Here is a 47,008-nt window from a genome sequence, read left to right on the forward strand (position 1 = left end):
GCCGGCCTTGACTTGATCTGCGCGCGCCATCCTGCACAATCCGCGGTCGGGACGAAGAGGTGGCTGCAGTCGAACTAAAAGGTGGCCCCTCGTCCTTGACACAAACCTCCCCCATGTGAGCAATCCACCTATCCCGCGAGGACAGGTGGATTGCTTCGCTTCGCTCGCAATGACGGGATGGAGTTACGCCCTCACGAATTCATGTGCACGAAATCCCGCAGCAGCGGATAGATCTCGTTGTTCCACTTCCGCCCCGAGAACACGCCGTAATGGCCGACGCCGGCCTGCATGTGGTGCACCCGGCGATAGGCGCGCACGCCGGTGCAGAGGTCCTGCGCCGCGAGCGTCTGGCCGATCGAGCAGATGTCGTCCTTCTCGCCCTCGACAGTCATCAGCCCCGTGCGCCGGATCGCCGCCGGATCGATCGGCCGGCCGCGATGCATCAGTCTGCCCTGTGGCAGCAGATGCTCCTGGAACACGTCGCGCACGGTCTCGATGTAGAACTCCGCCGGCAGGTCCATGACCGCGAAGTATTCGTCGTAGAAAGTCTTGATGATATCGGCCTTCTCCTTCTCGCCTTTGGCGATGTGGTGGGCGAGGTCCATGTGCTGCTTGATGTGCCGTTCGAGGTTCATCGACACGAAGGCCGTCAGCTGCACGAAGCCGGGATAGACCTTGCGCAGCGCGCCCTTGCACTGCACGGGCACGTAGTTGATCAAATTTCTCTCGAACCACTCGATCGGCTTGCTCTTGGCGAATCCGTTGACCCTGGTCGGCTGGATCCGCGTGTCGATCGGGCCCGCCATCAGGGTCAGCGTCGCCGGACGCGCCGGATGGTTGTCCTCGCACATGATGGCAGTCGCCGCCAGCGCCGACACCGAGGGCTGGCAGATCGCCACCATGTGCGCGCGCGGGCCGATCTGGTCCATGAAGGTGATGAGATGGTCGGTATAGTCCTCGAGGCCGAAGCGGCCGCGACTGAGCGGAATGTCGCGCGGGTTATGCCAGTCGGTGATGTAGACGTCGTGGTCGGCGAGCAGCGTCTTCACGGTGCCGCGCAAGAGCGTCGCGAAATGCCCGGACATCGGCGCCACCAGCAAGAGCCGCGGCTGCTCGGGGCCGTCTTCTTTCTTGAAATGCAGCAGCGAGCCGAACGGCGTTGCGTAGGTGACTTCCTCCGTGACCGCGAGTTCGCGGTTGCCGACCATCACGGTGCCGATGCCGTAATCCGGGCGGGCATAGGTCAGGGCCGAGCGGGAGATCAGTTCGAGCGCAGCCGCCAGCCGCCCGAATACCCGGTCGGAGCCGCCCTGCGGCACCAGGTTGAGGAATTTCAACGCGCCGGCCGCCCCCGATCGCCACGGCTCCGTCAGGTCCATGTGGTTCTGAAAGGCCTGGTACAGCATTGACATCATTCACTTCCGCCCCTGCCTTTGCGGTCATGCAATATCGGAGCCAGCCCGAGGCGGGGTGGAGGCAGGGGGCCGGCCAAACTGGCACGTCGCTTGCTGCAAATTTGCCCGAATAGGGACTAGTCCGGCCGCGGGCGTGCGCGCGCCATTGCCGTGTCGTAGCGTCCGGCGGGCCGGGCATGTAGCGTTGAGGGGAAGAGGCGAGATGGCGAAGACCACACTGACCATCAGCAGCAAGAACTATTCGTCATGGTCGCTGCGCGGCTGGCTGCTGGCGAAGTTCGCCGGCCTCGATTTCGAGGAGATCGTGGTTGCGCCGGACGATCCGTCGGCGCGCGCCGAAATCCTCTTGCTGTCGTCCTCGATCCTGGTGCCCTGCCTGCGCCACGAGGGCGCCACCGTCTGGGACACGCTGGCGATCGCCGAATATCTCAACGAGATCCGCCCGGACGCCGGCCTCTTGCCCGCCGACCGCGTGCAGCGCGCGCATTGCCGCTCGATCTGCGGCGAAATCCATTCCGGCTTCGCCACGCTGCGCGCCTCGCTGCCGGTCAATCTGAAGGGCCATTTTCCCGGTTTCAAGATCTGGACGCGCGCGCAGGCCGACATCGACCGCATCTGCACCATCTGGCGCGAGTGCCTCGGCAAATCCGGCGGGCCGTTCCTGTTCGGCGCGGGGCGCACCATGGCGGATGCGATGTATGCGCCGGTCGTGACGCGCTTTGCGACCTACGACGTGAAACTCGAGCCGAAGCTTGCGGCCTATGCCAAAACCATCATGACCATGCCGGAAATGGTGGAATGGATCGATGCCGCGCGCGCCGAGCCGGCCGACATCGAGGAGCTCGAGGTCGAATATTAGGCAGCGCTGCCCGCGCCGCGCCCGTTCGGTGGGCCCGCGCCGCGGGCATGGTTTGCTCAAGCGCATGCCATCGCACACAGATGTCACGCGCATGCCGCGCACCGGCGGGGTGCGCCGATCCGCGATTCGCTTTTCCAATCATTGGCTTTGCAGCGGCAAGCGCCGGCATGACGCGGTGCAGCGTGTCTGGCGCGATTTTCGCATAGCAGCATTTCAGCCGTGACCGCAACGACGCGCCGCTGCCGAAAAATTGGACGCTTCGCCCCTTGCGTGCTCACGAACGAGAACCATGGAGGCTTCGATGAACAAGCTCGCGGCTGTCGGAAAATTCTCCCACGTCAAGCCTGACGATACCGACTACAAGGGCGGGGGCCTGCGCGACTTCTTCCTGTATCGCGATCTCGGCATCGCAGACGCCACTGGCGGACAGGTGATCTGCCATCTGGTCAAGGCCAATCCGGATTGCCCGCCGGAGGACGGCACCGGCTGGCACCGCCACGACTGCGAGTTCCAGATCGTCATCATGATGAAGGGCTGGGCGCGCTTCATGTACGAGGACAAGCCGACTCTGGTGCAGGCCGGCGACGTCGTGCACCAGCGGCCGGGCATCGTGCACTACCTGTTCGATTACTCGCCGGACATGGAGTATCTGGAGATCGTCAGCCCCGCCGACTTCAAGACCGTCGACATGCCGCCGGCTACCGACAAGGTGCCGCCGGTGACGCCGTGGAAGTGACGATCATGTCGTCCCCGGAGGAATTAACCCTCGTCGTCGGCCGTTGGCTCCGGCCGATCGTCGCCGTGCTGGATATTGTGCGCCGACTAAGCCCGGCGCCGACATCTAGCCGTGAACAAGCGAGCACATCGCCCGATCGCTGATTCGGGCGCGGTTTGTTCGAAGCGCGTTCCGAACATTAACGAAGGCCGGCGCCTGCGTCGCGTTTTGATACAGGCGCGAGCCATCAGGCTGCGCCGACCTGCCTCTCGCGCGGCAATCGCCAGCCGATCACCGTTGCTTCGACGGCAACCCCTGATTCGTCATTGTGCCAGCGGCCGTCGACGAAGCGGCAGGGGAAGGGCAATTGATACGTCCCGCTGTGATCCTCGCAGAGCACCTCGACCGGAATTTCCGGCGGAGGAGCGCCAAAACCATCGAATTGAGCCAACCGCTTTTCCCGCGTTGCCATTTGTCACCCTGTCCACTCCTGAGCAATTGCGGTCGTTCCCCCCCAGTCGGGTTCCCGATCCCCCGAACGGCCGCTGCGCACCACAAGCGATGAATGCGGTACGAGTGTGATATCAGTGACAATGCCGGTGCACCACGTGCACATTGGCGTGATCGCTTTCGCAAAGAGGGATTTCATGATCGGCCGGGTCGTCGCCGTCGCTTGCGCCACGTTCATATTGCTGCCGCTTGCCAGCCTTGCCCAGGACGTTCCGGGCATCGAGATCTGCACCGTGGAAAAGACCATGGAGCGGCGCACCTCCTGCCTGCAGAGCAATGTCGACTTCCTGCAGAAGACCATCACGAAACTCTCGGTCGACAATCAGCGCCGGATCGACGCTGCAAGCCGCCAGATCGACGCGCTGAAGGCGCAGGTCGCCTCGCTGGAAAAAATCGTCGAGGAGCAGAAGAAGGCGGTCGAGGAGATCAGGAAGTCTGCCGCGTCCCCGGCGAAGAACGCGGCACCGGCGGCGAAAGAAGGCGCGAAGTAGCGGCGCGGCCGCGCAACTTCACGATACCCGATAGCGTTCCATGACCTCGCGGTCCGGCTCGTAGCCGAGGCCCGGGCCGGCGGGTACCGCGACATGGCCGCTCGCATCGACATCGACGCGGCCGCGCCACAGGCAGGCGTCGCGCTTCATGTAAAAAAATTCCACGAAGGCGCCGTCGTCGCGTAGCGACATCAGTTGCAGCGTCGCCAGTAGGCCCGGACCGAAATAGGGCGAATGCGGCGCCAGCCGCACGCCGCGCTGGTCCGCGAGCGCCGCCACCTTGAGATATTCGGTGATGCCGCCGACTTTCGTCACGGAGGGCTGCGCATGGCTGACGGCGCCGGCGTCCAGCATCTGTCGGAATTGATGCACCGTGCAGGCGTTCTCGCCGGCGGCGACGTCGAGCCCGCCCTTCCTGCGCACCTCCGCCAGCGTTACGAAGTCCTCCGGCGGCCATACCGGCTCTTCCAGGAACAGCGGCTTTGCCTCGCGGCAGGCTTGCGCGAACGCGATCGCGGCCGGACCATCCAGCGGGCAGTTCAGGTCGACCATCAGCGGAATGCTCTCGCCGATCGCCTGCCGTGCTGCGTGCACCGGCGCCGTGGTCGTTTCGTGAAGCTTGATCGCGGAAAAGCCCCGGCTCAATGCCGTCCTGCATTCGCCGGCGACCAGTTCGGGCGCGCCGATGCGGAGCAGGCTGGCATAGGCTGGAATGCTTGTCCGCTCCTGCGTACCCAGCAGCCGGTGCAGCGGCACGCCTTGCGCGCGGGCGGCGAGATCCCACAGCGCGATGTCGAGCCCCGAGATCGCGAACATGGTGATGCCATAGCGGCCGAACAGGTGCAGGTTGCGCTGGATCTGCTCCATGAAGGCGGGGATACCGGCGGCGTCAGGCACCTGCTGGCCACGCGCCTGCGGCGCGATCATCTCGCCGATCGCGGCATGCGTCGTGCGCGGGCAGACATAGCTGAAGGCATCGCCCCAGCCGGTCAGGCCGCTGTCGGTCGTGACCTCGACCAGGACGATGTCGAGCGCCGCGATCGAGGCGGCGCCTTGGCTGAAGCTTGCGACGCCGGCGTCATAGGGGATGCGGATGTGGTGCGCGCGCACGTCGCTGATCTTCATGGTTCGGCTCCTCCCCGGATGCTATTGCTCTTTCGATGATGCATGGTTCCGCCGCGCGAGAGCAAGGACTGTCAAACGCGTCCGGCTCGCAGGGGGCATGATGCGGACGCTTCGAAGGAGAGCAGCAGGTCCATGGATTCCGCCCAGAAGGCGCTGTGGTATGTCGAGAGCCATCTCGCAGAGAGCCTGACGCTCGATGAGATTGCAGGCGTTGCCGGCATCTCGCGCTTTCACATGGTGCGGGCGTTCGGCGAGGCGACCGGCATGAGCGTCATGCGCTATGTGCGCGCCCGCCGCCTGACCAAGGCGGCGCGAGCGCTCGCTAGGGGCGCGCCCGACATTCTCACGCTGGCGCTGGAGGCGGATTACGGCTCCCACGAGGCATTCACCCGCGCGTTCCGCGACCATTTCGGCGTCACGCCGGAGCAGGTGCGCGCCGCAACGTGCCTCGACACGCTCAAGCTACAGGAGCCGATCATGATGGATTCGACCCCCGCGACCGACCTGCTGCCGCCGCGCTTTGCCACCGGCAAGGCGCTGCTCGTTGCCGGCATCGGCGAGCGCTACAATCATTGCGACTCCGGCGGAGCCGCCATTCCCGACCAGTGGCAGCAATTGCATTACAAGCTTGGCGAAATTCCCGGCCGGGTCGGCAACGTCGCCTACGGCGTCTGCTGCAATGGCGATGATTCCGGCAATTTCGACTACATCGCCGGCGTCGAGGTTTCCGACTTCTCCGGCCTGCCGCGCCAATTTTCGCGCGTGCGAATCCCCGAGCAACGCTACGTGGTGTTCGGTCATGCCGAGCACATCTCGACCATCCGGCGCACCGTGACGGCGATCTGGAATCACTGGCTGCCGCAGTCGGGCCTCAAGGTCGCCGACGCGCCGAACTTCGAGCGCTATGACGAGAGGTTCGATCCTTCCACCGGCAATGGCGGGCTGGAGATCTGGGTGCCCGTGCAATAGGTCGGTAGGATGGGTAGAGCGCAAAGCGAAACCCATCATTTCACCGCGCTGAAGAGTGATGGGTTTCGCAAGGGCTCTACCTATCCTACAAGTGCGCCCATTCGCGATTGCACCGAGCCCGCCGGATTGCACCGCTTCCGCAATGCTGCCCTGCGCGGCGGAGCGGGAGGCTTGCTTGGCAAGCCGGAACGACTTTGCCATAACAGCCGCAACCAAGATGTTGCGCGTGGGGGCTCGCCAAATATCCGCCCGCAGCCGAAAGCGCCGGGAGGATTTTCATGGCCGATATCCGCGTTCTCGCCACCGATCTGGAATTTCCGGAAGGGCCGGTCGCGATGCCGGATGGATCGGTCGTGCTGGTGGAAATCCGCGGACAGCGGCTGACCCGGGTGTTCCCCGACGGCCGCAAGGAAGTGGTCGCGAAGATTCCGGGCGGACCGAATGGCGCCGCGCTCGGTCCCGACGGCAAGATGTATGTCTGCAACAATGGCGGCTTTTCCTGGATCCCGACCCGCAACATGATCATGCCGGGGCCGCAGCCCGACGACTATCGGGGCGGCTCGATCCAGCGCGTGGATTTGCAGAGCGGCAAGGTCGAGACCGTGATCTCCAAATGCGGCGAGCATGGTCTGCGCGGGCCGAACGATCTCGTGTTCGACCGGCATGGCGGCCTGTGGTTCTCCGACCTCGGCAAGCGGAGAGCCCGCGAGATGGATGTCGGCGGCATGTATTATCTGAAGCCCGGCATGCAGGAGATCGTCGAGGTCGTACACGGCGTGCTGCCGGCCAACGGCATCGGGCTGTCGCCGGACGAGAACACCGTCTACATCGCGGAGACGCCGACCGCGCGGCTGTGGGCTTACGAGATTCACGAGCCCGGCGCGCTTAAGCCGCGCGACGTGATCTATCGCGGCGAGCGCGGCAAGCCGATCGCGGGGCTCGGCGGCTATCAGATGTTCGATTCGATGGCGGTCGAGGCTGGTGGCAATGTATGCGTCGCCACGTTGATCTCCGGCTGCATCTCCGTGATCGCGCCCGACGGCACGCTGGTAGAGCAGGTGCCGACCGGCGACCGCGTCACCACCAACATCGCCTTCGGCGGGCCTGAGCTGAGGACGGCGTACATCACGCTGTCCGGCAAGGGCGAGCTGATCGCGATGGACTGGCCGCGCCCGGGACTGGCGCTGAATTTCTTGAACAAGTGAGACAAAGGCGTCATTGCGAGCGAAGCGAAGCAATCCAGCTTTGCAACAGCAAAGAAAGCTGGATTGCTTCGTCGCTTCGCTCCTCGCAATGACGGGAGGGAATAGAGAATGCCCTGGCTTGAACCGGTCACGCTTCGCGGCGCGCATGCGCGCCTGGAGCCGCTGTCACCCAACCATCACGACGGCCTGCTCGAGGCCGTGAAGGACGGCGAGCTCTGGAAGCTCTGGTACACCTTCATCCCGACCGCCGAGAACATGACGAAGGAGATCGACCGTCGGCTGGGCCTGCAGGCGGCGGGCTCGATGCTGCCGTTCACCGTCTTCGACGCCGACGGCGGGATCGCGGGCATGACGACGTACATGAATGTCGACACGCCGAACCGCCGGGTCGAGATCGGCTCGACCTGGTACGCCAGACGTGTGCAGCGCACCGCGCTCAACACCCAGTGCAAATTGCTGCTACTTGCGCATGCCTTCGAGAAGCTCGATTGCATTGCGGTAGAGTTCCGCACGCATTTCTTCAACCACCAGAGCCGGCGCGGCATCGAGCGGCTCGGGGCGAAGCTCGACGGCATTTTGCGTAGCCACCAGATTGCGCCCAACGGCACGTTGCGCGACACTGTCGTCTACAGCATCATCGCCTCGGAATGGCCGACGGTGAAGGCGCATTTGACCTATCAGTTGAACGAGAAGGCGCGGTAGCGCCCACGAGCATGATCCGACGAGATCATGCGCGTGAAAAAGAAACGGTGCGATGGAAACCTTCGATTATGTGATCATTGGCGCCGGTTCTGCGGGCAGCGTGCTCGCCAACCGGCTGGGCGAGGACTTGGGCACCAGGATCTGCGTGCTGGAGGCGGGACCGAGCGATTGGCATCCCTACATCCATCTGCCGGCCGGCTTCATCAAGACCTTCCACATGAAGAGCATCAACTGGGCCTACCAGCAGGAGGTGGGCCCGTGGACCGGCGGGCGCAGCATCTACGCGCCGCGCGGCAAGACGCTTGGCGGCTCATCGTCGATCAACGGCCACATCTACAACCGCGGCCAGCGCCAGGATTTCGACACCTGGGCGCAGATGGGTAATCGCGGCTGGGGCTATCCGGACGTGCTGCCGTACTTCAAGCGGATGGAGCGCAGGGTCGGCGAGGGCGAGGACACCTATCGCGGCCGCGAAGGGCCGCTCACCGTCACCACCATGGAGTGGCAGGATCCGCTCTGCGAGGCCTTCATGGAGGGAGCGGTCAGCCTCGGCATTCCCAAGAACCCCGATTACAACGGCGGAATCCAGGAAGGCGTGTCCTACTGCCAGCGCACCATCGAGGGCGGCTTGCGCATGAGCGCGGCGAAAGCGTTCCTGCATCCGGCGAGGAAGCGCGGCAACGTCGACGTGCGCACGCATGCCCATGTCACCAACATCATCTTCGAGGGCAAGCGCGCGGTCGGCGTGCGCTATCTGAAGGGCGGGCGCGGCGGCACCCCGGTCGAGGTGCGCGCGTCCAGGGAAGTCATCCTCTCCGGCGGCGCCTATAATTCGCCGCAGGTGCTCCAGCTTTCCGGCGTCGGCTCCCCCGAGCTTCTGAGCTCGCTCGGCATTCAGGTGCGGCACGCGCTGCCCGGCGTCGGCGAGGGTCTTCAGGATCACTACGCGCCGCGCTCGGTGGCGCGGGTGAAGAACATCAGGACCATCAACGAGCTTCGCCGCGGCTTGAGCCTCTGGGTCGAGGCGCTGAAATGGGCGACCACGCGGCGGGGTCTTTTGTCGCTGTCGCCGACCATGGTCTATTGCTTCTGGCATTCCGGCGAGACCGCCGAAAGCTCCGATCTGCAGCTCACCTTCACGCCCGCAAGCTACAAGGAGGGCGTGCAGGGCCAGCTCGAGGACGAGCCCGGCATGACGGTGGCGTCCTGGCAGCAGCGCCCGGAGAGCCGCGGTTACGTCCGCGCCCGCTCGGCCGATCCGTTCGAGGCGCCGATCATCCAGACCAATTATCTCGTCGAGGAAGTCGACCGTCGCGTCGTCGTCGCCGGCATGAAGCTGGCGCGCCGCCTGCTCGCCTCCGAGCCGCTGAAACCCTATTACGCCTACGAAGACTTCCCGGGCCCGAAGGTGCAGAGCGACGACGAATTCCTCGCCGCCGCCACCGAGCGCGGGACGACCACGTTCCATCCCGGCTGCACCTGCCGGATGGGATCGGCGAGCGCGCCATGGGCGGTGGTCGACGACCAGCTCCGCGTCCACGGCCTGCAAGGCCTGCGCGTGATCGACGCCTCGATCATGCCGCGGATGATCTCGGCCAACCTCAATGCCTCCACGCTGATGATCGCCGACAAGGCCTCGGATTTGATCCGCGGCAAGACGGCGCCGGAAGCGGTGAAGCTCGCCGGCTACGCGTAGACCCGGCTACCGCTCGCGGCTCCACGGGAAGAGCGAGGCCGGGAAGTCTGCCGCGTAGCGGTGTCCTATCGGCGAGCGGGGTTCCTCCCGAGGAGGATTTGGATCAGGCTCCACCACCTTCCGATAGAGATGCCAGCTGGCATGACCAAGCACGGGCAGAGCGACGCAGAGGCCGACGAAGAACGGCAGTGACCCGACCGCGAGCAGCCCTGCAACAATCAGTCCCCACGCGGCCATGGGAACCGGATTCATCCTCACCGCCTGCAGCGACGTGCGGATTGCGTCGATCGCGGTCGCGTGCCGGTCGAGCATCAGCGGGAACGACACCACGCTGATGCACAGGGCAACCACGGCGAACAGGAAGCCTACGCCGCAGCCGACCACGATGAGCGTCCAGCCTTCCGGGGTCGTCAGCACGCGCGTTGCGAAATCGGGGATGCTTGCGGCCGCCTCGTAGCCGAAGGTCGCGATGTAGATGACGTCAGCGGTGGCGATCCAGACGCCGAACAGGACAAACAGCAGCAAGCCCAGACCGAGGATGGCGCCGAACGACGGAGCGCGCAGCACGTGCATGGCGTCCCACGCGCCGGGGTCCTCGCCGCGCTCGCGGCGGCGGCTGAGCTCATAAAGACCGAGCCCGGCGAAAGGGCCGATCAGCGTAAAGCCGGCGGCCAGCGGAAACAGCAGCGGCAGCAGCGAATGGCCAAGCACCGCCCTGAAGATGAAAAGACCGAGGACGGGATAGACCAGGCAGAGGACCACGGCGTGCGTTGGGATGGCCTTGAAGTCCTCCCAGCCGAGGCGCAACGCGTCGGTCAGGTCGGAAAGGCCGATCTTGCGAACGACGTATCCGGTGGCGACGCCGAACAGCTGTAGTTTCGGTCTTGCGAAAACGGTTGTGGACATGTCCGGTCTCCTTGTTCCAGATCGCAGGGCAGCGCACGCCCAGGTCGCGCATAGCCGCATCAAGCGCGAAAATCGCGATCGAGCCCGGCAAACCAGCTGCGATGAAGAGGAGTCTTGCCGGACAGAACCTGTCGCGACCGGTGCAGTTAACTTAGCGCGCCGCGCGCAGGAAAGCACTCACGGTTGGGTGAATTGCGCAGCCGTGCAGATCTGCACGCTACATTGCATAGTCGGAGCGACTGGCTGTGCCTATGCACGGTGCCGACCACACCAACAACTATTGACGTCCGGCCATATGCGGATCATGTTGATTACGACGCGCCCAATTCAGACGAGGTTGCGGTCATAGCGACCGGTCGAATGGGCGAAGCAAGGCCACGACGGTGGCGAATGCGACTCCACCGCCATAGGAAGGCGTGTGCTCCGCCCTTCGATGCGTATCCGCAGCCTTCATTGGCAAGGATGCAAGAGGGATGGTTGTAGCCATCATACTGCTTCTGGTAGCCGTCGCCTCGGTGCTGTTTCACCTCTACAGCCCGTGGTGGTGGACGCCGATTGCCTCCAACTGGGGCTACATTGACGACACGATCAGCCTGACGTTCTGGATCACCGGGGTCGTCTTCTTCGCCGTCATCGCGTTCATGGCGTATTGCGTCTTCCGGTTCCAGCACAAGGAAGGAAGGCGGGCGGCCTACAACCCCGAAAACAAGAAGCTGGAATGGTGGCTCAGCATCGGCACGGGCGTCGGGGTCGCCGCCATGCTGGCGCCCGGACTGATCGTCTGGCACCAGTTCGTCACGGTTCCAGCCGACGCGACCGAGATCGAGGTGATGGGACAGCAATGGCAGTGGAGCTATCGGCTTCCCGGCAAGGACCGCCGGCTTGGGACCTCTGACGCCCGCCATGTCAGCGGCGAAAACCCGATGGGCCTCAACCCCGACGATCCCTACGGAAAGGACGACGTCATCATTCATGGTGACGAGTTGCACCTGCCGGTCGGCAAGCCGGTCAAGGTGTTGCTCCGCTCGCTCGATGTCCTGCATGATTTCTACGTGCCCGAGTTCCGGGCGAAGATGGACATGATACCCGGCGCGGTCACGTACTTCTGGTTCACGCCGACCCGTACCGGAACCTTCGAGGTTCTCTGCGCAGAGCTCTGCGGCGTCGCGCATGCGCAGATGCGCAGCAAGGTCAACGTCGACGAAGAGAAGGACTATCACGCGTGGCTGGAGAAACAGCAGACGTTCGCCGGGCTGTCGGGCCAGCGCGACGTCGCGAAGGCGCTCTACAAGGCAGGCGCCAAGTGAAATCAGCGGCGAGGAGCACCGCATAGCGAGAGGCTGCTCGCGGCAGGGGGAGACCAGGGAGAAGGTTCGATGGTCGATATCCCGATCGAAGAAGTCAGAGGCATCCCGCCGGCCGAAGTAGCCGACGTCGAGCTTTATCATCCGCGAAGCTGGTGGACGCGCTACGTATTCTCGCAGGACGCCAAGGTCATTGCCGTCCAGTACTCGCTCACGGCGATGGCCATCGGAATGGTCGCGCTGGTGCTGTCATGGCTGATGCGGCTGCAACTCGGATTCCCCGGCACGTTCTCGTTCATCGATCCGAGCCAGTATCTTCAGTTCATCACCATGCACGGCATGATCATGGTGATCTACCTGCTTACCGCGCTGTTCCTCGGAGGCTTCGGAAACTATCTCATTCCGTTGATGGTCGGCGCGCGGGACATGGTGTTCCCCTACGTCAACATGCTGAGCTATTGGGTGTACCTGCTCGCAGTCATCGTGCTGGCCGCGACCTTTTTCGTGCCGGGCGGGCCGACCGGCGCCGGCTGGACGCTGTATCCGCCCCAGGCGATTCTCTCGGGCACCCCCGGGCAGGATTGGGGCATCGTTCTGATGCTGGCCTCGCTGATCCTGTTCATCATCGGCTTCACCATGGGCGGCCTGAACTATGTGGTGACGGTGCTGCAGGCGCGGACCCGCGGCATGACGTTGATGCGCCTGCCGCTGACGGTGTGGGGCATTTTCACGGCCACCATCATGGCGCTGCTGGCGTTCCCGGCGCTGTTCGTCGCCTCGGTGATGCTGCTGTTCGACCGCCTGCTGGGAACCAGCTTCTTCATGCCCACGCTGGTCGAGATGGGCCAGCAGATGAAGTACGGCGGCGGCAGCCCGATCCTGTTCCAGCACCTGTTCTGGTTCTTCGGCCATCCCGAGGTCTACATCGTCGCCTTGCCGGCATTCGGCATCATTTCCGACCTGATCAGCGTCCACGCGCGCAAGAACATCTTCGGCTATCGCATGATGGTTTGGGCCATCGTGGCGATCGGTGCGCTGAGCTTCATCGTGTGGGCGCATCATATGTATGTGAGCGGCATGCACCCGTATTTCGGGTTCTTCTTCGCCACCACGACGCTCATCATCGCGATCCCCACCGCCATCAAGGTCTACAACTGGGTGCTGACCCTTTGGCGCGGCGACATTCATCTCACCGTCCCGATGCTGTATGCGCTTGCGTTCATCATCACCTTCGTCAACGGCGGCCTGACGGGCCTGTTTCTCGGCAACGTGGTCGTCGACGTTCCCCTGTCCGACACGATGTTCGTCGTCGCCCACTTCCACATGGTGATGGGCATCGCGCCGGTCATGGCCGTGTATGGCGGGATCTATCACTGGTATCCGAAGGTCACCGGGCGAATGCTCAACGAGGCGCTCGGACAGTTCCATTTCTGGGTCACCTTCATCGGCGCCTATGCGATCTTCTTTCCCATGCACTATCTGGGCCTGCTGGGCGTGCCCCGCCGCTATCACGACATCGGGGAAACAGCCTTCATCCCGGCATCCGCCCATGACCTCAATGCGTTCATGAGCGTGGCGGCCTTGATCGTCGGCTTTGCCCAGCTGGTGTTCGTGTTCAATCTGATCTGGAGCCTCATCAGGGGAAGGGAAGCCGGCGGCAACCCCTGGGGAGCCACGTCGCTGGAATGGCAGACACCCGAGACCCCGCCGGGACACGGCAATTGGGGCAAGGAACTCCCGATCGTCTATCGCTGGGCCTACGATTACAGCGTCCCCGGCGCCAGGCGGGATTTCATCCCGCAGAACGAACCGCCGGCCGCGTTGGCGGCGCAGGGAGCCCATCCGTGAGCGCCATCATACTCTACATGGCTGGACTTGCGGCAATTGCGGGATGGTGGCTCTCGCAGCAACGACTGGCAACCAAGCCCTGGCTGGAGGAGGGACTGGCCGCCGATTTTCGCGAGGAGAGCCTTTCGTCCCCGCCTGCCGCTAAGGTCGGCTTGGGCGTATTTCTCGCGGTGGCCGGCTCGTTGTTCGCACTCTTGATCAGCGCTTACTCGATGCGCACCAATATGGCCGACTGGCGCTCGCTGCCGGTGCCTAGGCTGCTGTGGTTCAACACCGGCGTCCTGGTCATAAGCAGCATCGCGCTGCATTGGGCGTACATGGCGGTGCGCCGGAACGACCTCGAGAACGTGGTCGTCGGCCTGTTGGTGGGCGCAGCATCCGCCGTCACCTTCCTGGTCGGTCAACTGCTGGTGTGGCAACAGCTGGACGTGTCGGGGTATTTCCTGGCGAAGAATCCGGCCAATGCCTTCTTCTACCTGATCACCGCGACGCACGGGCTGCATTTGATCGGCGGCCTCGTGGCGCTCGGCAGAACCAGCGCCAAGGTCTGGCGCGGCGTCGAGCCGAGCCGGCTGCGCCTGAGCGTGGAGCTCTGCGCGATCTATTGGCATTTCCTGCTGCTGGTCTGGCTGGTCCTGCTCGGTCTGTTGACCGGCTGGACGGACGACTTCATCAACATCTGTCGCCAGTTGCTCACGTAGGAGAGGGTCCGATGGCAGAGACCACGCTGGCAACTCCCGGGCAATCGCCGCAGCTGACCGCGGGGCTGCGCGGCATCGCCGCCGACTGGTCGTCGGACCAGCGCGCCTTCAAGAACGTTTCCTGGGGGAAGGCCATGATGTGGATCTTCCTCCTCAGCGACACCTTCATCTTCAGCTGCTTCCTGCTGTCGTACATGACGGCGCGGATGTCGACGACCGTGCCCTGGCCCAACCCCAGCAAGGTCTTTGCCCTGCACATCGGCGGCCAGGATATTCCGCTGATCCTGATCGCCATCATGACCTTCATCCTGATCAGCAGCAGCGGAACGATGGCGATGGCCGTCAATTTCGGCTATCGCCGCGATCGCGTCAAAACCGCGGCCTTGATGCTGGCGACGGCCGCATTCGGCGCGACGTTCGTCGGAATGCAGGCCTTCGAATGGACCAAGCTGATCATGGAGGGCGTCCGGCCCTGGGAGAACCCGTGGGGCGCTGCGCAGTTCGGCTCGAGCTTCTTCATGATCACCGGCTTCCACGGCACGCACGTGACGTTCGGCGTGATCTTCCTGATCGCGATTGCACGAAAGGTCTGGCGCGGAGACTTCGACGTCGAAAGACGCGGCTTCTTCACGAGCCGCAAGGGGCACTACGAGATCGTCGAGATCATGGGCCTGTACTGGCACTTCGTCGACCTCGTCTGGGTGTTCATTTTTGCCTTCTTCTATCTCTGGTGAGGTGGCGCATGACAAACGTAGCGGTACAGATCGAAGAGCGGCAACCTGCGCGGCACGTGCATGCGCCTGCAGTCGCTTCCGGAGTCGCGCGCGCCGAAGGGCAGCAGCACCCGATCAAGCTCTACCTCGTGGTCTGGGGGTGGCTGTTCGTGCTCAGCGCCTGCTCCTATTTCGTCGACTACTTCGGTCTCCATGGCTATCTCAGATGGTCGCTGATCCTGCTGTTCATGGTGTTGAAGGCCGGCCTGATCGTCGCCGTCTTCATGCACATGGCCTGGGAGCGTCTGGCGCTGGCCTATGCCATCCTGCTGCCGCCGGTGCTGGTGCTGGTATTCGTGGCGATCATGACGTTCGAATCCGACTACACGCACTTGCTTCGCGTCATGTTCTTTGCAGGAGCGGCGTAGCGACGGTGGCGGTTGGGAGCTGCCGTAGGATAGGCAAAGCGACTTGTCCGCCGTAGCGAAGAGCGAAGGCGGAAGCTTGCCCACCTTCAAGAGCATGCAAGCTAAGGTGGTCACGGCGCAGACGCGCCTTTGCTGCAAGGAAGGCGTGCAGCGCCCCGGGGTAGTTTTATATTGTAGCTACAAAATGCTTGACGGGACGGTGAGTTGCAGCTACGTTGAAGGCGATGAAAATCGTCTGGGATGAACCGAAGCGTCTCGCCAACCTCGACAAGCATGGGTTGGATTTCGCCGATCTCGACGAGACATTCTTCGACAATGCGCTGGTCGTCCCTTCGCACAACAAGAGCAGGCGCTGGGTTGCGATCGGAGTGAGCATCCGGGGCGTGATCGTTGTTGTATTCGCAAGACTGGGTCGCGAGGGCGTCAGCATCGTCAGCATCGTCAGCATGCGGCCCGCAAGTCGTAGCGAAAGGAAACTCTATGCCGAACGCTAAGAAGAAATCCGGCTACAGTAAGAAAGACCTGCGCGAGGTCAGCGACAATCCGGAGCTGACGAAGGCGGATTTCGCCAAGGCCCGGCCGTTCTCCGAGGTCTTCCCCGATCTGAGCGCATCCATCCGCAAGGGGAGAGGCCCGAACAAGGCGCCGACAAAGAAGCTTGTCTCGCTGCGCCTTAGTCGCGAGGTGATCGACCATTTCAAATCGACCGGGGCAGGCTGGCAATCGCGGATCGATGAGACCTTGCGCAAGGTGGTCAAGCGCAAGGCTTCATGAAAGTGCTCTCGTGCCCTGGACGCAGCGCATCACGAAGTGGTGCGCTGCAGAGCCGGGGCCCATTTCGCCTCAGTTTTTTCTGAACGTGGGGTCCCGGCTCTGCGCAGCAGCGCTGCGCGCTGCAGCGCGTCCGGGACACGAGAGATTGGGTCTTAAACTTCGCGCCGGCTCAGGAACGCCAGCCGCTCGAACAGGTGCACGTCCTGCTCGTTCTTGAGCAGGGCGCCGTGCAGCGGCGGGATCAGCTTGCGCGGATCGCGCTCGCGCAACATTTCGGGCGTGATGTCCTCGTTGAGCAGCAGCTTCAGCCAGTCGAGCAGCTCGGATGTGGACGGCTTCTTCTTCAGGCCCGGCACCTCGCGCACCTCGAAGAAGATGCGCAGCGCTTCTTCCACCAGGCGCTTCTTGATGCCGGGGAAGTGCACGTCGACGATCCTGCCCATGGTGTCGGCGTCGGGGAACTTGATGTAGTGGAAGAAGCAGCGGCGCAGGAAGGCGTCCGGCAATTCCTTCTCGTTGTTCGAGGTGATCATCACGATCGGGCGCAGCTTCGCCTTGATGTTCTCGCCGGTCTCGTAGACGAAGAACTCCATGCGATCGAGCTCGAGCAGCAGGTCGTTGGGGAATTCGATGTCGGCCTTGTCGATCTCGTCGATCAGGAGCACCGGGCGCTGTTCCGACGTGAAGGCGTCCCACAGCTTGCCGCGCTTGATGTAGTTCTTTATGTCGGAAACCCGCGCATCGCCGAGCTGGCTGTCGCGCAGGCGCGACACCGCGTCGTACTCATAAAGGCCCTGCTGCGCCTTGGTGGTGGACTTGATGTGCCAGGTCAAAAGCGGCGCGTTGATCGCTTTCGCGACTTCCTCGGCCAGCACCGTCTTGCCGGTGCCGGGCTCGCCCTTCACCAGCAGCGGCCGCTCCAGCACGATCGAGGCGTTCACCGCGACCTTGAGGTCATCGGTCGCGACATAGTCCTTGGTACCGGTGAATTTCATCGATCTGCCTTAAGTCCGTTTCAAACATTGTTTGTTGCGCGCAGCGGCTAGGGCCCCGACTTAACAGGAAATTCCGGTCAAAACAGCATTCGCTGCGGGAATAGGGGGATGCGTCAGGCGCGTTTTACCAGCGACAGGATGACCAGCACGACCACCGCGCCGATGGTGGCGTTGACGATGTCGCGGACCCAGCCGACGCCGAGGCCGACGCCGAGCGCCGGCAGCAGGAAGCTCGCCACCAGCGCGCCGATGATGCCGACCACGATGTTGCCGATCAGCCCGAAACCGGCGCCGCGGACGATCTGGCCGGCCAGCCAGCCGGCGATGGCGCCGATGATCAGCGCCGCAATGATGCTCATGGAAACCCCCGCTGCAAATACCCCGGCGGCCGGCAATTCTAGTTGAAATCCGGCCCCGGTCTAGGGCCTGCCATGCAGGCCGCGCCCTTGACCTTCGCCGTCCGGCGGGCAATCTGTCAGCCATGTTCTTGCAATTCTTCACCTCGCTCCGCGATGCGCAGGTCCCGGTGACCTTGCGCGAATACCTCACGCTGATGGAAGCGCTCGACCAGGACCTCGCCGAGCAGTCGGTGGATAATTTCTATTACCTGTCGCGCGCGGCCCTGGTGAAGGACGAGCGCAACCTCGACAAGTTCGACCGCGTGTTCGGCTCGGTGTTCAAGGGGCTGGAGAGCCTGCTCGATGCCATGGGCAAGGCCGAGATCCCCGAGGAGTGGCTGAAGAAGCTTGCGGAAAAATACCTCACCGAGGAAGAGAAGAAGCAGATCGAGGCCATGGGCTGGGACAAGCTCATGGAGACGCTGAAGAAGCGCCTCGAGGAGCAGAAGGGCCGGCACCAGGGCGGCAGCAAGTGGATCGGCACGGCAGGCACCTCGCCGTTCGGCGCCCACGGCTACAATCCCGAAGGCGTGCGCATCGGCCAGGAGAAGAACCGGCATAATCGCGCGGTGAAGGTCTGGGACAAGCGCGAGTTCAAGGATCTCGACGGCAATGTCGAGCTCGGCATTCGCAACATCAAGATCGCGCTGCGCAGGTTGCGCAAGTTCGCGCGCACCGGCGCGCCGGACGAGCTCGATCTCGACACCACCATTCGCGAGACTGCCAACCACGGCTATCTCGACGTCCACATGCGTCCCGAGCGGCGCAATGCGGTGAAGGTGCTGGTGTTCTTCGATATCGGCGGCTCGATGGATTCGCACATCGAGCAGGTAGAGGAATTGTTCTCGGCGGCGAAGGGCGAATTCAAGCACATGGAATATTTCTACTTCCACAACTGCCTCTATGAGGGCGTGTGGAAGCAGAACAAGCGGCGCTTCACCGACCGCACGCCGACCTGGGACATCATGCACAAATACCCGCACGACTATAAGGTCGTGTTCGTCGGCGACGCCTCGATGAGCCCTTACGAGATCATGGTGCCGGGCGGCTCGGTCGAGCACGTCAACGAGGAGGCGGGCACAGTCTGGCTCGACCGCGTCATCCGTACCTATCCGCACGCGGTGTGGCTCAATCCGGTGGCGCAGCGGCACTGGGACTATTCGGAATCCACCACCATCATCCGCCGCCTGTTCGCCAACCGCATGTACCCGATCACGATCGAGGGTCTGGAGAATGCGATGAGGGAGCTGGTGCGGTAGTCACGCTGCCGTCATTCCGGACAGCCGCGCAGCGGCTGATCCGGAATCTCGAAGTTACTTTGCCGATCGAGATTCCGGGTTCGATGCTTCGCATCGCCCCGGAATGACGGACGGAGAAAGACCCTCATGGTGAGGAGCGCGAAGCGCGTCTCCGGACGATGCTAGCGCATCGCCGGGGGAACCATGAGGCCACAGACGGGCCTTTCATCCTTCGAGACGCCGCTTCGCGGCTCCTCGGGATGAGGAAAGGGAGTGAGAATGCCCCAGACCATCCACCGCGGCATCAAGGCGATGATCGACGAGGCCAATGCCGAGATCGAGACCATCAGCGCGGCCGATGCCATCGGTCTCGTCGGCGACGAGACCGTCGTCATCGTCGATATCCGCGATCCCCGCGAGATCGAGCGCGAGGGCAAGATTCCCGGCGCCTTCTCCTGCACCCGCGGCATGCTGGAGTTCTGGATCGATCCGCAGAGCCCCTACGCCAAGGCGATCTTCCAGCAGGACAAGAAGTTCGTCTTCCATTGCGCCGGCGGCCTGCGCTCGGCGCTCGCCGCCAAGACCGCCAAGGACATGGGCCTGAAGCCGGTCGCCCATATGGGCGGCGGCTTCGCCGCCTGGCGCGACGCCGGCGGGCCGGTGGAGAAATGGGAGCCGAAGAAGAAGGGGTAGGAACGTCGTCACACGCGGGCTTGACCCGCGTGTCCATCTTCTTCGCGTGATGGATTGCCGGGTCATCTTGGACTAAGACGCGCTTCGCGCTTTCGCCCGACAATGACGCATTGAGAATGCCGGGAATCACAACATGACCACCACCGATCCGCTCGTCTCGACCGAATGGCTTGCAGCCAACCTTGGCAAACCCGACGTGAAAGTCGTCGACGCCTCCTTCAAGATGCCCGGCGTGCTGCCGCTGCCGAAGGACGACTATCTCGCCGCGCACATCCCGGGCGCGGTGTTCTTCGACGTCGACGCGGTGTCGGACCATTCCAACCCGCTGCCGCACATGTTTCCCAATGCCGCGCAGTTCGGCCGTGACGTCGGCGCGCTCGGCATCGGCAATGACGACACGGTGGTGATCTACGATTCCGGCGGCTGGGTCGCCGGGCCCCGCGCATGGTGGATGTTCCTGTCGTTCGGCAAGAGCGTCCATCTGCTCAATGGCGGCCTAAAGAAGTGGGTTGCCGAGGGACGCAAGGTCGAGAGCGGGCAGGTGACGCCGAAGTCTTCAACGTTCACGGCGGCGTACGATGCGCGGCGCGTGCGCAGCATGGAGCAATTGGTCGCCAACCTTTCGAGCCGCGCCGAGCAGGTGATCGATGCGCGCGCCAATGAGCGCTATCAGGGCAAGGTCGCCGAGCCGCGGCCCGGCCTGCGCTCGGGTCATATTCCGGGCAGCCTGAGCCTGCCCTACAACAACCTGCTCGATGCCGCGACCGGCGAGATGAAATCGCTCGACGAATTGCGCGCCGCGTTCCTCGGCGCCGGCGTCAGGCTCGATGCGCCGATCGTGACCAGCTGCGGCTCCGGCGTCAGCGCCGCGGTGCTGACGCTCGCGCTCTATCGCCTCGGCGTCGAGAACCCGGCGCTGTATGACGGCTCGTGGACGGAGTGGGGCGCGATGGACGGCCCGCCGGTCGCCACAGGGCAGACTTAGACAGTTCTTGATTAGAGAGTGGTCGGTCCGCTCTGTTCACCTCTCCCCGGCGGGGAGAGGTCGATTTGCGCCAGCAAATCGGGTGAGGGGGCGCTGCCCTCGCGAGACCGTCAACCCTCACCCGGCGCTACGCCATAGCCGAAGCTCCGCTTCGGCGTCTCTTAAGAACGGCCGCCGAAGGTGGCCTACGCCTCTCCCAAGGGAGAGGTGAAATTCCGGTGCCGAAACATATCGCGCTGTAATGATTAGCGGCGCGTCGTCGTCGTTGCGGTTGTCGCCGGCTGCGCCGGTTGCAGGGGCTGAGAGAAGGGGTCGGCTGCGGCCGCAGCGGCCGCCTGTTGGGCCGCCAGCCTTGCGCGCCGCGCCGCTTGCCGCCGCAGCTCCTTGGCGCGTTCGGCGCGGCGCTGCTTCCTGACCTCGGCGGGATCGGGCTTTTCGCCGGCCTTTTCGCCGGCCTTTTCGCTGGCCTTGGCTTGCGCGGGCTTCTCGACCTTGGCGGCAGGGCTGCCGAGGGCCGCCGTCTTCGGCGCGGCAGGCACGGGATCGGCCATCGCGGGCGTTGCGATTTGCTCGAACGGAACCGCGACGGCTTCGGCCGGCGGGCTGGGTGCGGCCTCGAGCGCGGCGAGTTTCGGCTCGGTTGAAGGCAGCTGCGGTTCGGCGGCGGCCGGCGGCGGCGTTTCCGCGGGCGCGGCATCCTGCCTGGCCGCGATCTCGGGCGTTGCCGCAGCTTCGGGCCTCGTCGCCTCGGTCGGCGCCACCTCGTCAACCCTGAGCGCAGCGAGCTTCTCCATCTCTACCACCGGCACAGGCACCGCCTCCGGTACGGGCTCCGGAGCAGGCATGGCGGCGAGCGGCGCTTCCGGCGCCTTCTCGGGCAGCGCCGGCTCGACCCGCAGCAGCGCCAGCGTCGGGGGCGGCGGCTCCACCTGTTGCGCAAACACCGGCTCGGGCATCACCCGCCGCGTCGGTACGTTGGCGACCTCCTCATGCGCGGCGCGCAGCAGTGCTGCGGCGCCGAGGCCGAAGATCAGGACGGACATGGAAAGGACGATCGCGGCGAGCAGAAAACGGATTCCGGGGAGCATGGGCTCGGGTTCCGCCTGGAGCAGCTTGGTGGCCTGAGGGAAACGCGGTTGATTACTGAATTAGCCGCCTTCGCCGCCGCGAATCAGGCTGAATCCAGAATACAGTAATTCGCCCCCGGCCGTGGGTCCGAAAAATGGCCGATGATGCGGCCGGCAAGATGGGCGGGATTGACGCTCGAATCCTCACCCAATCCGGGCTTTCCCCGGTAAAGTGCGGATCACAAAGCGCCCGATTTGGGCCTGATTTCGCGGATTTGTCTTGAATGCGCCGCTATCTTCCGTCACCTAACCGTTAACGGTCCGGTGTGGCTTGGGGTCTATACAAGAGCGATGATGATCAAGAATCTTCTGACGATCGGCGCCGCAGTGGCAGCCGCCGCGGCGGGAACCTCGCTTGCGACCTCGCTTGCCCTGGCCCAGCAGAGCTACCCTGTGCCTTCAGGCCAGGTCTATTCGGCCGCGCCCGGCTATCCGCCCGGCGGTTACGTGGTCGATGAGCGCCGCCGGCCCGGCAGCCCCGATTTCGACGAGCTGGAGGACGACGACGCGCCGGGTGCGACTGCGCTGCCGCCGCCCGGGCCCGTCGTGTCGCCGAACGATCCGCGCTATGGCCGTCCGGTCTATTCCAACGTGCCGCCGCCGGCCCCGACCGGCCCGATCCTGTCGCCCGACGATCCCCGCTACGGACGCCCCGCCTATTCGACTGCCCCGACCGGTCCAATCCTGTCGCCGGACGATCCCCGTTATGGCCGTCCGGCAGGTCCGCCGCCGGTGATCTACGCCGACCGTCCGCCGGCCTCCGCGCCCGCCGGCGAAAACCGCATTCCCGGCTCCGGCATCGTCCATTCCAACGAGGACGGCTTGCGCCCGCCGGGTGCGATCGGGGCCTCTCCGCCAACCGTCACCGGCGCTGTGCCGCAGCAGCCGCAGGTCGGCGCCGACGGCAGGCCGCTACAGCTCTCCGCGCTGCCGCCGGAAGAGCAGCCGGAAGTCGGTCCCGCACAGCTGCCGCCGCATCTGCGCCGCACGGAAGTGGCCTTCCCCACCAAGGAGCCGGCCGGCACCATCGTGGTCGATACGCCCAACACCTATTTGTACTACGTGCTCGGCAACGGCCGCGCGATGCGCTACGGCGTCCGCGTCGGCCGCGACGGCTTCACCTGGACCGGCGTACAGAAAGTCACCAAGAAGGCCGAGTGGCCGGACTGGCATCCGCCGACCGAGATGATCGAGCGCCAGCCCTATCTGCCGCGCTTCATGGCGGGCGGTCCCGGCAATCCGCTCGGCGCGCGCGCGATGTATCTCGGCTCGACCGTCTACCGCATCCACGGCACCAACCAGCCCTCGACGATCGGCAAGTTCGTCTCCTCCGGCTGCATCGGCATGCTGAACGAGGACGTCTCGGACCTGTTCGAGCGCGTCAAGGTCGGCACCCGCGTCGTGGTGAAGCCGGGCGGTCCGCCGCCTGGAACGGCAACGGCCGCAGCTCCCCCGGCTGCCGGTACCACCACTGCCGCTGCCGCCGCTCCGCCGGCTCCGGTCGGTCCGGTGCCCGGCCAGGGACCGGCCGTCGTGCAGCCGCTGCCGCCGCCGACCGCGATCCGCTGATCCGGCGCAGGTTTCGAATTCAGCCCGCTCTCAGGCGAGAGCGGGCTTTTTCATGCGTGGATACGGGCGGCTGGCTTATGCTCGCCGGCATGATTCTTTGCCGCCGGAGGCCCCCGTGAGGAAACCGCAACTGCTCGTCGCGTTGTTCGCGGCGTGGCTCGCCTTCGTGGCAGCGCCCGCGAGCGCGCAGCGCTCGGTTTGGATCGACGACCTCACCTGGATGGAAGTGCGCGATGCCATTGCGGCCGGCAAGACCACGGCGATCGTCTTCGTCGGCTCCAGCGAGCAGAACGGCCCGCACATGGCTGTTGGCAAGCACAACTTCATCGCCCGCCATTGCGCCGAGCAGATCGCCGGCAGGCTCGGCGATGCCCTGGTCTATCCCGTCATTCCCTTTGCCATCACCGGCGATGCCGCTGCGAAGAGCGCGCACATGCGCTTTCCGGGTTCGGTGACCCTGCCGCCGGATGTGTTTTCCGGTCTCGTCCGCGGTGTGGCGCAAAGTGCGCTGGCCGCCGGCTTCAAGCTCGTGGCTGTCATGGGCGACCATGGCGGCGGGCAGGAGGAGATGGCGCGCGTGGCGCAGGCGCTCGACGCGCAATCGAAAAGGAGCGGCGCGCGCGTCCTCCATGTCGGCGATCTCTATACGAAAGCCGATGCGCAATTCGACGAGCTGCTCGCCAGGCGCGGCATCACCAGCAAGGAGCTGCACGCCGGCATTTCGGATACATCGGCGATCATGTTTCTCGGAGCAGAGAGCTGGATACGCAAGGATCGGATCGCTGCCGCCAGCGAGGCCAACGGCGTGCAGGGCACGCCGGCGCTCGCTACCGCCGAGCTCGGAAAACTGTATCTCGACATGAAGATCGAGAACGCCGTGAACCAGATCAAGGCGTTCCGCCCTGGCAAGTGAGGCGGCTGGATCGAGCGCAAGACGCGGCGCGTTTCAAGCCCGGCAAGCGCGGCCCGAAGCCGCGAATGCCGGGCGAGGCCGGGAGTTAAGTGCACTGTCACCGTAATACCGGTGGGCCGGAGCCGGAAGATCGTTTAGTGCACTGTTATCGTAATTCCACAATCGGCGAGGTCTTGACGCTTTCACACCCAAAGAATGCGCCAACTATTACTCAGGCTATCGAGGCCAACTTCATCATGCTTTAGATCAAATTTGAGAGATATTGCCTAGGTGCGAAGGATGGTCTGCGCCAACGACCCTAAGTCATGGAGCTGCCGAACGCCTCGGCTGGTCAGACTGCGTGCCACTAGCTCGCTTGCTTCAATTGACCCTACAAATTGAATCACTGTACAGGATTTGAAGCCAAGGACCCTTAAGACCACCGAGGCCTCAAGATTATCCAGCAATTCCTTGATACCAGAACCGTCGAGATGCCGCAGCCCACGGCACGCAGTTCTGATGGTCTCGGCACATCGGCTATTCTCAACTTCAACAATGGCACAATGCCGATACTGCGTTAAGAACTCCGGGTCGACCACCGATTCCTCTCGGAGCTGCGAAACGACGCATGCGCGATCACCTTCTACAAAGACAGTGGTATCCACAAAACCGGGTGGGTCGACCCTCAATTTCGCTACCAAACGGCGCCTTTGTGACTCCATCGTCGATGCAGGCATCGGGGCAAGGAAGAGACGCCACACCCCCGTCAACTCTTTTGATCTAGCGTTGACCATCGCCCAAAGCAGACCCATCGCTACAGATCGCTCACTTGCAACCACACTAATCGTTTTCCGTTTCCAATCTACGATGGGCTCCGGATCCTCCCACATGCAGACCCCAGATTGAACAATGAACACTGGTTCCTCTGTATTCCCCCCTTTACGGTAGGTCGAAAAAGACATGCTCGTCGGCTCCCCCTACGAGTGGCTGTCGCGGCCCACCCCCAACTGACCGGACCTCCACATTGAAATGTGGTCCCAAATCACCCTTTGCGTGCCCGAGTGAGTGCTCTCTAATTGTCACTATACTTCCATCCTCTCGGACATATTCATAGACACGACTCGTGACATTGCCGGGAATTACGGTGACAGTGCACTCAATTGACTTTTCGTCGCACGCCGCCGATGCTGTCGGGCATGGCTCGTCTTGCCCGCGTCGTCATTCCCGGCTTGCCGCATCACGTTACGCAGCGCGGCAACGGCCGCGCGCGGACATTTTTCGGCGATGACGACTACGGGCTCTATTGCGATCTGCTCGCGGCGTCCTGCCGCGCCGCCGACGTGCAGATCTTGGCGTGGTGCCTGATGCCGAACCACGTCCATTTGATCCTGGTGCCGTCGGATGCGGACGGGCTGCGCCGGGCGCTGGCGCCGGTTCACCGCCGCTATGCGGGCATCATTCATGCCCGCCGCAAGCGGAGCGGACATTTCTGGCAGGGACGGTTCGGCTGCGTGGCGATGGACGAGGAGCATCTTGCGGCGGCGCTGCGTTATGTGTCGCTCAATCCGGTGCGGGCGCGGCTCGTCGAGCGGGCGCGGGACTGGCGCTGGTCGAGCGTGCGTGCGCAAACCAGCGGGCGCGACGACGGCGTTACGGCGATCGCGCCGGTCCGCGAGCGCTACCCGGATTTTGCGGGCTTCCTGTCGGAAGAGGCCGATGCCGGCATGATCGAAAGGCTGCGCCGGGCCGAGACCGTCGGCCGGCCGCTCGGCAGCCGCGCGTTCCTCGATCGGCTGGAGCGCAAGACGCGGCGCGTGCTCAAGCCCGGCAAACGCGGCCCGAAGCCGCGAGCGGAGCGAGGGGAGAGTTAAGTGCACTGTCACCGTAATACCCACCGTAATACCGTAATACCCGCACCGTAATACCCAATTATACAGTCCCCGAGCGTGGCGCAGTGGCCGGCGCATGGAACCCTCGAATCTCGACTTTTCGAACCTTGAATGCCACTGTTTCTGACGCTATATTGCGTCATAAATTGCGTCTATCGGAGGTTTCGATGGCTTTGGCTCAATATGCCGATAACGGCTTCTTCGCCCCGCGCAAGATCGCCGAGGCGCTGCGGACGACGAGCGAGGAGGTCGCTCGCACTGCGGGGCTTGGTCGCGATGCCGTGCAGCGCAAGGAACGGGTGCGCTCCGACCGGACCCAGCGTCGGCTTCGGGAGATGGTCGAAGTCCTGAACAAGGTCGAACCGCGCTTTGGTTCCGCGCTCATGGCCTATGCCTGGTATCGCTCCGAGCCCTTGCCGGGATTTTCCGGCCAGACCGCGATGCAACTGGTGCGCAGCGGGCGTGCCGATGACGTGCTCGACTACATCGACGCAGTCGATGCAGGCATCCACGCCTGACATCGCCGATGCTCTATCGCGGCCCGCTGTTTCGCGCACTCAATCCTGTTTATGCGCGCGAACCCCTGTCGGGCCGAGGCGCGGAGCTCCATGGCGGGCGCTTCAATCCGAGAGGCGTTCCGGCGCTCTACTCATCGCTCACAGTCCTGACGGCATTGCGTGAGGCCAATCAGGCCGGTTCACTTCAGCCAACGACTCTCGTTTCCTATGATGCTGAAGTCGACGGTGTATTCGACACCAGGGACGAAGCGACGCTCGCGGCAGAGGGCATCGATGCAGCGGCACTTGCCGACGACACCTGGCGAGATCAGATGAAGGCGATCGGAGAGGCAAGGACTCAGGTTTTCGCCCGTGGCCTGATTGCCAAAGGCTATCGTGCGATGCTCGTCCGGAGCTTTGCGCCTGGCGCCACGAAGGACGATCTGAACATGGTGCTTTGGCAATGGAGCGATTCTCCTCCCTCCCGACTCACGCTGATCGACGATGAGAACCGGCTGTCGAGGTAGTGCCGGCTCCATCGACGACCGCGTCGTTTCTCATGAGCCAACTTGGCAGAGGAGACAGACGTCACACCGGCGAGTTGAAGACATTGCGACGGTGAAGCAGCGCCGCTGATTTGCCCGACGTATCAAGTGTCGCTCCGGGCAGCCGTGCCAGCGGCCGCCGGCTACTTTGCATGGGGTTGTTTTCGATATTTTGATTGGGAGTAGGGAACCGCCGGTTCACGCCAGCCTTCGCGGCGGCTCGGCGCCCCCAGTGAAGGCGTCGATGCATTCGACCATCTGGCCGTAATGGATGCCGAGGCTTTCCCGCGTGGCGTAGCCGAGATGCGGGGTGAGCACGAGGTTGTCGAGCTTGCGGAAGGGGTGATCCACCGGCAGCGGCTCGACCGCGAACACGTCGATCCCGGCGCCGGCGATCTTCTTCTGCCTCAAGGCTTCGAGCAGCGCGTTTTCATCGACGATCGGCCCGCGGGCGGTGTTGACGAGATACGCCGTCGGCTTCATGCGCGCGAGGTCGGCAGCGCCGACGAGGCCGCGCGAGCGCTGGCTCAGCACGACATGGATGGTGACGATGTCGGCGGTCGCAAACAGCTCTTCCTTGCTGGCATAGCCGACGCCGGCTTCCCTGCACTTCTCGGCCGTCAGGTTCGGGCTCCAGGCGATCACGTTCATGCCGAACGCCTTGGCGATGCCCGCCATCTTGCTGCCGAGCTTGCCGAGGCCGACGATGCCGAGCGTCTTGCCCTCGATCTCGGTGCCCGCGAAGACCTGCCAGGGCTCGCCGGCATGCATGCGCGCGTTCTCGCGGCCGATGCCACGGGTCAGTTCCAGGATCAGGCCCATGGTCAGCGGCGCGGTGGGGTCGCGGGAATATTGCGTGCCGCAGTACACGATATCTCGCTCCTTGGCGGCTTCCATATCGATCGCGGCATTGCGCATGCCCGAGGTGATCAGGAGTTTCAGCTTCGGCAGCGCATCGATCATCAAGCGCGGGAATGCCGTGCGCTCGCGCATGGCGCAGATGATCTCGAAATCCTTCAGGGCGTTCGCGGCATCCGTCTCGGTGGCAAACGGCTCCTTGAACACGGTGATGTCGACGCGATCGCGGATCCTGGACCAGTCCGCAACCGACAAAGCGAGGTCGAAATAGTCATCCAGGATTGCACAGCGCAGCCGCGTCATGGGGAGGTCCGATCATGCCAAGGGATGACGGCAAAGGCGTCATCGGGAGGGCCGCCATGGTTGCGCGCAATCGGGCTTCGCGCAAGCACGGGACCTGCGTGGAGGGGCCATCGGACAGAAGGCGGGGTTCTTACCGGTCCGAGCCGCGCATGTGCTTGGCGCGCCAGGCCGGGCCGGGGCCGCGCATGTAATGCAGTTCCGGGCGGTAGGGGCTGAATGCCCTGGCGAAGAAGGCGCGCCAGAAGGCACGGAATTCAGCGAGCGGCTTTTCCAGCGCGGCCTGGCCGCTGGACGGAGGGGAATGGGAGGCCGATATGATTGTGGCCATGACGCAGGACCCTTGTTTTCACCGCGGCTTTTGCCGTCTTGGGCGCATTTCGCCGCGTGAAATCAAGCTTTGGCCCGATTCATTAAAAGTTGGTTTCAATTGTAGGGATCGCCTGCGCGTATGGTGTCGGACCCGTATTCATCCGTGGTGAACGGAGGGAAAACGGGTTCCCGCGGTTGCCCTTTCGGGTCAGCGCCGCTATGTCAGCGGCAGCAAATTTTCCCCAAATCCTCTCGTTTCCAAGGGATCGCGATGGCGCGCCAGTTCATCTATTTCATGCAGGGTCTGTCCAAGAGCTATCCGACCCGGAAGATCCTCGACAACATCCACCTGTCCTTCTATCCCGACGCCAAGATCGGCGTGCTCGGCGTCAACGGCTCCGGCAAATCGACCCTGCTGAAGATCATGGCCGGGCTCGACAAGGAATATACCGGCGAGGCCTGGGTCGCCGAGGGCGCCCGCGTCGGCTACCTCGAGCAGGAGCCGCAGCTCGACGCAAGCAAGACCGTCCGCGAGAACGTCATGGAGGGCGTCGCCAAGCAGAAGGCGATCCTCGACCGCTACAACGAGCTCGCGGTCAATTATTCCGACGAGACCGCCGACGAAATGACCAAATTGCAGGACGAGATCGAGGCCCAGGGCCTCTGGGATCTCGACAGCAAGCTCGACCAAGCCATGGACGCGCTGCGCTGCCCGCCCGACGATTCCGACGTGACCAAACTATCCGGCGGCGAGCGCCGCCGCGTCGCGCTGTGCAAACTGCTGCTCGACCAGCCGGAGCTCTTGCTGCTGGACGAGCCGACCAACCATCTCGACGCTGAGTCGGTGTCGTGGCTGGAAGGGCATCTGCGCAACTATCCCGGCGCGATCCTGATCGTGACCCACGACCGCTACTTCCTCGACAACGTCACGGGCTGGATCCTCGAGCTCGATCGCGGCCGCGGCATTCCCTACGAGGGCAACTACTCCTCCTGGCTGGTGCAGAAGCAGAAGCGCCTGGATCAGGAGGGCCGCGAGGAAGCCGCGCATCAGCGCACGCTGGCGCGCGAGCAGGAATGGATCGCGTCCTCGCCCAAGGCACGTCAGGCCAAGTCCAAGGCGCGCTACCAGCGCTATGAGGATTTGCTGAAGCAGGCGAGCGAGAAGCAGACCACGAGCGCGCAGATCAATATTCCCGTCGCCGAGCGGCTCGGCGCCAACGTGGTCGACTTCGAGCACCTCAGCAAAGGTTTCGGCGACAAGGAGCTGATCGAGGATCTCACCTTCAAGCTGCCGCCCGGCGGCATCGTCGGCGTGATCGGCCCCAACGGCGCCGGCAAGACCACGCTGTTCCGCATGATCACCGGGCAGGAGAAGCCCGACAAGGGCACCATCACCGTCGGCGAGACCGTGCATCTCGGCTATGTCGACCAGTCGCGCGACGCGCTCGACGGCAAGAAGACGGTGTGGGAGGAGATCTCCGGCGGTAACGAGCTGATCCTGCTGGGCAAGCGCGAAGTCAACTCGCGCGGCTATTGCTCGTCGTTCAACTTCAAGGGCGCCGACCAGCAGAAGAAGGTCGGCGCGCTCTCCGGCGGCGAGCGCAACCGCGTGCATCTGGCCAAGATGCTCAAGTCCGGCGCCAACGTGCTGCTGCTGGACGAACCGACCAACGATCTCGACGTCGATACGCTGCGCGCGCTGGAAGAGGCGCTGGAGGATTTCGCCGGCTGCGCCGTGATCATCAGCCACGACCGCTGGTTCCTCGACCGCATCGCCACCCACATGCTCGCCTTCGAGGGCGACAGCCATGTCGAATGGTTCGAGGGCAACTTCCAGGATTACGAGAAGGACAAGATGCGCCGGCTCGGCCAGGACAGCATCATTCCGCATCGGGTGAAGTACAAGAAGCTGACGCGGTGAGAAGTCAGGCGTGCGCTGCCATGCGCACGCCGACAGCTTTATGGCGGGTTGCTGCGGCCAGTTGTCGCTTCCCACGCCGACAAGATTGCGTAGATAGAAGCGTCCTTCCGCAACCCCTCTCACGAGCCCTTACAAATGTCCGTCACGTCACATGAGCGCTTGCCGAAGAAGTCCCTCGGCCCTGTCCCGATGCTGATCTTCGGCTCGCGCTGGCTGCAATTGCCGCTCTATGTCGGCCTGATCGTTGCGCAGGGCATTTATGTCGTGCTGTTCCTCAAGGAGCTGTGGCATCTCTTCTTGCATTCTTTCGATTTCAGCGAGCAGCAGATCATGCTGGCGGTGCTGGGCCTGATCGACGTGGTGATGATCTCGAACCTCCTGGTGATGGTGATCGTCGGCGGCTACGAGACATTCGTCTCCCGCCTCAATCTGCAAGGCCATCCGGACGAGCCGGAATGGCTCAGCCACGTCAATGCCAGCGTGCTGAAGATCAAGCTCGCGATGGCCATCATCGGCATCTCCTCGATCCACCTGTAGCGCACCGTCATCGAGGCCGGCGGCCTTGCGGCGGGCAAGACCGCCTATACCGAAACCGGCGTGATGTGGCAGACCATCATCCATACGGTGTTCATCCTGTCGGCGATCGGCATCGCCTATGTGGACCGCATATCGAGTATCGCGCAGGATGAGGCCAAGCGCGCTGCCTCGCATTGACAGGAGTGTTTCTTCTCAATCGCGTGTTATTCGATTGGACGAGACGATAAGGCTGCTTCGCAAGTCGCCGAACCGATCGATAAACGCGCTGGCGCGGGGCATTGCATCGTGCTTATCCAACCTTCTCCGCAAGCCACATCTTGATCAGTGACTGATAGGGAACATCGCGTTTGTTCGCGGCGATCTTGATCTGCTCAAGCAGCGCTGACGGCAGGCGGATCGAGATTGCCGTGGTCGAAGGCTTCAGGTTCGGGAAACGGACGCGTTCGGCTTTGCTCCAGTCGACATAGTCGGTGGAGTCGTGCTTCTCCCAGAACTGGCGCTCCTCGGCTTCGGTCTTGAAAGCGGGTACGCGCTTAAGCTTGTTCATAAAATCTCCGTTCTTTCCGGTGCATGTCGCGCGCCGAGATGACCCGGGTCATTGTTCCGCTCCGTCGGAGCGTAAAGGTAACATGGAGAAGACGGTCTTGGCTGGTCTTCCCCAGCGCGTTGAACCGTTGCTCCCTGCCGCTATGCCGCAGGTCCTCGGCAAGGATCAGGGGATCGTTGAAGAAAATACTTTCCGCCTCTGCTTGACTAACGTCATGTTTGTCCGCGCTCTTGCGGCTGTTGCCCTCGTCCCAATCGAAACCGACGATTTGCTCAAGGTCGATCATTGTATATGATCAATATATACGATCCCAAACGATGCTTCAAGGTCGGTTCCCTCCTCGGATGCCTGGCATTGCTCAATGCTGCCACGTGCGGGATAACACCCGCCCGCGCCGCCGACGCTGCCTTCACGCAGTTCATCGCCTCGCTCTGGCCGGAGGCGCAGGCCGCCCGCGTCTCGCGCCAGACATTCGATCGCGAAACGCGCGGGCTCGAGCCTGACTACAAGCTGCCCGACCTGATCCTGCCCGGGCGGCCGGCGACCGGTGCGCCGTCGCAAGCCGAATTCGTGCAGGTGCCGGCCGACTACGTCAGGGAAAAAACCATCGCGCGTCTGGCAGGCGAGGGGCAGCGGCTGATGCAGAAGCATCGCGCCGCGCTCGATGCGATCGAAAAGCAGTTCGGCGTGCCGGCAGCGATCGTGCTGGCGATCTGGGGCCGCGAGACCGATTACGGCCGCTACGCGCTGCCCCATGACACGCTGCGGGTGGTGGCGACGCAGGCCTATGTCGGCCGCCGCAAGGATCAGTATCGCGGCGAGTTCATTCTCGCGTTGAAGCTGCTCGGCGAGGGCGTGGTGACGCGCAAGACATTCCGCTCGTCCTGGGCCGGCGCCACGGGACTGACGCAATTCCTGCCGTCCGAATACTACAAGCACGGCGTCGATTTCGATGGCGATGGCCGCGTCGATATCTGGCATTCGGTGCCGGACGCGCTGGCCTCCGCCGCCAAGCAACTCGTCAACAAGGGCTGGCGGCCTGGCCTGCGCTGGGCCTACGAGGTGCGCGCGCCCGCCAATGTCGACTGCACCATGGGCACGCCCGAGGCCTCGAGACCGATCGGCGAATGGCTGCGCGCGGGCTTCGTGCCGGTGCGCGGGCAAAAGCTTTTCGCGGCCGAGCAGGCGCAGCCGGCATCGCTGCTGCAGCCCGAGGGCATCTACGGGCCGTCATTCCTGACCACGAAGAACTACTTCGTGATCAAGGAGTATAATTTTTCCGATCTCTACGTATTGTTCGTCGGCCATCTTTCCGATCGCATGACCAATCGGCAGCCTTTTGCCACGCCGTGGTCGGCCTCGACGCAATTGCGTACGACCGCGGTGGAGGCGATGCAGAAGCATCTGACGCGCATCGGTCTCTACAAGGACAAGATCGACGGCAAGGCCGGGATGCTGACCCGCTCCGCACTCGGCGCCTATCAGAAGTCGGCAGGGATCAAGGTCGATTGCTGGCCGAGCGAGGCGGTGCTGCAGTCGATGAGTGTCCGATAACGTTCAACAATAAACCCGGCCGTTGCCGGCCGGGTTTGAGATGTCGAGCGGATGTAGCGCGCTCCGTGCCGCTTAGTCGCAGACCTCGTAGCGGCGCACGCGCCAGCCGTAGCCGTCCCAGAAGCGCTCGCGCACCATGCGGCAGGCCGGATAATCGTCGACATAGACGGGCGCCGGCGCGGCGTAGGCCGGGCGGCTGGAGGCGATGGCGCCGCCGATGATGGCGCCGCCAATCAGGCCGGCGGCCACGCCCGCGGCAACGCCGCGCTGCGCATGAGCCGGGGTCGCGGCGAGCGAACCGGCAATCGTGGCGACCGCAACCATGGCGGCAAATGTCTTCTTCATGTCCTGCTCCTGGAGGGGCGCATCGCGGCGCCGGTTTTTAGGTATTCGCACGCTGTCTTCGAGAAGGCCTTTCCCGCAAGGGAAGCGCAGAACGGTCAACCGAAAGTAAACGCAAATGGTCAATGGCCTGAAATAGCGGTTTTTTCTGGCCACTTGTGTGGAACGCCGCAGGAAACGCCGGCATTTCGCGCGACGTTCCCGCCGATTTAATGAAGATGAACGGGTGTTTATCCGCAGACCCTGACGGTGCGAAGGCGCCATCCGAACCCGTCCCAGAAGCGCTGGCGCTGCAGGTAGCAGGGGCCGGCGGGATCGGCCACATAGGCCGGGGCGCCGTTGTAGTAATAGCTCTGCGGCGGCTGGTAGTAGCCCGGACCGTAATAATAGCCGGGCCCGTAATAATAGCGCTGGGCGTGGGCGGGAAACGCGACGACCGATCCGGCCAAAGCGACGACGGCGGCGAGCGCCGCCAGGGACTTCTTCATGGCTTCACCTTTCCCGTGGAGCATTAACGGCGCACCAGCGAACCGTCGGGCGAAAAGTTCCACATCCGGCCGGAATGATCAATGAACGCGACCGCCGGGTGGGCCGACGAATAGGTGGGGCGGGGCATCCGCGCGGTTATTAGGTCGAGCAGAATCATGATCGGCACTACGGCCTTCTTCATCGCGGTCGCTATCGTCTCGGCGATCATCTTCGCGTGGACGACTCGATCGGACCGGATACGCGACCGGCGCCGCGCATACGCCGACTCGACGACCGGCGACAGCGGCGTCATCTCCTCCCGTAGCGATGGCCTCAGCCTGCTCAATTGGTTCAGCAGCAACTCCTCTTCATCGTCCTCCGACGATTCCTGCACGTCGTCCTCGTCCTTCAGCGGCGGCGACAGCAGTTGCAGCAGCGACGGGGGAGGCGGCGGAGATGGCGGCGGCGGTGGTGGCGGCGACTAGCGGAGGAGCCCGAGCGGCGCGTTCGCATGGTCTCTTAGATTCGTTCTAGGTTTTAGATTCATTCTAGGTTTGATTTGCATCAGTTTGGAATTGCTAAAAAGACCTAGTTTTCCCTTTGCATCGTGCTGTTGGCTTCAGATATCGATTGGGTCAGCAAGCATCACCCAAGGGGCCGCCGGCTTCATGATCGTCTGTTCCTGCAACGTCCTCAGCGACCATGACGTCCGCAATGCCGTGAATGCCGCTTCGGACCTTCCGCGTAATGCCAAGCAGCTCTATGGCTGCCTCGGCTGCAGCGCCGAATGTGGCCGTTGCGCCCGCACCATCAAGACCATCATCGACGAAGCCCTTGGTCCCTGCGCCCAGTCCTGCTGCGCGGGCTGCCCGCACGGCGCGGCCGAAGCAGAGGCCGCGCTTCAGGTCGAAGTCCAGGTCGAAGTCCAGGTCGATTACGCCCTCGCGGCGGCCTGAAACCAGTCGAAAACTCCAGTTCTGCCCCCAATCGGTCGCACCGCCGGTTCCCTGTGGACAGTTGTCCTTGAACGACTTATCATTTAGAAGCGTTCTAAAGTATGATTCCGGTTCGAAGCCGGGACCAAACGTTGGAGTGACATCATGCAGGGCGACGCCAAAGTCATCGACTACCTCAACAGGGGCCTGCGTCACGAGCTGACCGCGATCAACCAGTACTGGCTGCACTACCGCATCCTCGACAACTGGGGCCTGCGCGAGATGGCCAAGGTCTGGCGCAAGGAAAGCATCGAGGAGATGGAGCACGCGGACAAGTTCACCGCCCGCATCCTGTTCCTCGACGGGTTCCCCAACATGCAGGTGCTCGATCCCCTGCGCATCGGGCAGAACGTCAAGGAGATCATCGAGTGCGACCTTGCCGCCGAGCACTCGGCGCGGGCGCTGTACCAGGAAGCGGCGACCTACTGCCACGGCATCAAGGACTACGTCTCGCGCGACCTGTTCGAGAAGCTGATGAGCGACGAGGAGCACCACATCGACTTCCTGGAGACGCAGCTCGACCTGATCGGCCGCGTCGGCCTCGAGCTCTACACCCAGAAGCACATCGGCGGGCTGGAGGGCGGGGAGTAAGCCTCCTTTCGCCGCTGCGAGCGGCTTTGCCGCGCTGTTACTTCGCGTCATGCCCGGGCTTGACCCGGGCATCCACGTCTTTGGTGCGGTACGAAGAACGTGGATGGCCGGGTCAAGCCCGGCCATGACGCAGCAGGGATCGTTGATAGGCCCGTCCTCCTACAATTGCGTCTTGTAGCGCTCGTAGATCGCCTCCTGGCTCTCGCGCTCGCCGAGGCCGGTCTGGTCGTGGATCACCTCGCCGATGGAAGGCATGACCTTGCGCTCGACCGGCTCGGCGCTCCACAGCTTCGAGCGCATCAGCGCCTTGCCGCAGTGGAAATAGGCCTCCGTAACCTCGATGCGCAGCACCGCGCGAGGCGACTTGCCGAACTCCACCATCGAGGCCATCAGCTCGGGATCGTTGCTCAGCGTGCCGCGGCCGCCGACACGCAGCGTCTCGTCGATCCCGGGCACGAAGAAGATCAGCTGCAACAGGCCCGAGCCCTCGACGATGTTGCGAAAACTGTCGATGCGGTTGTTGCCGGAACGGTCCGGCATCAGCAGGCTGTTGGCGCCTGCGACATGGACGAAGCCCGGCGTGCCGCCGCGCGGCGAGGCGTCGACGCTGCCGTCGGAGCCCGAGGTCGCCAGCACGCAGAACGGCGACATCTCGATGAACTTCCTCGAATGCGCATCGAGCGAGGGACGCGCCTTGGCGATCACGCGCTCCGACGGCTTGGGATAGATCGAGGCGAGGTCGCCGGCTGCAAGATCTGTCAATGTTGTTCTCCCCTGTGTTTTGCCGCAAGGTTATCACCGGCAGGGATCGAGGTCATCTTTAGCCGCTCTAAAAAGCGTCCTCGCGAAACGGCCAATCCGTGCCAGGATTGGAGCCTGTTGTCGGATTTTGCAGCCGCCGTTCGTCTTCGAGAACGACAGGCAAGGGAAAACAATTCATGTGCCGCAACATCAAGACGCTGTTCAATTTCGAGCCGCCGGCGACGGAGGATGAGATCCATGCGTCGGCGCTGCAATTCGTGCGCAAGCTGTCCGGCTTCAACCGGCCGTCGCAGGCCAACGAGGCGGCCTTCAACCGCGCGGTCGAGGAAGTCTCCGATGCGGCGCGGCGGCTTCTGATCTCGCTGCACACCCATGCGCCGGCGCGCGACCGCGAGGTCGAGGCCGAGAAGGCGAAGGAACGCTCGCGGCTTCGGTTCGGGGGAGCGTGATCGGCCTCCGCCCAGCGTGACGGACCTCACGGCGGGGAACCTTTGATCCCGGCACAATGGCCGCAATTTTTCAGCCATTGGAGCCGTGCCATGAAACCCGAGACGCCCCTGAAACTGAGCGCGATTGTGTTTGCCATTCTCTGGACCGCCTGGATGGTCTGGTGGAGCGGCACCTTCAACGCGGTCAATATCGGCATCACCAGCGTCGGCGGCGTGCTTGCCGCCTGGCTCTGGTTTCTCGGCATGCGCTGGTATTTCCGCCGCATCGGTTTGCTGCCGAGGTCGTGACACCATTCACACCGTCAGATAACCGCCGTCCGCCATCACGATCGATCCGGTGACGAAGGCCGAAAGGTCGGAGGCGAGGAAGATCGCCGGCCCGACGATGTCCTCGGGCTTGCCGGTGCGGCCGAGCGGCGTGTGCGCCAGGAACGTGTTGACGAGGTCCGGATTGGACGCGCGCACCTGCTCGTTGATCGCGGTCTCGATGAAGCCCGGGCCGATGGCGTTGACGCGCACGCCGTCCCTGCCGAGCTCGGCGGCGAGCGCCTTGGTGAAGCCGAGCACGCCATGCTTGGAGGCGGTGTAGGCCGGCGAGCTCGGCGTCTTCAAATGCAGGAACGACTGGATCGAGCCGATGTTGACGATGCGGCCTTTGTTGGCGCGCAACGAGCCGAGGAAGGCGTGCGTCACGTTGAACACGCCGGTGAGGTTGACGGCGATGATGTTCTCCCAGTCCCGGATCACGGCATCGTCCGCGCCGGTCATGCCGTTGCGGCCGACGATGCCGGCATTGTTGACGAGGATCGTCACCTTGCCGACCTTCTCGGCGACTTGCTTCGCCATCGCGATGCAGTCCTCGCGTCTGGTGACGTCGAGCGCAAAACTGTCGGCCTTGCCGCCGGCGTTGAGGATCTGCTGCGCGGTGGCCGCCGCCGTATCCTTGTTGGCGTCGAGCGCGACCACATGGGCGCCTTCCCGCGCGTAGCCTGCCGCGATGGCGCGCCCGATGCCGGAGCCCGCTCCGGTGACGACGGCGATGTGGTTGGCGAGAAGCGGCATGGGAATTTCCTCTGCTGATTTATGGTTATTGCCGACAAGCTAATTCAAATCGTCGGAAACCAAAATATCGCTTCGTCCTTGCGCGCACCGCCATTCCGTTTTTGGATGGCTGATGGATCGCCATATCGCGGAATGGAGGCATGCGGTGGACCGGTACTGGCAGGCGGAAGGGCCTGACTGGACCGAGGTCGCGCATGTCGTCGCCGGCATTGCCGCGACCGCCGAGGAGGCGGACCTGCGCCATGCGGCGACGCAGGCGATGCCGAGCATCAGCAACGCGGCCGCCAGCCCCCAGGATCGCATGTCGAGCGTGGTGGCGCGGCGCCGGCTTGGCGTGATCCGCGACGTGCTGCACGAATTGACCGCGCCGAAGTTCGGCCGCCGCGGCGCGGAGCAGAAGGTCTTGAGCGAGGACGAACGCTATCGCGCGATGCTGGGCCTGCCGCTCGACGGCCGCCTTGCGGCGAGCGAAATCCACCAGGCGTTCCGCCGGCTCGCCAAGCGCATGCATCCCGACGCCGGCGGAGATGCGCCCGCGTTCCTGGCGCTGTCGGCGGCGCGCGATGCGCTGATGCACCCCGCGCACAAAAAGGGCGGATGACGTCGCCGCAGATCCGCCCTTCTCGATATGTCCGTAGGGCGGGTTGGGCGAAGCCGTAACCCGCCGCGACAACCGCGGACTCCGATGGCGGATTACGCTGTCGCTAATCTAATCCGCCCTACGCAGATTCTCAGAGCTTGCAGACGCCCTTCTTGATCAGGCCGCTCTTCACCGCGAGCGCGGCCTCGAAGGTCTTCACCGGCTTGCTGACGGCCTTGAAGTTCGCCGGGATCGGCTTGGTGGGGAAGCCGTCGTCCCAGATCTGGCAAATCTCCGTGCCGCTCCACTTGATCAGGTGGAAGGGGGCCGCCTGCGCGGGGCTGGTCAGGACGAGCGCGGAGAGCGCAAGGCTGGAAGCTGCACAAAGGGCGAATACACGACGCATGCTGAATGCTCCTATCGGGAAAAGTTGTCCGGTCCCCCGCCTTGCGCATGAGGAATGCGGCGAGGGCGGCGCCCGTCGGACCTGGTGTCCCGGGCATTGATTGAGTGTCGCGGGATCGTGATTGGTTCAAATCGTCGCGACAAAAAGCCCGGCGGCGATGCCGGAAGGATTGCCGCGCCGCCGCGCGATTGCCGTCGACTGCAGAGTGCATTACGGTGACCCGGTTGCGGGCATCGGCGGGGGGCGATCGTGGACGAAAAGCGTGTGACGGCGTTCAACGCATTGCCGCAGCCGTCGTCCTGCCGCCTGATCGATTTCGACGACGTGCAGGTGATGCCGGGGCTGATCCTGCGCACCTATTTCCTGATCGTGAAGGGCACCAAGCCCTGGGTCACCATGGATGTCGGGCTGCATCCCTTGCTCTACGCGACGCGGCCGGACTTCACCGGCATCGAGCTGGTCGGCTGCCAGAACGGCATCGGCCTGCCGCAGGCTGCGCCCTATAGCGTAGCGATCGAGATCACGCATTTGATCGGCACCCGCGGCATCGAGGTGATCGGCGCGACTGCGCGGAAGAAGATCGAGATATCTTAAGGCGACTCTTGATGTGAGGCGATGCAGGGGCCACAAGTAAGGTGTCGTCCCGGCGAAGGCCGGGACCCATAACCACAGGGTCGCGTTGTTGGAATGAGCTGGAGCTCCAACCTTCGCAAAACTGTTCCCTGTGGTTATGGGTCCCGGATCGGCGCTCGCTGCGCTCGCTGGTCCGGGACGACAGCGGAATTCGCGGGCTCGGCTTTTCAAGCACAACGAAGGCATACATTCTCATTCCCGCGACTCGTTTTCGCCCGGGTCTTGCAATTTCGTTTGCTCCCTCTTGGATAGAGGGCGCGGAGAAGGCCGGGCGCCGGCTGCGCCCGCAGCACCGTGTGCAACGGTAGCAAGAAAACGCACACGGATTTGACAGGTACAGCCAGGACATCCCGACCTTCCCCGCGCAATGGTTTGACGGTTTATACGTGATCTCCCCGGTGAGCGGCCTTTTTTGTCACCGTTGCCCCGCCGGCACAGGCCAGCGGGGATAGACGCCAGGGTCGCGGCGCCAGGACCACACGATTTCACCGTCCGCAGCTAGCGTTTCGCCCGGTGCAAGCACCTGACGCAGCAAGCGGCCCATCGCAACCCGCACCACGTTTCGTGACGATCGCGAAACGTCCCTCACGGTGGCACGGGCTGACCGGGCATATAACGCAAATCAGAATTCTAGTAAAGCGAAATATTTTTGACTTTGGGGCTTGACACAATTCCGGGAAGTCGAAGCGATTTGCCTGCTGTGCCGGAATTGCAACACTACCGGCTCCGCTGACAGTGGAGGGCCTGCTGGGGCGCGAACCTTCCACCCGACCGCAATGGCCCCTGCGGATGGAGAATCCGGGGTTTGGACCTCGATCCGCGACTCTCTCCATGATCTCCGCCGGCCCCTGCGAGCCTCAACGGACACGCCGAGAACGTGATTGATCGCGCGCAATCTCGATGAATTCCTCGACGACCTCGCGCGTCTGCGAGCCGCGCCGCCACAGCAGCCCGACATCGATGCTGGGCACGGCGTCGCGAAGATTGCGCACCTCTATGTGGTCGGCGTCCAGCGTCCAGGGTCGGTAGAGAAAGTCGGGGAGAACTGCGATCGCCGCACCCGTGCCGATCAGCGAACGCACCGCCTCCAGCGAGGAGGTGCGCATCATCACCGTAGGCTGCAGCTGGTGGCGCGACCAGACGGCGCGCATCACCGCCTCGATGCGGTCGGCTTCGAGCATGATCTGCTGATACTGCGCGCATTCGGCAAGGCTGGCCTCGCCGCGTGCGGCCAGCGGATGGCCAGAGGCCATCCAGACCCGATTCTGCGAGCGCGTCAGCGCTTCCACGAGTACGGCCTGCGGATCACCCAGCGCATTGGTGACCATGATGGCCAGATCGAGCTCGCCGTTGATCAGCAGGTGTTCGAGGAAGAGCGGCGTATCCTCGACCACCTGAATCTGCACTGAAGGGTGCACGCGCGAGAAGCGCGCGAACAACTCAGCGAGGTAATAACCCGCCACCAGACTCGTTACGCCGATCGTCAGGTTGCCGGAGAGGGTCTCGGTGCGTTCGCGATCCACCATGCCGGCCTCGGCCACTGCGGCCAGAACCTTGCGCGCATTGGCCTGAAAGCGGTGCCCCGGCTCAGTGAGCACCATGCCCCGTGCGCTGCGCTCGAACAGCGCCAGGCCAAGCGTATCCTCAAGCTCCTGAATGCTTTTCGTCACCGCCGACTGGGCGATGTTGAGCATGCGGGCGGCCCCAGCCACCGAGGACGCCTCCGACACGGCCAGGAAATATCGGAATTGCTTGAACGTGAAATGGCGCTGCAAAGTGAGGCCCGGGCTATCTCTTTTATAGAACGAGCGGTCCGCCAATATTGAACTATGCAAGCCCGGGGTCAATGAGAAGAATTCTCAACGCCTTGCAGTTTCCGCCGCCCCGGCGCATTCCCCTGCGGGTACGCCGGAAATCCTGACCCGCACCACCATGGAGATTCCGGAATGAAAAATAGTCCAATTCTGTGGGCGCTCGCTCTGCTCCTCGTCCCAGCCCTGGCTGGCGCCGCCACGGCTCAGACGATGCAGCCACGCAAGGCCATCGGCAAGGGCGAGGGCCAGGTCGATATCGTTGCCTGGCCCGGCTATATCGAGCGCGGCGCCACCGACAAGAAATTCGACTGGGTGACGGAGTTCGAGAAGAAAACATCCTGTAAGGTCAACGTGAAAACCGCGGGCACCTCCGACGAGATGGTCGCGCTGATGAACGAGGGCGGCTTCGACCTCGTGACTGCCTCAGGCGACGCCTCGATGCGCCTTATCGCCGGCCGCAGGATCCAGCCGATCAACGTCTCGCTGGTGCCCAGCTATGGCAAGATCGACGCGCGCTTGCAGAAGGCGCCCTGGCATTTTGTCAACGGCCAGCATTACGGCGTGCCCTATCAGTGGGGCTGGAACGTGCTGATGTACAGCACCAAGGTCTTCGGAGACAAGAAACCGACGTCCTGGAACGTGGTGTTCGAAGAGCAGAACCTGCCTGACGGCAAGAGCAACAAGGGGCGCGTCCAGGCCTTCGACGGCCCGATCTACATCGCAGATGCCGCGCTCTACCTGATGAAGAGGAAGCCCGAACTGGGCATCAAGGACCCCTACGAGCTCAACGAGGCCCAGTACAAGGCGGTGCTGGAATTGCTGCGCGCCCAGCGCAAGCTGGTCGGCAAGTACTGGCACGACGCATTCGTTCAGATTGACGACTTCAGCAACGAGGGTGTGGCTGCATCGAGCAGTTGGCAATTCCAGGCCAACATCCTGGGCAGCAAGAAGGTGCCGGTCGCTACCGTCGTGCCGGAGGAAGGCGCAACCGGTTGGGCCGACACGACCATGATGCACGCGGATGCCAAGAATCCGAACTGCGCCTACATGTGGCTCGAACACTCGTTGAACAAGAGGCTGCAGGGGGACCTCTCCGCGTGGTTCGGTTCGGTGCCGGTAGTGCTGGAGGCCTGCACGGGTAATCCGCTGCTAGGCGACGGCGGCTGCGAGCGTCAGGGCCTCGGATCCTTTGAAAGGATCGCCTTCTGGAAGACGCCGACCGCCAAGTGCAAGACGCAGAACGACCAGTGTATCCCCTATCACAAATGGGTGTCGGACTATATTGCGGTGCTTGGTGGACGCTGAGCCGTCGCCGGTCGCAGCCGCGGGCCGCCCGTCGAGGGCGGCCTGCGGGGGCGGCGCGGATCCGCGCCGGGCTCGATCCAGGGTTTCCTTCGTTGGCCTTCCGCTCATCATGACCCCTTCGCACATTCAGCCCGCTGTCGAACTTCAACAGGTATCCTGCGTCTTCGAGACCGCAGGCAGGAAGGTGCATGCGGTCGACCGAGTAGACCTCCGAATCGAGCCCGGCGAGTTTTTCACCCTGCTTGGACCTTCCGGCTCCGGGAAGACCACCTGCCTGCGCATGATCGGAGGCTTCCAATTGCCCAGCAGCGGCGCAATCCGCATCGAGGGCGAGGATGTCTCGCAGCGCCCGCCTTTCCTGCGCCCGGTGAACACGGTGTTTCAGGACTACGCGCTGTTTCCGCACATGAACATCCTGGAAAACGTGGCTTATGGGCTGATGGTGCGGGGCGTCGATCGCGCCAAGCGCGAGAAGCGCGCCCTCGCGATGCTGGAAATGGTTCAACTGCCCGAGATCGGCGCTCGCAAGCCGGTGCAACTTTCCGGCGGCCAGCGTCAGCGAGTCGCGTTGGCGCGCGCACTGATCAATGAGCCCAGGGTGTTGCTGCTCGACGAGCCGCTTGGGGCGCTGGACCTCAAGCTGCGCGAACAGATGCAGAGCGAGCTCAAGCGGTTGCAGCGCCAGCTCGGCATCACGTTTGTCTTTGTCACGCACGACCAGCACGAAGCGCTGTCGATGAGCGACCGTATCGGCGTGTTCCACAGGGGGCGGCTCGAGCAGGTGGCGACGCCCACCGCGCTCTATGCCAACCCGAGCACGCGCTTCGCCGCCGAGTTCGTCGGCTCGGCCAATGTGCTGCATGGCGAACTGGCGCGGCGCTTCGGCAATGGCGCCGAAGCCGTGATGATCCGCCCTGAACTAGTTCGCCTTGGGGCCGCCGAGGGAGCCACCGTGCGGGGCCGCGTGGTCGAGACGCAGTTCTTCGGCGCATTCTGGCGCGTGCATATCGAGTTGTCCGCAGCCTCGACCCGTCTCATCGCCGACCTTGCGGCCGGCGATCAGACCGAACCGCCCGCGCCGGAGGCGATCGTGCACCTGCATTGGGACGCCGACGCAGTTCACGTGATCGAGGATAACGTGACGGTTGCGGCCGACGCGGGGGAAACCGCATGAGCCTCAGCGCCATCAGCGCCACCGGCACGGGCCCGCTGCCGCCGCGGCGTGCCCATTGGGCAGACGCGATCTCGGCGCTGCTTTACCGCCGCCACGGCTTGTGGCTCGCGGCGCTGTTGCTGCCGCCTCTCCTGTGGTTCGGCATCATCTACCTCGGTTCGCTACTGAGCCTGCTGGCCCATAGCTTTTTCCGCCTTGACGATTACTCAGGCCTGATCGTCTACGAGATAGGCCTCTCCAACTTCATCGAGATCTTCACGCCTGCCAATCTGGATGTCGCCTTCCGCACCACGCTAATGGCCGTACTGGTGACGCTGGCTTGCACGGCGATCGCCTTCCCCATCGCTTACTACATGGCGCGCTACGCGCACGGAGCAACCAAGGCGCTGTTCTATGTCGCCGTGATGCTGCCGTTGTGGTCCAGCTACCTGGTCCGCCTGTACGCCTGGAAGCTGCTGCTGGCCAAGGAAGGCGCGATCTCCTGGTTCGCGCAGGCGCTTGGCGTGCAGGGTGCGCTGGATGCGCTGCTTGGCCTGCCGGTGGTGGGTGGCCATTCGCTGAGCTTTTCGCCGCTGGGCACCTTCATCGTCTTCGTCTACATGTGGTTGCCCTTCATGATCCTGCCCATCCAGGCGGCGATCGAACGAATCCCTTCCTCGCTGCTGGAAGCCTCGGGCGATCTCGGCGCATCGCCGCGCCAGACTTTTCGGCGAGTCATCCTGCCATTGGCCATGCCGGGCGTGGCAGCGGGCTCGATCTTTACCTTCTCGCTGACGCTCGGCGATTACATCATCCCGCAGGTCATCGGTAACTCGACGCTCTATATCGGCCAGGTAGTCTATCGCCAGCAGGGCGTGGCCGGCAATCTGCCCTTCGCGGCAGCCTTCTCCCTGGTGCCCATCCTGGTGATCATCGCTTATCTGTGGTTCGCCAAGCGCAAGGGGGCGTTCGATGCCCTATGAGGCGGCCCCGGTCAGCAACCGCGCCCGCGCTTCGGCGGGCCTGCGCATCGCCGCCTGGGCGGGTCTGCTGTTCCTGCATCTGCCGCTAGCACTCATCGTGCTCTATGCATTCAGCGCCGAGGACAAGAGCTACGTCTTCCCGCCGCCCGCGCTGACCACACAATGGTTCGGGATTGCGCTGCAACGCGAGGACCTCTGGGCGGCCTTGCGGCTCTCCGCCGAGGTCGCTCTGCTGGCCACCGCGACCTCCCTGCTGCTCGGCACGCTGGCGGCGTCGGCGTTGGCTCGCGCGCGCTTCTTCGGGCGCGAGACCGTCAACCTGTTGCTCATTCTGCCCATCGCGCTGCCCGGCGTACTCACCGGCATGGCCCTGCGCTCGGCCTATCACGCGATGGAAATTCCCTTCTCCTTCTGGACCATCGTCATCGGCCACGGAACCTTCTGCGTGGTGGTGGTCTACAACAACGCGGTGGCGCGGCTCAGGCGCATCAGTCCTTCCCTGATTGAGGCGTCGCTGGACCTTGGCGCCAACGGACTGCAGACCTTCCGCTATGTCGTCTTGCCGCAACTGGGCAGCGCGCTGCTCGCCGGCGGGCTGCTTGCCTTCGCGCTCAGTTTCGACGAGGTGATCGTCACCACCTTCACCGCCGGCCAGCAAACCACGCTGCCGATCTGGATGCTGCAGGAGTTGATCCGTCCTCGCCAGCGCCCGGTTACCAACGTGGTCGCGGTTTTCGTGATCCTGCTCACCTTCCTGCCCATCGTCGCCGCCTACTGGCTCACGCGCGCCGATGAGGGCGGCCAACGCGGTTGAGGCCCCGCTTTGACCGCATCCCCTTCATCCGATCCCAGACGCGCCGAGGAGACCGCCATGGCAAGCCTGACAACCGAGACCCAGTTTCCCGTCGAATTGCTGATCGACAGCCTGCCGCAGCGCGGCGAGGGGCCGACCGAGACCATTCTCAACCCCGCGACCGGCGCACAGCTCTGCGTGGTCAATGAGGCCTCGCCCGACCAGGTGACGCGCGCGGTCTCGGCGGCGCATCGCGCCTTTGCGGGCTGGTCGCTGACCACACCGGGCGAGCGGGCGGGCCTGCTGCTCAAGCTGGCCGATGCGATCGAACAGCGCGCCGAGCAATTCTCGCGCCTGGAGTCGCTGAATTGCGGAAAGCCCTATGCGCGCGCCCTCGGAGATGAAATTCCGGCGATTGCCGATTGCTTTCGCTTCTTTGCCGGTGCGGCGCGTGCGCAAACCGGCGCTGTAGCGGGCGAGTACCTCGCCGGGCATACCAGCATGATCCGCCGCGATCCCATCGGCGTCGTCGCCTCGATCGCGCCCTGGAATTACCCGCTGCTGATGGCCGCCTGGAAAACCGCGCCGGCGCTGGCCGCCGGCAACACGGTGGTGCTCAAGCCCAGCGAGCAGACGCCGCTGACGACGCTGCTGTTCGGGCGCATCGCGGCGGAAATCCTGCCCAAGGGCGTCCTCAACGTGGTTTGCGGCCGCGGTGGAAGCGTGGGTCAGTTGCTGGTTGAGCATCCAAATGTACGCATGGTGTCGGTCACCGGCGATGTTGCAACGGGCCGCAAGACCCTGCAGGCCGTCTCCGGCTCGCTCAAGCGCACCCATCTGGAACTGGGCGGCAAGGCGCCAGTGATCGTCTTCGACGATGCCGATCTCGCGGCAGTGGTCGAGGGCGTCCGCGTCTTCGGCTATTACAATGCCGGCCAGGATTGCACGGCGGCGTGCCGCATCTATGCCGCGCCCAAGATCCACGACAAGCTGGTCGCCGATCTCAGCGCCGCCGTGTCGACCCTGAAGATGGGGACCCAGGACGAGGAAGGCGTCGAGCTTGGTCCGCTGATCTCCGACCGTCAGCGCAATCGCGTTGCCAGCTTCGTCGAGCGCGCGCAGATGACCGGCCATGTCGAGATCACCACGGGAGGCAAGCTGCGCCCCGGGCCGGGTTTCTTCTACGAACCCACGGTGATCGCCGGCGCGCGTCAGGACGACGAGATCGTGCAGCGCGAAGTGTTCGGCCCGGCGGTTTCGGTGACAAGGTTCACCGACGAGGAACAGGTCCTGGCCTGGGCCAACGACTCCGAATATGGCCTGGCTTCCAGCGTTTGGACGCAGGATGTGGGTCGCGCGATGCGCGTATCCAAGCGGTTGCAGTATGGCTGCACCTGGATCAACACGCACTTCATGCTGGTCAACGAGATGCCGCATGGCGGGCTGAAATCCTC

Annotated in this window: 55 protein-coding genes and 1 pseudogene; 36 read left to right on the forward strand and 20 right to left on the reverse strand. The window is 63.8% G+C overall.

Annotated elements, in window-relative coordinates; all coding sequences use genetic code 11:
• Nucleotides 1-191 precede the first annotated feature (191 nt).
• On the reverse strand, nt 192-1,415 hold the full coding sequence (locus ACT4OC_RS17630) for a polyhydroxyalkanoate depolymerase (protein WP_444840302.1): 1,224 nt from the start codon (nt 1,413-1,415) through the stop codon (nt 192-194).
• A gap of 202 nt (nt 1,416-1,617) precedes the next feature.
• On the opposite strand from ACT4OC_RS17630, the gene ACT4OC_RS17635 reads away from it, so the two are divergent.
• Together ACT4OC_RS17635 and ACT4OC_RS17640 are read left to right on the forward strand one after the other, a co-directional pair.
• Nucleotides 1,618-2,274, forward strand: coding sequence for a glutathione S-transferase family protein (locus ACT4OC_RS17635; protein ID WP_444840303.1), 657 nt, complete (start codon nt 1,618-1,620; stop codon nt 2,272-2,274).
• A gap of 301 nt (nt 2,275-2,575) precedes the next feature.
• Complete coding sequence (locus tag ACT4OC_RS17640) at nt 2,576-3,010, forward strand: cupin domain-containing protein (RefSeq protein WP_444840304.1); 435 nt, start codon at nt 2,576-2,578, stop codon at nt 3,008-3,010.
• 226 nt (nt 3,011-3,236) lie between these two features.
• Here ACT4OC_RS17640 and ACT4OC_RS17645 read toward each other — a convergent pair whose 3' ends face one another.
• Nucleotides 3,237-3,461, reverse strand: a complete 225-nt coding sequence (locus ACT4OC_RS17645; protein WP_444840305.1) for a hypothetical protein — start codon at nt 3,459-3,461, stop codon at nt 3,237-3,239.
• A 175-nt stretch (nt 3,462-3,636) separates the two neighbouring features.
• Here ACT4OC_RS17645 and ACT4OC_RS17650 point away from each other — a divergent pair, with 175 nt between their 5' ends.
• Complete coding sequence (locus ACT4OC_RS17650) at nt 3,637-3,990, forward strand: hypothetical protein (RefSeq protein ID WP_444840306.1); 354 nt, start codon at nt 3,637-3,639, stop codon at nt 3,988-3,990.
• A gap of 18 nt (nt 3,991-4,008) precedes the next feature.
• Here the strand turns inward: ACT4OC_RS17650 and ACT4OC_RS17655 are convergent, their stop codons facing one another.
• Nucleotides 4,009-5,115 (reverse strand): mandelate racemase/muconate lactonizing enzyme family protein, encoded by a 1,107-nt coding sequence (locus tag ACT4OC_RS17655; protein WP_444840307.1) that lies wholly within the window; start codon nt 5,113-5,115, stop codon nt 4,009-4,011.
• Nucleotides 5,116-5,247: 132 nt separating this feature from the next.
• Here ACT4OC_RS17655 and ACT4OC_RS17660 point away from each other — a divergent pair, with 132 nt between their 5' ends.
• From ACT4OC_RS17660 to ACT4OC_RS17675, 4 genes are all read left to right on the forward strand, one after another.
• Nucleotides 5,248-6,084 (forward strand): GyrI-like domain-containing protein, encoded by an 837-nt coding sequence (locus ACT4OC_RS17660; protein ID WP_444840308.1) that lies wholly within the window; start codon nt 5,248-5,250, stop codon nt 6,082-6,084.
• Between the two features lie 278 nt (nt 6,085-6,362).
• Nucleotides 6,363-7,289: an SMP-30/gluconolactonase/LRE family protein gene (locus ACT4OC_RS17665; RefSeq protein ID WP_444840309.1), complete on the forward strand. Its 927-nt coding sequence runs from the start codon at nt 6,363-6,365 to the stop codon at nt 7,287-7,289.
• Between the two features lie 108 nt (nt 7,290-7,397).
• Nucleotides 7,398-7,991, forward strand: a complete 594-nt coding sequence (locus tag ACT4OC_RS17670) for a GNAT family N-acetyltransferase (protein ID WP_444840310.1) — start codon at nt 7,398-7,400, stop codon at nt 7,989-7,991.
• Between the two features lie 52 nt (nt 7,992-8,043).
• Nucleotides 8,044-9,687, forward strand: coding sequence for a GMC family oxidoreductase (locus ACT4OC_RS17675; RefSeq protein ID WP_444840311.1), 1,644 nt, complete (start codon nt 8,044-8,046; stop codon nt 9,685-9,687).
• 6 nt (nt 9,688-9,693) lie between these two features.
• On the opposite strand, the gene ACT4OC_RS17680 is transcribed toward ACT4OC_RS17675, so the two are convergent.
• Nucleotides 9,694-10,593: a DUF2189 domain-containing protein gene (locus ACT4OC_RS17680; protein ID WP_444840312.1), complete on the reverse strand. Its 900-nt coding sequence runs from the start codon at nt 10,591-10,593 to the stop codon at nt 9,694-9,696.
• 473 nt (nt 10,594-11,066) lie between these two features.
• Here ACT4OC_RS17680 and ACT4OC_RS17685 point away from each other — a divergent pair, with 473 nt between their 5' ends.
• The 7 genes from ACT4OC_RS17685 to ACT4OC_RS17715 all read left to right on the forward strand — a co-directional run bounded on the left by ACT4OC_RS17685 (nt 11,067) and on the right by ACT4OC_RS17715 (nt 16,361).
• The gene (locus tag ACT4OC_RS17685) at nt 11,067-11,900 is read left to right on the forward strand and encodes a cytochrome c oxidase subunit II (protein ID WP_444840313.1); all 834 of its coding nucleotides are present in this window, start codon (nt 11,067-11,069) and stop codon (nt 11,898-11,900) included.
• Between the two features lie 69 nt (nt 11,901-11,969).
• Nucleotides 11,970-13,745 (forward strand): cytochrome c oxidase subunit I, encoded by a 1,776-nt coding sequence (locus ACT4OC_RS17690; protein WP_444840314.1) that lies wholly within the window; start codon nt 11,970-11,972, stop codon nt 13,743-13,745.
• Nucleotides 13,742-14,446 carry a cytochrome c oxidase subunit 3 gene (locus ACT4OC_RS17695; protein WP_444840315.1) on the forward strand — a complete coding sequence of 235 codons (705 nt, stop codon included), beginning with the start codon at nt 13,742-13,744 and terminating at the stop codon, nt 14,444-14,446. Before ACT4OC_RS17690 ends, ACT4OC_RS17695 begins: the two co-directional genes overlap by 4 nt.
• A gap of 11 nt (nt 14,447-14,457) precedes the next feature.
• Nucleotides 14,458-15,180 carry a heme-copper oxidase subunit III family protein gene (locus ACT4OC_RS17700; RefSeq protein ID WP_444840316.1) on the forward strand — a complete coding sequence of 241 codons (723 nt, stop codon included), beginning with the start codon at nt 14,458-14,460 and terminating at the stop codon, nt 15,178-15,180.
• A gap of 8 nt (nt 15,181-15,188) precedes the next feature.
• Complete coding sequence (locus ACT4OC_RS17705) at nt 15,189-15,587, forward strand: cytochrome C oxidase subunit IV family protein (protein WP_444840317.1); 399 nt, start codon at nt 15,189-15,191, stop codon at nt 15,585-15,587.
• Between the two features lie 224 nt (nt 15,588-15,811).
• Nucleotides 15,812-16,081, forward strand: coding sequence for a BrnT family toxin (locus ACT4OC_RS17710; protein ID WP_444840318.1), 270 nt, complete (start codon nt 15,812-15,814; stop codon nt 16,079-16,081).
• Nucleotides 16,068-16,361, forward strand: a complete 294-nt coding sequence (locus ACT4OC_RS17715) for a BrnA antitoxin family protein (RefSeq protein ID WP_444840319.1) — start codon at nt 16,068-16,070, stop codon at nt 16,359-16,361. Before ACT4OC_RS17710 ends, ACT4OC_RS17715 begins: the two co-directional genes overlap by 14 nt.
• Before the next feature lie 152 nt (nt 16,362-16,513).
• Here the strand turns inward: ACT4OC_RS17715 and ACT4OC_RS17720 are convergent, their stop codons facing one another.
• Entirely contained in the window at nt 16,514-17,356 is an 843-nt protein-coding gene (locus ACT4OC_RS17720; protein WP_444840320.1) for an AAA family ATPase, read from the reverse strand.
• Nucleotides 17,357-17,469: 113 nt separating this feature from the next.
• The gene (locus ACT4OC_RS17725) at nt 17,470-17,715 is read right to left on the reverse strand and encodes a GlsB/YeaQ/YmgE family stress response membrane protein (protein WP_444840321.1); all 246 of its coding nucleotides are present in this window, start codon (nt 17,713-17,715) and stop codon (nt 17,470-17,472) included.
• A gap of 122 nt (nt 17,716-17,837) precedes the next feature.
• Here ACT4OC_RS17725 and ACT4OC_RS17730 point away from each other — a divergent pair, with 122 nt between their 5' ends.
• The 3 genes from ACT4OC_RS17730 (at nt 17,838) to sseA (ending at nt 20,670) form a co-directional block, all read left to right on the forward strand.
• On the forward strand, nt 17,838-19,013 hold the full coding sequence (locus ACT4OC_RS17730) for a vWA domain-containing protein (RefSeq protein WP_444840322.1): 1,176 nt from the start codon (nt 17,838-17,840) through the stop codon (nt 19,011-19,013).
• Between the two features lie 258 nt (nt 19,014-19,271).
• Nucleotides 19,272-19,685: a rhodanese-like domain-containing protein gene (locus tag ACT4OC_RS17735; protein ID WP_444840323.1), complete on the forward strand. Its 414-nt coding sequence runs from the start codon at nt 19,272-19,274 to the stop codon at nt 19,683-19,685.
• Nucleotides 19,686-19,818: 133 nt separating this feature from the next.
• Complete coding sequence (gene sseA, locus ACT4OC_RS17740) at nt 19,819-20,670, forward strand: 3-mercaptopyruvate sulfurtransferase (protein WP_444840324.1); 852 nt, start codon at nt 19,819-19,821, stop codon at nt 20,668-20,670.
• A 245-nt stretch (nt 20,671-20,915) separates the two neighbouring features.
• Here the strand turns inward: sseA and ACT4OC_RS17745 are convergent, their stop codons facing one another.
• Nucleotides 20,916-21,758 (reverse strand): hypothetical protein, encoded by an 843-nt coding sequence (locus ACT4OC_RS17745; RefSeq protein WP_444840325.1) that lies wholly within the window; start codon nt 21,756-21,758, stop codon nt 20,916-20,918.
• Nucleotides 21,759-22,091: 333 nt separating this feature from the next.
• On the opposite strand from ACT4OC_RS17745, the gene ACT4OC_RS17750 reads away from it, so the two are divergent.
• Both ACT4OC_RS17750 and ACT4OC_RS17755 read left to right on the forward strand, forming a co-directional pair.
• The gene (locus ACT4OC_RS17750) at nt 22,092-23,366 is read left to right on the forward strand and encodes a L,D-transpeptidase family protein (protein WP_444840326.1); all 1,275 of its coding nucleotides are present in this window, start codon (nt 22,092-22,094) and stop codon (nt 23,364-23,366) included.
• 115 nt (nt 23,367-23,481) lie between these two features.
• Complete coding sequence (locus tag ACT4OC_RS17755; RefSeq protein ID WP_444840327.1) at nt 23,482-24,279, forward strand: creatininase family protein; 798 nt, start codon at nt 23,482-23,484, stop codon at nt 24,277-24,279.
• A 266-nt stretch (nt 24,280-24,545) separates the two neighbouring features.
• On the opposite strand, the gene ACT4OC_RS17760 is transcribed toward ACT4OC_RS17755, so the two are convergent.
• Together ACT4OC_RS17760 and ACT4OC_RS17765 are read right to left on the reverse strand one after the other, a co-directional pair.
• Nucleotides 24,546-25,220: a hypothetical protein gene (locus ACT4OC_RS17760; RefSeq protein WP_444840328.1), complete on the reverse strand. Its 675-nt coding sequence runs from the start codon at nt 25,218-25,220 to the stop codon at nt 24,546-24,548.
• Complete coding sequence (locus tag ACT4OC_RS17765; protein ID WP_444840329.1) at nt 25,198-25,341, reverse strand: HNH/endonuclease VII fold putative polymorphic toxin; 144 nt, start codon at nt 25,339-25,341, stop codon at nt 25,198-25,200. Before ACT4OC_RS17765 ends, ACT4OC_RS17760 begins: the two co-directional genes overlap by 23 nt.
• A gap of 113 nt (nt 25,342-25,454) precedes the next feature.
• On the opposite strand from ACT4OC_RS17765, the gene ACT4OC_RS17770 reads away from it, so the two are divergent.
• The 3 genes from ACT4OC_RS17770 (at nt 25,455) to ACT4OC_RS17780 (ending at nt 27,171) form a co-directional block, all read left to right on the forward strand.
• Nucleotides 25,455-26,129, forward strand: a complete 675-nt coding sequence (locus ACT4OC_RS17770) for a transposase (protein ID WP_444840330.1) — start codon at nt 25,455-25,457, stop codon at nt 26,127-26,129.
• Nucleotides 26,130-26,314: 185 nt separating this feature from the next.
• Complete coding sequence (locus ACT4OC_RS17775; RefSeq protein ID WP_444840331.1) at nt 26,315-26,665, forward strand: MbcA/ParS/Xre antitoxin family protein; 351 nt, start codon at nt 26,315-26,317, stop codon at nt 26,663-26,665.
• An 8-nt stretch (nt 26,666-26,673) separates the two neighbouring features.
• Nucleotides 26,674-27,171 (forward strand): RES family NAD+ phosphorylase, encoded by a 498-nt coding sequence (locus ACT4OC_RS17780; RefSeq protein WP_444840332.1) that lies wholly within the window; start codon nt 26,674-26,676, stop codon nt 27,169-27,171.
• A 216-nt stretch (nt 27,172-27,387) separates the two neighbouring features.
• Here the strand turns inward: ACT4OC_RS17780 and ACT4OC_RS17785 are convergent, their stop codons facing one another.
• Together ACT4OC_RS17785 and ACT4OC_RS17790 are read right to left on the reverse strand one after the other, a co-directional pair.
• On the reverse strand, nt 27,388-28,350 hold the full coding sequence (locus ACT4OC_RS17785; protein ID WP_444840333.1) for a D-2-hydroxyacid dehydrogenase family protein: 963 nt from the start codon (nt 28,348-28,350) through the stop codon (nt 27,388-27,390).
• Nucleotides 28,351-28,480: 130 nt separating this feature from the next.
• The gene (locus ACT4OC_RS17790) at nt 28,481-28,678 is read right to left on the reverse strand and encodes a hypothetical protein (protein WP_444840334.1); all 198 of its coding nucleotides are present in this window, start codon (nt 28,676-28,678) and stop codon (nt 28,481-28,483) included.
• A gap of 252 nt (nt 28,679-28,930) precedes the next feature.
• Here ACT4OC_RS17790 and ettA point away from each other — a divergent pair, with 252 nt between their 5' ends.
• Nucleotides 28,931-30,580 (forward strand): energy-dependent translational throttle protein EttA, encoded by a 1,650-nt coding sequence (ettA, locus tag ACT4OC_RS17795; protein WP_444840335.1) that lies wholly within the window; start codon nt 28,931-28,933, stop codon nt 30,578-30,580.
• Nucleotides 30,581-30,715: 135 nt separating this feature from the next.
• Nucleotides 30,716-31,294, forward strand: a pseudogene (locus ACT4OC_RS17800) (TIGR00645 family protein).
• Between the two features lie 112 nt (nt 31,295-31,406).
• Here the strand turns inward: ACT4OC_RS17800 and brnA are convergent.
• Both brnA and ACT4OC_RS17810 read right to left on the reverse strand, forming a co-directional pair.
• Complete coding sequence (gene brnA, locus ACT4OC_RS17805; protein WP_444840336.1) at nt 31,407-31,664, reverse strand: type II toxin-antitoxin system BrnA family antitoxin; 258 nt, start codon at nt 31,662-31,664, stop codon at nt 31,407-31,409.
• Entirely contained in the window at nt 31,651-31,950 is a 300-nt protein-coding gene (locus ACT4OC_RS17810) for a BrnT family toxin (RefSeq protein WP_444840337.1), read from the reverse strand. Before ACT4OC_RS17810 ends, brnA begins: the two co-directional genes overlap by 14 nt.
• Before the next feature lie 5 nt (nt 31,951-31,955).
• On the opposite strand from ACT4OC_RS17810, the gene ACT4OC_RS17815 reads away from it, so the two are divergent.
• Nucleotides 31,956-33,218, forward strand: a complete 1,263-nt coding sequence (locus ACT4OC_RS17815) for a lytic murein transglycosylase (protein WP_444840338.1) — start codon at nt 31,956-31,958, stop codon at nt 33,216-33,218.
• 72 nt (nt 33,219-33,290) lie between these two features.
• Here ACT4OC_RS17815 and ACT4OC_RS17820 read toward each other — a convergent pair whose 3' ends face one another.
• From ACT4OC_RS17820 to ACT4OC_RS17830, 3 genes are all read right to left on the reverse strand, one after another.
• Nucleotides 33,291-33,563 carry a hypothetical protein gene (locus tag ACT4OC_RS17820; RefSeq protein WP_444840339.1) on the reverse strand — a complete coding sequence of 91 codons (273 nt, stop codon included), beginning with the start codon at nt 33,561-33,563 and terminating at the stop codon, nt 33,291-33,293.
• A 227-nt stretch (nt 33,564-33,790) separates the two neighbouring features.
• Complete coding sequence (locus ACT4OC_RS17825) at nt 33,791-34,048, reverse strand: hypothetical protein (protein WP_444840340.1); 258 nt, start codon at nt 34,046-34,048, stop codon at nt 33,791-33,793.
• A 23-nt stretch (nt 34,049-34,071) separates the two neighbouring features.
• Entirely contained in the window at nt 34,072-34,422 is a 351-nt protein-coding gene (locus tag ACT4OC_RS17830; protein WP_444840341.1) for a hypothetical protein, read from the reverse strand.
• A 274-nt stretch (nt 34,423-34,696) separates the two neighbouring features.
• Here ACT4OC_RS17830 and ACT4OC_RS17835 point away from each other — a divergent pair, with 274 nt between their 5' ends.
• Nucleotides 34,697-34,984 (forward strand): (2Fe-2S)-binding protein, encoded by a 288-nt coding sequence (locus tag ACT4OC_RS17835; protein ID WP_444840342.1) that lies wholly within the window; start codon nt 34,697-34,699, stop codon nt 34,982-34,984.
• A gap of 144 nt (nt 34,985-35,128) precedes the next feature.
• Nucleotides 35,129-35,614 (forward strand): bacterioferritin, encoded by a 486-nt coding sequence (bfr, locus tag ACT4OC_RS17840; RefSeq protein WP_444840343.1) that lies wholly within the window; start codon nt 35,129-35,131, stop codon nt 35,612-35,614.
• A 159-nt stretch (nt 35,615-35,773) separates the two neighbouring features.
• On the opposite strand, the gene ACT4OC_RS17845 is transcribed toward bfr, so the two are convergent.
• On the reverse strand, nt 35,774-36,376 hold the full coding sequence (locus ACT4OC_RS17845; protein WP_444840344.1) for a pyridoxamine 5'-phosphate oxidase family protein: 603 nt from the start codon (nt 36,374-36,376) through the stop codon (nt 35,774-35,776).
• Nucleotides 36,377-36,552: 176 nt separating this feature from the next.
• Here ACT4OC_RS17845 and ACT4OC_RS17850 point away from each other — a divergent pair, with 176 nt between their 5' ends.
• Both ACT4OC_RS17850 and ACT4OC_RS17855 read left to right on the forward strand, forming a co-directional pair.
• Complete coding sequence (locus ACT4OC_RS17850; protein ID WP_444840345.1) at nt 36,553-36,825, forward strand: DUF2277 domain-containing protein; 273 nt, start codon at nt 36,553-36,555, stop codon at nt 36,823-36,825.
• A 90-nt stretch (nt 36,826-36,915) separates the two neighbouring features.
• Complete coding sequence (locus ACT4OC_RS17855; protein WP_444840346.1) at nt 36,916-37,113, forward strand: hypothetical protein; 198 nt, start codon at nt 36,916-36,918, stop codon at nt 37,111-37,113.
• A 6-nt stretch (nt 37,114-37,119) separates the two neighbouring features.
• On the opposite strand, the gene ACT4OC_RS17860 is transcribed toward ACT4OC_RS17855, so the two are convergent.
• Entirely contained in the window at nt 37,120-37,887 is a 768-nt protein-coding gene (locus ACT4OC_RS17860) for an SDR family NAD(P)-dependent oxidoreductase (RefSeq protein WP_444840347.1), read from the reverse strand.
• A 112-nt stretch (nt 37,888-37,999) separates the two neighbouring features.
• Here ACT4OC_RS17860 and ACT4OC_RS17865 point away from each other — a divergent pair, with 112 nt between their 5' ends.
• Nucleotides 38,000-38,488: a hypothetical protein gene (locus ACT4OC_RS17865; RefSeq protein WP_444840348.1), complete on the forward strand. Its 489-nt coding sequence runs from the start codon at nt 38,000-38,002 to the stop codon at nt 38,486-38,488.
• 130 nt (nt 38,489-38,618) lie between these two features.
• Here the strand turns inward: ACT4OC_RS17865 and ACT4OC_RS17870 are convergent, their stop codons facing one another.
• Nucleotides 38,619-38,873, reverse strand: coding sequence for a hypothetical protein (locus ACT4OC_RS17870; RefSeq protein WP_444840349.1), 255 nt, complete (start codon nt 38,871-38,873; stop codon nt 38,619-38,621).
• Nucleotides 38,874-39,122: 249 nt separating this feature from the next.
• On the opposite strand from ACT4OC_RS17870, the gene ACT4OC_RS17875 reads away from it, so the two are divergent.
• The gene (locus tag ACT4OC_RS17875) at nt 39,123-39,467 is read left to right on the forward strand and encodes a hypothetical protein (RefSeq protein WP_444840350.1); all 345 of its coding nucleotides are present in this window, start codon (nt 39,123-39,125) and stop codon (nt 39,465-39,467) included.
• Between the two features lie 896 nt (nt 39,468-40,363).
• Here the strand turns inward: ACT4OC_RS17875 and ACT4OC_RS17880 are convergent.
• Nucleotides 40,364-41,353 (reverse strand): LysR family transcriptional regulator, encoded by a 990-nt coding sequence (locus ACT4OC_RS17880; protein WP_444840351.1) that lies wholly within the window; start codon nt 41,351-41,353, stop codon nt 40,364-40,366.
• A 177-nt stretch (nt 41,354-41,530) separates the two neighbouring features.
• Between ACT4OC_RS17880 and ACT4OC_RS17885 the strand changes: the two genes are divergently transcribed.
• The 5 genes from ACT4OC_RS17885 to ACT4OC_RS17905 form a co-directional block, all read left to right on the forward strand.
• Nucleotides 41,531-42,625 (forward strand): ABC transporter substrate-binding protein, encoded by a 1,095-nt coding sequence (locus tag ACT4OC_RS17885; protein WP_444840355.1) that lies wholly within the window; start codon nt 41,531-41,533, stop codon nt 42,623-42,625.
• A gap of 124 nt (nt 42,626-42,749) precedes the next feature.
• Nucleotides 42,750-43,799 (forward strand): ABC transporter ATP-binding protein, encoded by a 1,050-nt coding sequence (locus tag ACT4OC_RS17890; RefSeq protein ID WP_444840356.1) that lies wholly within the window; start codon nt 42,750-42,752, stop codon nt 43,797-43,799.
• Nucleotides 43,796-44,761, forward strand: coding sequence for an ABC transporter permease (locus ACT4OC_RS17895; protein WP_444840352.1), 966 nt, complete (start codon nt 43,796-43,798; stop codon nt 44,759-44,761). The genes ACT4OC_RS17890 and ACT4OC_RS17895 overlap by 4 nt, the downstream gene beginning before the upstream one ends.
• Complete coding sequence (locus tag ACT4OC_RS17900) at nt 44,751-45,575, forward strand: ABC transporter permease (RefSeq protein ID WP_444840353.1); 825 nt, start codon at nt 44,751-44,753, stop codon at nt 45,573-45,575. Before ACT4OC_RS17895 ends, ACT4OC_RS17900 begins: the two co-directional genes overlap by 11 nt.
• Before the next feature lie 57 nt (nt 45,576-45,632).
• Nucleotides 45,633-47,008: gamma-aminobutyraldehyde dehydrogenase (locus ACT4OC_RS17905; protein WP_444840354.1), on the forward strand; the 1,376-nt coding region annotated here is incomplete at its 3' end.

The sequence above is a fragment of the Bradyrhizobium sp. genome, from assembly GCF_052389815.1.
Classification (GTDB): domain Bacteria; phylum Pseudomonadota; class Alphaproteobacteria; order Rhizobiales; family Xanthobacteraceae; genus Bradyrhizobium.

What these genes read in the sequence shown, in the direction of transcription:
- ACT4OC_RS17760 (WP_444840328.1), bottom strand. Translation starts at nt 25,220, where the DNA reads ATGTCTTTTTCGACCTACCGTAAAGGGGGGAATACAGAGGAACCAGTG.
- ACT4OC_RS17855 (WP_444840346.1), top strand. Translation starts at nt 36,916, where the DNA reads ATGAAACCCGAGACGCCCCTGAAACTGAGCGCGATTGTGTTTGCCATT.
- ACT4OC_RS17780 (WP_444840332.1), top strand. Translation starts at nt 26,674, where the DNA reads ATGCTCTATCGCGGCCCGCTGTTTCGCGCACTCAATCCTGTTTATGCG.
- ACT4OC_RS17870 (WP_444840349.1), bottom strand. Translation starts at nt 38,873, where the DNA reads ATGCGTCGTGTATTCGCCCTTTGTGCAGCTTCCAGCCTTGCGCTCTCC.
- brnA (WP_444840336.1), bottom strand. Translation starts at nt 31,664, where the DNA reads ATGAACAAGCTTAAGCGCGTACCCGCTTTCAAGACCGAAGCCGAGGAG.
- ACT4OC_RS17675 (WP_444840311.1), top strand. Translation starts at nt 8,044, where the DNA reads ATGGAAACCTTCGATTATGTGATCATTGGCGCCGGTTCTGCGGGCAGC.
- ACT4OC_RS17885 (WP_444840355.1), top strand. Translation starts at nt 41,531, where the DNA reads ATGCAGCCACGCAAGGCCATCGGCAAGGGCGAGGGCCAGGTCGATATC.
- ACT4OC_RS17825 (WP_444840340.1), bottom strand. Translation starts at nt 34,048, where the DNA reads ATGAAGAAGTCCCTGGCGGCGCTCGCCGCCGTCGTCGCTTTGGCCGGA.
- ACT4OC_RS17745 (WP_444840325.1), bottom strand. Translation starts at nt 21,758, where the DNA reads ATGCTCCCCGGAATCCGTTTTCTGCTCGCCGCGATCGTCCTTTCCATG.
- ACT4OC_RS17735 (WP_444840323.1), top strand. Translation starts at nt 19,272, where the DNA reads ATGCCCCAGACCATCCACCGCGGCATCAAGGCGATGATCGACGAGGCC.
- ACT4OC_RS17685 (WP_444840313.1), top strand. Translation starts at nt 11,067, where the DNA reads ATGGTTGTAGCCATCATACTGCTTCTGGTAGCCGTCGCCTCGGTGCTG.
- ACT4OC_RS17865 (WP_444840348.1), top strand. Translation starts at nt 38,000, where the DNA reads ATGGATCGCCATATCGCGGAATGGAGGCATGCGGTGGACCGGTACTGG.
- ACT4OC_RS17770 (WP_444840330.1), top strand. Translation starts at nt 25,455, where the DNA reads ATGGCTCGTCTTGCCCGCGTCGTCATTCCCGGCTTGCCGCATCACGTT.
- ACT4OC_RS17640 (WP_444840304.1), top strand. Translation starts at nt 2,576, where the DNA reads ATGAACAAGCTCGCGGCTGTCGGAAAATTCTCCCACGTCAAGCCTGAC.
- ACT4OC_RS17635 (WP_444840303.1), top strand. Translation starts at nt 1,618, where the DNA reads ATGGCGAAGACCACACTGACCATCAGCAGCAAGAACTATTCGTCATGG.
- sseA (WP_444840324.1), top strand. Translation starts at nt 19,819, where the DNA reads ATGACCACCACCGATCCGCTCGTCTCGACCGAATGGCTTGCAGCCAAC.
- ACT4OC_RS17660 (WP_444840308.1), top strand. Translation starts at nt 5,248, where the DNA reads ATGGATTCCGCCCAGAAGGCGCTGTGGTATGTCGAGAGCCATCTCGCA.
- ACT4OC_RS17715 (WP_444840319.1), top strand. Translation starts at nt 16,068, where the DNA reads ATGCCGAACGCTAAGAAGAAATCCGGCTACAGTAAGAAAGACCTGCGC.
- ACT4OC_RS17820 (WP_444840339.1), bottom strand. Translation starts at nt 33,563, where the DNA reads ATGAAGAAGACATTTGCCGCCATGGTTGCGGTCGCCACGATTGCCGGT.
- ACT4OC_RS17655 (WP_444840307.1), bottom strand. Translation starts at nt 5,115, where the DNA reads ATGAAGATCAGCGACGTGCGCGCGCACCACATCCGCATCCCCTATGAC.
- ACT4OC_RS17785 (WP_444840333.1), bottom strand. Translation starts at nt 28,350, where the DNA reads ATGACGCGGCTGCGCTGTGCAATCCTGGATGACTATTTCGACCTCGCT.
- bfr (WP_444840343.1), top strand. Translation starts at nt 35,129, where the DNA reads ATGCAGGGCGACGCCAAAGTCATCGACTACCTCAACAGGGGCCTGCGT.
- ACT4OC_RS17835 (WP_444840342.1), top strand. Translation starts at nt 34,697, where the DNA reads ATGATCGTCTGTTCCTGCAACGTCCTCAGCGACCATGACGTCCGCAAT.
- ACT4OC_RS17750 (WP_444840326.1), top strand. Translation starts at nt 22,092, where the DNA reads ATGATCAAGAATCTTCTGACGATCGGCGCCGCAGTGGCAGCCGCCGCG.
- ACT4OC_RS17860 (WP_444840347.1), bottom strand. Translation starts at nt 37,887, where the DNA reads ATGCCGCTTCTCGCCAACCACATCGCCGTCGTCACCGGAGCGGGCTCC.
- ACT4OC_RS17705 (WP_444840317.1), top strand. Translation starts at nt 15,189, where the DNA reads ATGACAAACGTAGCGGTACAGATCGAAGAGCGGCAACCTGCGCGGCAC.
- ACT4OC_RS17710 (WP_444840318.1), top strand. Translation starts at nt 15,812, where the DNA reads ATGAAAATCGTCTGGGATGAACCGAAGCGTCTCGCCAACCTCGACAAG.
- ACT4OC_RS17650 (WP_444840306.1), top strand. Translation starts at nt 3,637, where the DNA reads ATGATCGGCCGGGTCGTCGCCGTCGCTTGCGCCACGTTCATATTGCTG.
- ACT4OC_RS17690 (WP_444840314.1), top strand. Translation starts at nt 11,970, where the DNA reads ATGGTCGATATCCCGATCGAAGAAGTCAGAGGCATCCCGCCGGCCGAA.
- ACT4OC_RS17670 (WP_444840310.1), top strand. Translation starts at nt 7,398, where the DNA reads ATGCCCTGGCTTGAACCGGTCACGCTTCGCGGCGCGCATGCGCGCCTG.
- ACT4OC_RS17775 (WP_444840331.1), top strand. Translation starts at nt 26,315, where the DNA reads ATGGCTTTGGCTCAATATGCCGATAACGGCTTCTTCGCCCCGCGCAAG.
- ACT4OC_RS17700 (WP_444840316.1), top strand. Translation starts at nt 14,458, where the DNA reads ATGGCAGAGACCACGCTGGCAACTCCCGGGCAATCGCCGCAGCTGACC.
- ACT4OC_RS17810 (WP_444840337.1), bottom strand. Translation starts at nt 31,950, where the DNA reads ATGATCGACCTTGAGCAAATCGTCGGTTTCGATTGGGACGAGGGCAAC.
- ACT4OC_RS17730 (WP_444840322.1), top strand. Translation starts at nt 17,838, where the DNA reads ATGTTCTTGCAATTCTTCACCTCGCTCCGCGATGCGCAGGTCCCGGTG.
- ACT4OC_RS17720 (WP_444840320.1), bottom strand. Translation starts at nt 17,356, where the DNA reads ATGAAATTCACCGGTACCAAGGACTATGTCGCGACCGATGACCTCAAG.
- ACT4OC_RS17665 (WP_444840309.1), top strand. Translation starts at nt 6,363, where the DNA reads ATGGCCGATATCCGCGTTCTCGCCACCGATCTGGAATTTCCGGAAGGG.
- ACT4OC_RS17895 (WP_444840352.1), top strand. Translation starts at nt 43,796, where the DNA reads ATGAGCCTCAGCGCCATCAGCGCCACCGGCACGGGCCCGCTGCCGCCG.
- ACT4OC_RS17815 (WP_444840338.1), top strand. Translation starts at nt 31,956, where the DNA reads ATGATCAATATATACGATCCCAAACGATGCTTCAAGGTCGGTTCCCTC.
- ettA (WP_444840335.1), top strand. Translation starts at nt 28,931, where the DNA reads ATGGCGCGCCAGTTCATCTATTTCATGCAGGGTCTGTCCAAGAGCTAT.
- ACT4OC_RS17725 (WP_444840321.1), bottom strand. Translation starts at nt 17,715, where the DNA reads ATGAGCATCATTGCGGCGCTGATCATCGGCGCCATCGCCGGCTGGCTG.
- ACT4OC_RS17680 (WP_444840312.1), bottom strand. Translation starts at nt 10,593, where the DNA reads ATGTCCACAACCGTTTTCGCAAGACCGAAACTACAGCTGTTCGGCGTC.
- ACT4OC_RS17850 (WP_444840345.1), top strand. Translation starts at nt 36,553, where the DNA reads ATGTGCCGCAACATCAAGACGCTGTTCAATTTCGAGCCGCCGGCGACG.
- ACT4OC_RS17900 (WP_444840353.1), top strand. Translation starts at nt 44,751, where the DNA reads ATGCCCTATGAGGCGGCCCCGGTCAGCAACCGCGCCCGCGCTTCGGCG.
- ACT4OC_RS17630 (WP_444840302.1), bottom strand. Translation starts at nt 1,415, where the DNA reads ATGATGTCAATGCTGTACCAGGCCTTTCAGAACCACATGGACCTGACG.
- ACT4OC_RS17645 (WP_444840305.1), bottom strand. Translation starts at nt 3,461, where the DNA reads ATGGCAACGCGGGAAAAGCGGTTGGCTCAATTCGATGGTTTTGGCGCT.
- ACT4OC_RS17790 (WP_444840334.1), bottom strand. Translation starts at nt 28,678, where the DNA reads ATGGCCACAATCATATCGGCCTCCCATTCCCCTCCGTCCAGCGGCCAG.